At 75.0% G+C, this 56,420-nt stretch carries 52 protein-coding genes and 1 pseudogene (1 of these 53 running past the window's edge); 37 read left to right on the top strand and 16 right to left on the bottom strand.

From position 1 onward, the window contains the following. The 8 genes from ACFYUY_RS25610 to ACFYUY_RS25575 form a co-directional block, all read left to right on the top strand. Positions 1-276 carry the 3' portion of a cupin domain-containing protein gene (locus ACFYUY_RS25610; protein WP_360211340.1) on the top strand. The gene continues 150 nt to the left of window position 1, outside the view, so only the last 276 of its 426 coding nucleotides appear in the window; its start codon lies beyond the left edge, outside the window; it ends in the stop codon at positions 274-276. Beyond that, on the top strand, positions 273-1,529 hold the full coding sequence (locus ACFYUY_RS25605) for a beta-ketoacyl-[acyl-carrier-protein] synthase family protein (protein ID WP_360211342.1): 1,257 nt from the start codon (positions 273-275) through the stop codon (positions 1,527-1,529). Before ACFYUY_RS25610 ends, ACFYUY_RS25605 begins: the two co-directional genes overlap by 4 nt. A gap of 5 nt (positions 1,530-1,534) precedes the next feature. Beyond that, on the top strand, positions 1,535-2,776 hold the full coding sequence (locus ACFYUY_RS25600) for a beta-ketoacyl synthase N-terminal-like domain-containing protein (RefSeq protein WP_387903986.1): 1,242 nt from the start codon (positions 1,535-1,537) through the stop codon (positions 2,774-2,776). A gap of 38 nt (positions 2,777-2,814) precedes the next feature. Next, on the top strand, positions 2,815-3,075 hold the full coding sequence (locus tag ACFYUY_RS25595) for an acyl carrier protein (RefSeq protein WP_360211346.1): 261 nt from the start codon (positions 2,815-2,817) through the stop codon (positions 3,073-3,075). Position 3,076: 1 nt separating this feature from the next. Continuing rightward, positions 3,077-3,532 carry an SRPBCC family protein gene (locus ACFYUY_RS25590; protein WP_360211348.1) on the top strand — a complete coding sequence of 152 codons (456 nt, stop codon included), beginning with the start codon at positions 3,077-3,079 and terminating at the stop codon, positions 3,530-3,532. Then, positions 3,529-3,858: a TcmI family type II polyketide cyclase gene (locus tag ACFYUY_RS25585; RefSeq protein WP_360211350.1), complete on the top strand. Its 330-nt coding sequence runs from the start codon at positions 3,529-3,531 to the stop codon at positions 3,856-3,858. The genes ACFYUY_RS25590 and ACFYUY_RS25585 overlap by 4 nt, the downstream gene beginning before the upstream one ends. 338 nt (positions 3,859-4,196) lie before the next feature. After that, positions 4,197-4,673 (top strand): hypothetical protein, encoded by a 477-nt coding sequence (locus ACFYUY_RS25580; protein ID WP_360211352.1) that lies wholly within the window; start codon positions 4,197-4,199, stop codon positions 4,671-4,673. Between the two features lie 119 nt (positions 4,674-4,792). Next, positions 4,793-5,500 (top strand): class F sortase, encoded by a 708-nt coding sequence (locus ACFYUY_RS25575; protein ID WP_360211354.1) that lies wholly within the window; start codon positions 4,793-4,795, stop codon positions 5,498-5,500. 75 nt (positions 5,501-5,575) lie between these two features. On the opposite strand, the gene ACFYUY_RS25570 is transcribed toward ACFYUY_RS25575, so the two are convergent. Both ACFYUY_RS25570 and ACFYUY_RS25565 read right to left on the bottom strand, forming a co-directional pair. Further along, complete coding sequence (locus ACFYUY_RS25570; RefSeq protein WP_387903982.1) at positions 5,576-6,607, bottom strand: methyltransferase; 1,032 nt, start codon at positions 6,605-6,607, stop codon at positions 5,576-5,578. A 76-nt stretch (positions 6,608-6,683) separates the two neighbouring features. Next, positions 6,684-7,769 (bottom strand): nitrous oxide reductase family maturation protein NosD, encoded by a 1,086-nt coding sequence (locus ACFYUY_RS25565; protein ID WP_387903979.1) that lies wholly within the window; start codon positions 7,767-7,769, stop codon positions 6,684-6,686. 406 nt (positions 7,770-8,175) lie between these two features. Here ACFYUY_RS25565 and ACFYUY_RS25560 point away from each other — a divergent pair, with 406 nt between their 5' ends. Next, on the top strand, positions 8,176-9,117 hold the full coding sequence (locus ACFYUY_RS25560; protein WP_387903977.1) for a deoxyribonuclease IV: 942 nt from the start codon (positions 8,176-8,178) through the stop codon (positions 9,115-9,117). Between the two features lie 166 nt (positions 9,118-9,283). After that, positions 9,284-11,380 (top strand): MMPL family transporter, encoded by a 2,097-nt coding sequence (locus ACFYUY_RS25555; RefSeq protein WP_387903974.1) that lies wholly within the window; start codon positions 9,284-9,286, stop codon positions 11,378-11,380. A 154-nt stretch (positions 11,381-11,534) separates the two neighbouring features. On the opposite strand, the gene ACFYUY_RS25550 is transcribed toward ACFYUY_RS25555, so the two are convergent. Then, positions 11,535-11,756: a hypothetical protein gene (locus ACFYUY_RS25550; protein ID WP_360211364.1), complete on the bottom strand. Its 222-nt coding sequence runs from the start codon at positions 11,754-11,756 to the stop codon at positions 11,535-11,537. A gap of 546 nt (positions 11,757-12,302) precedes the next feature. Here ACFYUY_RS25550 and ACFYUY_RS25545 point away from each other — a divergent pair. From ACFYUY_RS25545 to ACFYUY_RS25525, 5 genes are all read left to right on the top strand, one after another. After that, the gene (locus ACFYUY_RS25545; RefSeq protein ID WP_360211366.1) at positions 12,303-12,950 is read left to right on the top strand and encodes an HNH endonuclease family protein; all 648 of its coding nucleotides are present in this window, start codon (positions 12,303-12,305) and stop codon (positions 12,948-12,950) included. Between the two features lie 211 nt (positions 12,951-13,161). After that, complete coding sequence (locus tag ACFYUY_RS25540) at positions 13,162-13,542, top strand: peptidoglycan-binding protein (RefSeq protein WP_387903971.1); 381 nt, start codon at positions 13,162-13,164, stop codon at positions 13,540-13,542. Positions 13,543-13,753: 211 nt separating this feature from the next. After that, positions 13,754-14,851: an N-acetylmuramoyl-L-alanine amidase gene (locus ACFYUY_RS25535; protein ID WP_360211370.1), complete on the top strand. Its 1,098-nt coding sequence runs from the start codon at positions 13,754-13,756 to the stop codon at positions 14,849-14,851. 230 nt (positions 14,852-15,081) lie between these two features. Continuing rightward, positions 15,082-15,807, top strand: a complete 726-nt coding sequence (locus ACFYUY_RS25530) for a peptidoglycan-binding protein (protein WP_360211372.1) — start codon at positions 15,082-15,084, stop codon at positions 15,805-15,807. A gap of 138 nt (positions 15,808-15,945) precedes the next feature. Next, positions 15,946-16,710: a D-Ala-D-Ala carboxypeptidase family metallohydrolase gene (locus ACFYUY_RS25525; protein WP_387903968.1), complete on the top strand. Its 765-nt coding sequence runs from the start codon at positions 15,946-15,948 to the stop codon at positions 16,708-16,710. Between the two features lie 156 nt (positions 16,711-16,866). Here the strand turns inward: ACFYUY_RS25525 and ACFYUY_RS25520 are convergent, their stop codons facing one another. Continuing rightward, positions 16,867-17,349, bottom strand: a complete 483-nt coding sequence (locus tag ACFYUY_RS25520; protein ID WP_387903965.1) for a helix-turn-helix domain-containing protein — start codon at positions 17,347-17,349, stop codon at positions 16,867-16,869. Positions 17,350-17,799: 450 nt separating this feature from the next. Here ACFYUY_RS25520 and ACFYUY_RS25515 point away from each other — a divergent pair, with 450 nt between their 5' ends. From ACFYUY_RS25515 to ACFYUY_RS25485, 7 genes are all read left to right on the top strand, one after another. Next, the gene (locus ACFYUY_RS25515; RefSeq protein WP_387903962.1) at positions 17,800-18,765 is read left to right on the top strand and encodes a DUF2690 domain-containing protein; all 966 of its coding nucleotides are present in this window, start codon (positions 17,800-17,802) and stop codon (positions 18,763-18,765) included. Positions 18,766-19,058: 293 nt separating this feature from the next. Next, positions 19,059-19,247 carry a DUF1508 domain-containing protein gene (locus ACFYUY_RS25510; protein WP_360211380.1) on the top strand — a complete coding sequence of 63 codons (189 nt, stop codon included), beginning with the start codon at positions 19,059-19,061 and terminating at the stop codon, positions 19,245-19,247. Positions 19,248-19,357: 110 nt separating this feature from the next. Further along, positions 19,358-20,575 carry a glycosyltransferase family 1 protein gene (locus ACFYUY_RS25505; protein WP_360211382.1) on the top strand — a complete coding sequence of 406 codons (1,218 nt, stop codon included), beginning with the start codon at positions 19,358-19,360 and terminating at the stop codon, positions 20,573-20,575. Further along, positions 20,572-21,795: a glycosyltransferase gene (locus ACFYUY_RS25500; protein ID WP_387903958.1), complete on the top strand. Its 1,224-nt coding sequence runs from the start codon at positions 20,572-20,574 to the stop codon at positions 21,793-21,795. Before ACFYUY_RS25505 ends, ACFYUY_RS25500 begins: the two co-directional genes overlap by 4 nt. Then, positions 21,770-22,705 carry an SGNH/GDSL hydrolase family protein gene (locus ACFYUY_RS25495; protein WP_387903956.1) on the top strand — a complete coding sequence of 312 codons (936 nt, stop codon included), beginning with the start codon at positions 21,770-21,772 and terminating at the stop codon, positions 22,703-22,705. The genes ACFYUY_RS25500 and ACFYUY_RS25495 overlap by 26 nt, the downstream gene beginning before the upstream one ends. Before the next feature lie 215 nt (positions 22,706-22,920). Next, entirely contained in the window at positions 22,921-24,057 is a 1,137-nt protein-coding gene (locus ACFYUY_RS25490) for an NUDIX domain-containing protein (RefSeq protein WP_387903954.1), read from the top strand. Positions 24,058-24,205: 148 nt separating this feature from the next. Further along, on the top strand, positions 24,206-24,607 hold the full coding sequence (locus ACFYUY_RS25485) for a DUF6188 family protein (RefSeq protein WP_360211390.1): 402 nt from the start codon (positions 24,206-24,208) through the stop codon (positions 24,605-24,607). A gap of 146 nt (positions 24,608-24,753) precedes the next feature. Here ACFYUY_RS25485 and ACFYUY_RS25480 read toward each other — a convergent pair whose 3' ends face one another. The 7 genes from ACFYUY_RS25480 to ACFYUY_RS25450 all read right to left on the bottom strand — a co-directional run bounded on the left by ACFYUY_RS25480 (position 24,754) and on the right by ACFYUY_RS25450 (position 31,811). Continuing rightward, positions 24,754-25,131, bottom strand: coding sequence for a hypothetical protein (locus ACFYUY_RS25480; RefSeq protein WP_360211392.1), 378 nt, complete (start codon positions 25,129-25,131; stop codon positions 24,754-24,756). Positions 25,132-25,268: 137 nt separating this feature from the next. Continuing rightward, positions 25,269-25,664 carry a roadblock/LC7 domain-containing protein gene (locus ACFYUY_RS25475; protein ID WP_360211394.1) on the bottom strand — a complete coding sequence of 132 codons (396 nt, stop codon included), beginning with the start codon at positions 25,662-25,664 and terminating at the stop codon, positions 25,269-25,271. Positions 25,665-25,746: 82 nt separating this feature from the next. Then, on the bottom strand, positions 25,747-27,057 hold the full coding sequence (locus tag ACFYUY_RS25470; RefSeq protein ID WP_387903951.1) for a hypothetical protein: 1,311 nt from the start codon (positions 27,055-27,057) through the stop codon (positions 25,747-25,749). A 142-nt stretch (positions 27,058-27,199) separates the two neighbouring features. Next, positions 27,200-27,583 carry a hypothetical protein gene (locus ACFYUY_RS25465; RefSeq protein WP_360211398.1) on the bottom strand — a complete coding sequence of 128 codons (384 nt, stop codon included), beginning with the start codon at positions 27,581-27,583 and terminating at the stop codon, positions 27,200-27,202. Between the two features lie 827 nt (positions 27,584-28,410). Then, positions 28,411-29,526 (bottom strand): MsnO8 family LLM class oxidoreductase, encoded by a 1,116-nt coding sequence (locus ACFYUY_RS25460; protein ID WP_387904076.1) that lies wholly within the window; start codon positions 29,524-29,526, stop codon positions 28,411-28,413. Between the two features lie 123 nt (positions 29,527-29,649). Then, positions 29,650-30,252 (bottom strand): DUF2269 domain-containing protein, encoded by a 603-nt coding sequence (locus tag ACFYUY_RS25455; RefSeq protein WP_387903948.1) that lies wholly within the window; start codon positions 30,250-30,252, stop codon positions 29,650-29,652. A gap of 359 nt (positions 30,253-30,611) precedes the next feature. Then, a complete protein-coding gene (locus ACFYUY_RS25450) occupies positions 30,612-31,811 on the bottom strand; it encodes a peptidoglycan-binding protein (protein WP_360211402.1) in 1,200 nt (399 codons plus the stop codon). Positions 31,812-32,304: 493 nt separating this feature from the next. Here ACFYUY_RS25450 and ACFYUY_RS25445 point away from each other — a divergent pair, with 493 nt between their 5' ends. The 12 genes and pseudogenes from ACFYUY_RS25445 to ACFYUY_RS25390 all read left to right on the top strand — a co-directional run bounded on the left by ACFYUY_RS25445 (position 32,305) and on the right by ACFYUY_RS25390 (position 46,981). Then, positions 32,305-33,627 (top strand): DUF6271 family protein, encoded by a 1,323-nt coding sequence (locus ACFYUY_RS25445; protein WP_360211404.1) that lies wholly within the window; start codon positions 32,305-32,307, stop codon positions 33,625-33,627. Then, the gene (locus tag ACFYUY_RS25440) at positions 33,624-34,175 is read left to right on the top strand and encodes a GNAT family N-acetyltransferase (RefSeq protein ID WP_387903945.1); all 552 of its coding nucleotides are present in this window, start codon (positions 33,624-33,626) and stop codon (positions 34,173-34,175) included. The genes ACFYUY_RS25445 and ACFYUY_RS25440 overlap by 4 nt, the downstream gene beginning before the upstream one ends. Positions 34,176-34,391: 216 nt before the next feature. Continuing rightward, entirely contained in the window at positions 34,392-35,342 is a 951-nt protein-coding gene (locus ACFYUY_RS25435) for a hypothetical protein (RefSeq protein WP_387903942.1), read from the top strand. A 406-nt stretch (positions 35,343-35,748) separates the two neighbouring features. Continuing rightward, a pseudogene (locus ACFYUY_RS25430) lies at positions 35,749-37,359 on the top strand (AMP-binding protein); the annotation flags it as partial. Between the two features lie 15 nt (positions 37,360-37,374). After that, positions 37,375-37,776: a thioesterase family protein gene (locus ACFYUY_RS25425; protein WP_363365017.1), complete on the top strand. Its 402-nt coding sequence runs from the start codon at positions 37,375-37,377 to the stop codon at positions 37,774-37,776. Then, entirely contained in the window at positions 37,773-40,319 is a 2,547-nt protein-coding gene (locus ACFYUY_RS25420) for an FAD-dependent monooxygenase (RefSeq protein WP_387903940.1), read from the top strand. The genes ACFYUY_RS25425 and ACFYUY_RS25420 overlap by 4 nt, the downstream gene beginning before the upstream one ends. Before the next feature lie 146 nt (positions 40,320-40,465). Beyond that, positions 40,466-41,440, top strand: coding sequence for a carbon-nitrogen hydrolase family protein (locus ACFYUY_RS25415; protein WP_360211410.1), 975 nt, complete (start codon positions 40,466-40,468; stop codon positions 41,438-41,440). Then, positions 41,437-42,636 carry a cupin domain-containing protein gene (locus ACFYUY_RS25410; protein ID WP_360211412.1) on the top strand — a complete coding sequence of 400 codons (1,200 nt, stop codon included), beginning with the start codon at positions 41,437-41,439 and terminating at the stop codon, positions 42,634-42,636. Before ACFYUY_RS25415 ends, ACFYUY_RS25410 begins: the two co-directional genes overlap by 4 nt. 19 nt (positions 42,637-42,655) lie before the next feature. Beyond that, entirely contained in the window at positions 42,656-43,558 is a 903-nt protein-coding gene (locus ACFYUY_RS25405) for a fumarylacetoacetate hydrolase family protein (protein WP_387903937.1), read from the top strand. Positions 43,559-43,690: 132 nt separating this feature from the next. After that, positions 43,691-44,449 carry an Asp/Glu racemase gene (locus ACFYUY_RS25400; RefSeq protein ID WP_360211416.1) on the top strand — a complete coding sequence of 253 codons (759 nt, stop codon included), beginning with the start codon at positions 43,691-43,693 and terminating at the stop codon, positions 44,447-44,449. 52 nt (positions 44,450-44,501) lie between these two features. After that, positions 44,502-45,353, top strand: a complete 852-nt coding sequence (locus ACFYUY_RS25395) for a PaaX family transcriptional regulator C-terminal domain-containing protein (protein ID WP_387903935.1) — start codon at positions 44,502-44,504, stop codon at positions 45,351-45,353. Next, positions 45,353-46,981, top strand: a complete 1,629-nt coding sequence (locus ACFYUY_RS25390; protein ID WP_387903932.1) for an amidohydrolase — start codon at positions 45,353-45,355, stop codon at positions 46,979-46,981. The genes ACFYUY_RS25395 and ACFYUY_RS25390 overlap by 1 nt, the downstream gene beginning before the upstream one ends. A 64-nt stretch (positions 46,982-47,045) precedes the next feature. Here the strand turns inward: ACFYUY_RS25390 and ACFYUY_RS25385 are convergent, their stop codons facing one another. Both ACFYUY_RS25385 and ACFYUY_RS25380 read right to left on the bottom strand, forming a co-directional pair. Next, a complete protein-coding gene (locus tag ACFYUY_RS25385) occupies positions 47,046-47,633 on the bottom strand; it encodes a hypothetical protein (RefSeq protein WP_360211422.1) in 588 nt (195 codons plus the stop codon). An 87-nt stretch (positions 47,634-47,720) separates the two neighbouring features. Further along, the gene (locus ACFYUY_RS25380) at positions 47,721-50,114 is read right to left on the bottom strand and encodes an ATP-binding cassette domain-containing protein (RefSeq protein WP_387903930.1); all 2,394 of its coding nucleotides are present in this window, start codon (positions 50,112-50,114) and stop codon (positions 47,721-47,723) included. A gap of 186 nt (positions 50,115-50,300) precedes the next feature. On the opposite strand from ACFYUY_RS25380, the gene ACFYUY_RS25375 reads away from it, so the two are divergent. Both ACFYUY_RS25375 and ACFYUY_RS25370 read left to right on the top strand, forming a co-directional pair. Then, the gene (locus tag ACFYUY_RS25375; protein ID WP_360211426.1) at positions 50,301-50,945 is read left to right on the top strand and encodes an alpha-ketoglutarate-dependent dioxygenase AlkB; all 645 of its coding nucleotides are present in this window, start codon (positions 50,301-50,303) and stop codon (positions 50,943-50,945) included. A 121-nt stretch (positions 50,946-51,066) separates the two neighbouring features. Beyond that, positions 51,067-51,870 (top strand): VOC family protein, encoded by an 804-nt coding sequence (locus ACFYUY_RS25370; protein ID WP_387903927.1) that lies wholly within the window; start codon positions 51,067-51,069, stop codon positions 51,868-51,870. A 61-nt stretch (positions 51,871-51,931) separates the two neighbouring features. On the opposite strand, the gene ACFYUY_RS25365 is transcribed toward ACFYUY_RS25370, so the two are convergent. Genes ACFYUY_RS25365 through ACFYUY_RS25355 form a run of 3 tightly spaced genes read right to left on the bottom strand, consistent with a single transcriptional unit; the run spans position 51,932 to position 55,105 of the window. Continuing rightward, complete coding sequence (locus ACFYUY_RS25365; RefSeq protein WP_387904074.1) at positions 51,932-52,729, bottom strand: carbohydrate ABC transporter permease; 798 nt, start codon at positions 52,727-52,729, stop codon at positions 51,932-51,934. Positions 52,730-52,776: 47 nt separating this feature from the next. Continuing rightward, positions 52,777-53,757 carry a carbohydrate ABC transporter permease gene (locus ACFYUY_RS25360; protein WP_387903925.1) on the bottom strand — a complete coding sequence of 327 codons (981 nt, stop codon included), beginning with the start codon at positions 53,755-53,757 and terminating at the stop codon, positions 52,777-52,779. Positions 53,758-53,794: 37 nt separating this feature from the next. After that, on the bottom strand, positions 53,795-55,105 hold the full coding sequence (locus ACFYUY_RS25355) for an extracellular solute-binding protein (protein ID WP_387903922.1): 1,311 nt from the start codon (positions 55,103-55,105) through the stop codon (positions 53,795-53,797). A gap of 369 nt (positions 55,106-55,474) precedes the next feature. On the opposite strand from ACFYUY_RS25355, the gene ACFYUY_RS25350 reads away from it, so the two are divergent. Beyond that, positions 55,475-56,326 (top strand): IclR family transcriptional regulator, encoded by an 852-nt coding sequence (locus ACFYUY_RS25350; RefSeq protein ID WP_360211436.1) that lies wholly within the window; start codon positions 55,475-55,477, stop codon positions 56,324-56,326. Positions 56,327-56,420: the final 94 nt, after the last annotated feature.

Raw genomic sequence — 56,420 nt, 5'->3', positions numbered from 1 at the left:
ATCGGCGAGCACTACCACCCGTACTCCGAGGAGTTCGTGTTCGTGGTCTGCGGCGACCTGGAGGTGGACCTGGACGGCGAGACCCGCGTGATCAAGCCCAACCAGGGCCTGATGATCCCGATCAACATGCGCCACCGGTTCCGCAACGTCGGCGACACCGAGGCCAGGATGGTCTTCCACCTCGGCCCGCTCGCCCCGCGCCCCGAACTCGGCCACGTCGACACCGAGGAGACCGCCGCCTCCGGCCCGCCGGAACACGCCAAGGTGGCCTCGTGACGCGGCGCGTCGCCGTCACCGGGATCGGTGTGGTCGCACCCGGAGGTGTCGGGGTCCCGGCCTTCTGGGACCTCCTCACCGCCGGACGCACCGCCACCCGGGGCATCACCCTCTTCGACCCCACCGGGTTCCGCTCCCGGATCGCCGCCGAGTGCGACTTCGACCCGGCGGCGCACGGGCTGGGCCCCGACGAGGTCCAACGGGCCGACCGATACGTGCAGTTCGCGATGGTCGCGGCGGACGAGGCGATCGCCGACGCGGGCCTGGACCTGGCCGCCGAGGACCCGTGGCGGATCGCCGTCTCGCTCGGCACCGCCGTCGGCGGCACCACCCGGCTGGAGCACGACTACGCCCTGGTCAGCGCCGGCGGCGCCCGCTGGGACGTCGACCACCGCCGGGCCGAACCGCAGCTGCACCGGGCCTTCGCGCCCAGCACGCTGGCCTCCGCGGTCGCCGAACGGACCGGCGCGCACGGGCCGGTGCAGACCGTCTCGACCGGCTGCACCTCCGGCCTCGACGCGATCGGCTACGGCTTCCAGGCCGTCGAGGAGGGGCGCGCCGACATCTGCATCGCCGGCGCCTCCGACTCCCCGATCTCACCGATCACCGTCGCCTGCTTCGACGCCATCAAGGCCACCAGCGAGCGCAACGACGACCCGGCGCACGCCTCCCGCCCCTTCGACGCCCACCGGGACGGCTTCGTCCTCGGCGAGGGCGGCGCCGTCCTGGTGCTGGAGGAGCTGGAGCACGCCCGCCGCCGCGGCGCCCGGATCTACGGCGAGGTCGGCGGCTTCGCCACCTTCGGCAACGCCTACCACATGACCGGCCTCACCCAGGAGGGGCTGGAGATGTCCCGGGCGATCGACGACGCGCTCGCCCACGCCCGGGTCGACCGCACCGACGTCGACTACGTCAACGCGCACGGCTCGGGCACCAAGCAGAACGACCGGCACGAGACCGCCGCCGTGAAGCGCTCGCTCGGGGCGCACGCCTTCGGCACCCCGATGAGCTCGATCAAGTCGATGGTCGGGCACTCGCTCGGCGCGATCGGCGCCATCGAGGTGGTCGCCTGCACGCTGGCGCTGGCCCACGGCGTGGTCCCGCCGACGGCCAACTACGAGACGCCGGACCCGGAGTGCGACCTCGACTACGTGCCGCGCACCGCGCGTGAGCTGCCGCTGAGCCACATCCTCTCGGTCGGCAGCGGATTCGGCGGATTCCAGTCCGCCGTCGTGCTCAACAGAACGGGGTGAGTTCCATGACGTCACGTCAGCAGGGCCGCCGGGCGGTGGTCACCGGCCTCGGCGTGGTGGCGCCGAACGGCGTGGGGGCCGACGCCTTCTGGAAGGCCACCAGGCAGGGCGTGAGCGTCCTCGACCGGATATCCCGCGAGGGCTGCACCGGGCTGCCGCTGCGCATCGCGGGCCAGGTGCAGGACTTCGAACCGCGGGCCGCGATCGACAGCCGCTACCTGGTGCAGACCGACCGGTTCACGCACTACGCGATGGCGGCCGCCGACCTCGCGGTGGCGGACGCCGGGTTCCGGCCCGACCCCGAACAGCCCTTCGCGGTCGGCGTGGTCACCGCGGCCGGCTCCGGCGGCGGCGAGTTCGGCCAGCGCGAGCTCCAGCAGCTCTGGGGCCAGGGGCCGCAGTTCGTCGGCCCGTACCAGTCCATCGCGTGGTTCTACGCGGCCAGCACCGGCCAGATCTCGATCCGCGGCGGCTACAAGGGCCCCTGCGGGGTGGTCGCCGCCGACGAGGCCGGCGGCCTGGACGCGCTCGCGCACGCCGCCCGCTCGATCGAGCGCGGCACCGACGCGGTGGTGGTCGGCGCGGCCGAGGCCCCGCTGGCGCCGTACTCGATGGTCTGCCAGCTCGGCTACCCCGAGCTGAGCCTCGCCGACCGGCCCGAACGGGCCTACCTGCCGTTCACCGCACAGGCCTGCGGCTTCGCCCCCGCCGAGGGCGGCGCGATGCTGCTGCTGGAGGACGAGCAGGCCGCCCGGCGGCGCGGCGCCACCGTCCGGGCCCACCTGGCCGGGCACGGCGCCACCTTCTCCGGGGCCTCCCGCTGGGAGGCCTCCCGCGAGGGGCTGGCCGCCGCGATCCGGATCGCCCTGGACGAGGCCAGGACCGCGCCCGAGGAGATCGACGTGGTCTTCGCGGACGCGCTCGGCGTCCCGGCCGCCGACCGGGCCGAGGCGCTCGCCCTGGCCGACGCGCTCGGCCCGTCCGCCGAGAACGTGCCGGTCACCGCGCCCAAGTCCGGGATCGGCAGGGCCTACTGCGGCGCCCCGATGCTCGACGTGGCCGCCGCCGTCCTGGCCATGGAGGACGGCGTGCTGCCGCCCACCCCCAACGTCACCGAGGTCTGCCACGAGCTCGCCCTGGTGACCGGCCGCGCCCGCCCGGCCGAACTGCGCACCGCACTGGTGCTCAGCCGCGGGCTGATGGGCTCCAACTCCGCGCTGGTGCTCCGGCGCGGGGACGCGGCCTGAACCCCCACCGCACCACCCCAGTCTGAAGGGACACCCCCGTGAGCAACACCCTCAGCTATCCCGAACTGGCCGCCCTGATCCAGACCCGGGCCGGCGTCTCCGTCGACCCGCTGGACCTGGAGCGCCCGGGCGCCCAGTTCGACGACTTCGGCGTCGACTCGCTCGGACTGCTCGGCGTCGTCGGCGAGCTGGAGAACCGGCACAACCTCAAGGTCACCTCGGGCGCCGAGTCGGCCAAGAGCCCCGCCGAGTTCCTGGAACTGGTCAACACCTCCCTGGCCGCGAAGGCGGGTGCCTGAGATGCCCGGACACACGGACAACGAGATCGTCATCGCCGCCCCCCTGGACCTGGTCTGGGAGATCACCAACGACCTGGAGAACTGGCCGGACCTCTTCAGCGAGTACGCCTCGGTCGAGGTGCTGCAGCGCGAGGGCGACAGCGTCCGGTTCCGGCTCACCATGCACCCGGACGAGAACGGCCAGGTGTGGAGCTGGGTCTCCGAGCGCACCACCGACAAGGCCGGGCTCGCGGTGAGCGCCCGCCGGGTCGAGCCCGGCCCGTTCGAGTTCATGGACATCCGCTGGGAGTACGCCGAGGTCCCGGCCGGGACCCGGATGCGCTGGATCCAGGACTTCGCGATGAAGCCCACCGCCCCGGTCGACGACGACGGCATGGTCAACCACATCAACAAGAACTCCCGGATCCAGATGCAGCTGATCCGCGAGAAGGTCGAGAAGCGGGCGGAGGAGAAGTGACCGGGACGCACCGCGCGCTGATCGTCGCCCGGATGAAGCCGGAGGCCGCCCCGGACATCGCCGAGGTGTTCGCCGCGTCCGACCAGGGCGAACTGCCGCACCTGATCGGGGTCACCGGCCGCAGCCTCTTCCAGTTCGGTGACGTCTACCTGCACCTCATCGAGGCCGACCGCCCGCCGGGCCCGGCCGTCTCCAAGGTCGTCGGCCACCCGGAGTTCCGGTCCGTCAGCGACCGCCTGACCGCCTTCGTCCAGGCCTACGACCCCGCCACCTGGCGCGAGCCGAAGGACGCGATGGCGCGCGAGTTCTACCGCTGGGAACGCTGAGCCCGCTCACCGCTCCGCACGTCCTGGGCCCGCCCCCGGCTCTCCGCCGGGGGCGGGCCCACGCGCGCGTCCGGCACGTCCGCACCGGCCGCGGGGCGGCGCCGGACGACGGGTCCGCACCGGCCGCGGGGCCGATTCACCCGGACCGCCGGGGCACTCGGGTGAACACACCCGGGACTCCACCCGAAGGGCGCACGGAGCGTACCGGCACTGCCACGCTCCGGTGGCAGGCGGCCGCACGGTGGATGACGGTAGTTCAGGCGCACCCCTCGCGAGTCCACTTGTCCGGCGACGTGCCGGCGGTCGCGACGGGTCCGCGGATCGGAAGGATCATCCTCATGCGTTCTGCACGCACGCTGCTCACCGGAGCGGCCGTCGCCGCCGTCCTCACCGTCGGCGCCCCCATGGCCTTCGCCGACGGCTCCTCCGACCAGGGCAAGAACCTCACCTGGCAGGAGAAGTCGGACAAGAGCACCGGGACCGACAGTTCGAAGAGCTACGACGACAAGAAGGCCGGGAGCGCGCCCACCGAGGAGCACAAGGCCTCCGACGGCAAGCCCATGGACAGCAAGGGCTCCGAAGGCAAGGGCTACGAGGGCAAGGGCTCCGAGGGGAAGGGCTCGGAGGGCAAGGGCTACGAGGGCAAGGGCGAGGACTCCAAGACCCCGCACGGCGGCGTGCACACCGGCGGCGGCGGGCTGGCCCTGTCCGGCGGCGGGCTCGCCTCCGGCGCGGTGCTGCTGCTCGGCGGCCTGGGCGCCGGGGCGGTCGCGCTGCGCCGCGGCCGCCGCACCTCCGCCGGCGCCACCGCCTGACGCCGACGCTGCCGCCTCTGGGCGCCTCCCCCTCACGGGTGGGGCGCACGGGGGCGGCGCGCCGTTGCGGGGGTCCGTGAGCGCCCCCGGACGAGGAGAGACGAGGAGGAGAAGGAGCGATGGGCGGTCCCGTCTCCGGAATGCCCCGACTGCTGCGCGGGGGGATGGGCGCGGCGGCGGTCGGTCTGCTGCTGATCTACAACTCGGTGGACACCGAGCCGGCCGACGACCCGGCGGCCGCCCCGGCCGCTCCCCCGGCGGCGTCCGCACCGGCCACCCCCGGGCCGACGGCGCCCGCCGCCGCGACGTCGCCGGCCGCCGCGAAGCCGAGCCCGGCGGCCGCGCCCGCGGCACCGGCGCTGAAGCCCGCCAAGCCCACCCGGCTGCGGATCCCGCAGATCGGGGTGGACGCACCGTTCACCGAGCTGACCCTCAACGCGGCCGGCCAGCTCAACGCGCCGCCGCCGGACGACAAGAACCTGGTCGGCTGGTACCGGGACGGCGTCACCCCCGGCGAGCGCGGCAGCTCGGTGGTCGCCGGGCACGTGGACACCACCAAGGGCCCGGCGGTGTTCCTGCTGCTGAGCCTGCTGCTGCCGGGCAACAAGGTCGAGGTGACCCGCGCGGACGGCACGGTCGCGGTGTTCGCGGTGGACGAGGTGGAGACCTACGCCAAGAACGCCTTCCCCGACCAGAAGGTCTACGGGAAGACGCCCGACGCCCAGCTGCGGCTGATCACCTGCGGCGGCACCTACGACAAGAAGCGGAAGGACTACCTCGACAACGTGGTGGTCTTCGCGCACCTGGAGTCCTCGCGCAAGGCCTGACGGACCCCGGACGCGGACGACCGCCGGCCCCCGAGGGGGCCGGCGGTCGTCCGTTCCGTCGCGCGCGGGTGCCGCTCAGCCGCGCACGGTGGCCTCGAAGGCGTGCAGGTAGGGGTTGACGGGGCGGACGACCGCGACGTCCAGTCCGGCCTCCTCCATCAGTCGCACCATGCTCGCCTCGGAGTGCTTGGCGCCGCCGACGTTGAGCATCAGCAGCAGGTCCATCGCCGTGGTGAAGCGCATCGACGGGCTGTCGTCGACGAGGTTCTCCACCACCACGACCCGGGCCCCCGGACGGGCGGCGGCGACCACGTTGGCGAGGGTGCGCCGGGTGCTCTCGTCGTCCCACTCCAGGATGTTCTTGATGATGTAGAGGTCGGCGCGGACCGGGATGTCGATCCGGCAGTCGCCGGGCACCAGCCGGGCGCGGGCGGAGAACGCGCCGCCGTCCTGCAGCCGGGCGTCCGCGCCGGCGACCACCTTGGGCAGGTCCAGCAGGGTGCCGTGCAGGGCCGGGTGCTTCTCCAGCAGGCTGGCCAGGACGTGGCCCTGGCCGCCGCCGATGTCGACCACCGAGTCCACGCCGGTGAGGTCCAGGTACTCGGCGAAGTCCTGGGCGGACTGCCGGCTGGAGGTCGTCATCGCCTTGTCGAAGACCTTGGCGGAGTCGCCCCCGTCGCTGTGCAGGTAGTCGAAGAACTCCTTGCCGAACAGCTCGGGGAAGACGTTGCGGCCGGAGCGCACCGCCTCGTCCAGCTTGGGCCAGGCCTCCCAGGTCCACGGCTCGGTGCACCAGAGGGAGATGTAGCGCAGCGAGTTGGGGGCGTCCTCGCGCAGCAGCCGGGACATCTCGGTGTGCTCGAAGCGGTCGTCGGCGGTCTCGGCGAAGATGCCGTAGCAGGTGAGCGCGCGCATCAGCCGGCGCAGCTGGCGGGGCTCGGTGTCCAGGGCGGCGGCGAGGTCGGTGACGGCGGTCGGGGTGTCCCCGAGGGCGTCGGCCACGCCGAGCCGGGCGGCCGCGCGGACGGCCGCGGCGCAGGCGGCGCCGAAGACGAGCTCGCGCAGGCGCATCGCGGCCTGGGGACTGGTGGCGGGTGCGGTGGTCATGGGCGGTCTTCCTTGTCGACGGGTGGGGTGGCCGGGGTCGGGCGCGGTCCGGGTGCCGGGCCGGCGGGGCACGGGCTCAGCAGCGGCCGGAGGGCTCGGAGCGGTCGCAGGTGTTGCGGGAGAAGGTGTTGGCGCCGGCGGTGTCGCGGTCGGCGATGTCGGCCGGGCTGTTGCCGCTCAGACGGTTGTCGGAGACGGTCGCCCGGGCGTTGGAGACGCCGACGACGCTCTTGAACAGCACGATGCCGCCGGAGAAGTCCGAGCTGCCGACGTTGTCGTGCACCTCGTTGTCGGTGACCCGGGTGTCCTCGGTGCCGGTGAGCACGATGCCGGCGCCCTGGATGGCGCCCAGGCGCGGGTTGGCCGGGCAGAACCGGTTGTTGGCGACGACCCGGTTCTTCCGGACGTCGAGGTCCCCGGCCCGCGGGACGCCCTCGTCGCCGACCACGAACACGCCGCCGCAGTTGCCGGTGATCTCGTTGCCCTGGACGGCGAGCCCGCGCAGGCGGCGGACGGTGACGCCGACCCGGTTGCCGGTCAGCACGTTGCCCTCCACGACCGTCCCGCCGGTGTCGGGCGCGCCGCCCTCGCGGTAGGCGTAGTTGGCCAGGAACACGCCGGACTGGCCGTTGTCGACCGAGCGGTTGCCGACGATGGCGGCCCGGGTGGACATCTCCTGGCTGATGCCCTGCTGGGCGTTGTCGTGGACGTAGGTGGCGCGCACGGCCAGGCCGGTGGTGCCGCTGGCGTCGATGCCGTTCCTGGTGAAGCCGGTGACGGCGAGGGCCTCGACCGTGACGTCCGCCAGCGGGGCCGCCTCGGTGCCGACCACGCAGATGCCGTGCCCGGCGGTGGCGCAGGCGTTCTCCGTGCCGTCCCCGGGGGTGATCACGCTGGCCGGGCCGGAGCCCCGCAGGGTGAGGCCGGGCGTGGTGATGCGGACGCTGCCGCGGAAGGTGCCGGGGAGGAGCTGGATCGTGTCGCCGGACTTCGCGGCGTCGACGGCCTGCTGCACCGATGCGCCCGCGGGGACGAGGTGCAGCGTGCCCTGCTCGGCGGCGTGCGCCGCGGGCACGGCGGCCAGGGTGGCGAGGGCGGTGGTCAGGGCGGTGGTGGCGGCCGCGGCGGCCGCGGCGAGGTGGTGGACCCGTCGCGTGGGCATGAGTGGTGACCTGTCTCTCCGGCGCGCTCGGGGATGCGGCCGGGGCCGGCCGGGCGGCGCTGTGGTACGCGGTGTGCGGGACTGGGACCGACGCGGCGCACGCGTTGACGCGCCGTGTGCGGGTGGTGACGGCCGGTGGGTGCGGCCGAGTCGACGCTAAGGGCGGCCGGGTGGGCCCGCCACCAGGGCTGGGCTGCGGGACTGACGGGGCGTCGGCCGACCGCGTGGCCGGGGCGCGCGGCGGGGGCGCGGACGGCCGGCCAGGGCGCGCGGCGGGGGCGCGGACGGCCGGCCAGGGCGCGCGGCGGGGGCGCGGACGGCCGGCCGGGGCGCGCGGCAGGGACGGCGGGCGGCCCGCCCCGGGCCGCCCGCCACCGCCACCCGGCCGCGTGACATCCTCGGGGCCATGACCACCGCACCCACCGCGCCGCCCAGCACCGTCCGCAACCCGATCGGCGCCCACGTCCCGGTGGCCGCCCGCGGGCTCGCCGGGACGGGCCTGGCCTACGCGCGGCGGGTCGGCGCCGAGACGGTGCAGGTGTTCGTGGCCAACCCGCGCGGCTGGGCCACTCCCCCCGGCAACCCGGCCCAGGACGAGGAGTTCCGGGCCACCTGCGCCGAGCAGGGCGTCCCCGCCTGGGTGCACGCGCCCTACCTGATCAACTTCGGCTCGGACAACCCCGCCACCCGAGAACGCTCCGCCGACTCGCTGCGCCACTCCCTGCGCTGCGGGCACGCGATCGGCGCGCTCGGCGTCGTCCTGCACACAGGCTCGGCCGTCGGCACCGCGCCCGGCGGCGGCTCCCGCCGGGCCGAGGCGATGGCCCAGGTCCGGGCCGACGTGCGGCCGCTGCTGGACGAACTGGACGCCCTCGGCGAGGACGCCCCCTGGCTGCTGCTGGAGCCGACCGCCGGCCAGGGCAACTCGCTCTGCTCCCGGCTGGAGCAGCTCGCCGAGTACGTCGAGGCGCTGGACGGCCACCCCAGGGTCGGCGTCTGCCTGGACACCTGCCACGCCTTCGCCGCCGGCCACGACCTCGCGGAGCCCGGCGGCGTCACGGCCGCGCTCGACGCGCTGGCCGCCGCGGCCGGCCCGGGCCGGCTGCGGCTCATCCACGCCAACGACTCCGAGGACGTCGTCGGCGCCCGCAAGGACCGGCACGCCAACATCGGCGCCGGGATGATCGGCGCGGAGCCGTTCCGCGAGCTGTTCGAGCACCCGGAGACGGCGGGCGTCCCGCTGGTCGTGGAGACCCCGGACCGCAAGCACGGCGGGGACGGCACCGGGCACGCGGCCGACATCGCCGTGCTCAAGGAGCTGCGCGACCGGGCCGCCGTCCACGTCTGACCCACCCGGGCTGCCGGGCGCCGCCACCGGTGCGAGGCTGGAGCGCGTACCGCCTCCGGCCCTGTGGGGGACTTCCCATGAGTGAGCGTTGCCAGCGAGACGTCCGACGGTGCGCGCGGGCGCAGGCCCCGGCCGTACCGGGCCGACCGGGCACCGGGGAGCGCCGATGAGCCCGGCCGGGCGGCTCGCCGCCCTGCCGTGCGGGCGCCGGGGCAAGTGGGTGGTGCTCGGCCTGTGGCTGGTGCTGCTGATCGCCACCGGCCCGCTCGCCGGGAAGCTGATGGGCGCCGAGGACAACCAGGCCTCCAGCTGGCTGCCCGGCGACGCCGAGTCCACCCAGGTGCTCACCGAACAGCGGGCCTTCCAGCCGGTGGACACCGCGCAGGCGGTGGTGGTGTACCAGCGGCCGGGCGGCATCACCCCGGCCGACCGGGCCGAGGCCGCCCGCGACGCCACGGCCTTCGCCTCCGCCCCGCACGTGGTCGGGCCGGTGGTCGGCCCGGTGGTGTCGGCCGACGGCCAGGCCATGCAGACCATCGTGCCGGTCGACATCGGCACCAACGGCTGGAACGACCTCAAGCCCGCCGTCGACAGCATGCGCAGCACGGCCGCCGACGGCAGCAACGGCATGACCACCCACGTGACCGGCCCCGCCGGGGTCGGCGCCGACCAGGCCGAGGCCTTCGCGGGCATCGACGGCACCCTGCTCGCCGCCACCGTCAGCGTGGTGATCGTCCTGCTGCTGCTCACCTACCGCAGCCCGGTGCTGTGGGCGCTGCCGCTGGTCTCCGCCGCCGGCGCGCTGATCGTCTCCCAGGCGATCATCTACCTGCTCGCCGAACACACCGGACTGACCGTCAACGCGCAGAGCGCCGGCATCCTGATCGTGCTGGTCCTCGGCGCCGGGACGGACTACGCGCTGCTGCTCACCGCCCGCTACCGCGAGGAGCTGCGCCGGCACGAGGACCGGCACGAGGCGATGGCCTTCGCCCTGCACCGGGCCGGGCCCGCCATCCTCGCCTCCTCGGCGACGGTGGTCGCCTCGATGCTCTGCCTGCTGATCGCCGAGATGAACTCCACCAGCGGCCTCGGACCGGTCTGCGCGATCGGCGTGCTCGTCGCCCTGGTCGCCATGCTGACCCTGCTGCCGGCCCTGCTGGTGATCGCCGGACGGTGGGTGTTCTGGCCGGTCAAGCCCGACTTCGACACCCCGGAACCGACCAGGACCGGCCGCTGGGCGCACATAGGGGCGTGGATCGGCCGCCGGCCGCGCACCGTCTGGATCGGCACCGCGTTGGCCCTCGCGGCCTGCTGCATCGGGCTGGTCTCGCTCAACGCGACCGGGCTCAGCACGGCCGGGAGCTTCACCGGCACACCGGACTCGGTGGTCGGCCAGCAGGTGCTGGAACAGCACTTCCCCGGCGGGACGGGTGCGCCGCTGACGATCATCTCGACCGAGGCCGGGGCCCCGGCCGTCCGGGCCGCCGCCGGAGCGACCGCCGGCGTGGCGGCCACCTCACCGCCGGTCGCCCACGAGGGGCAGGCGCTGTTCCAGGCCACGCTCACCGACCCGCCGGACAGCCAGGCCGCCAAGGACACCGTCGACCGGGTGCGGGCCTCCGTCCACGCCGTCCCGGGCGCGGACGCCAAGGTCGGCGGCAGCACGGCGGTCATCCTGGACGCCGGGCGCGCCGCCGCCGCCGACAACCGGGCGATCATCCCGCTGGTGCTCGGGGTGGTGCTGGTCATCCTGACCATCCTGCTCCGGGCGCTCACCGGGCCGCTGGTGCTGATCGCCACCGTGGTGCTGTCCTTCGCCGCGACGCTCGGGATCAGCGCCTTCTTCTTCGAGCACGTCTTCCACTTCGAGGGCCAGGACAACGCGTTCCCGCTGTTCGTGTTCGTCTTCCTCGTCGCCCTGGGGATCGACTACAACATCTTCCTGATGACGCGCGTCCGGGAGGAGGCCGTCCACCACGGCACCCGGCAGGGGGCGCTGACCGGCCTGTCCGCCACCGGTGGGGTGATCACCTCGGCCGGCCTGATCCTGGCCAGCACCTTCGCCGTGCTCGGCACGCTGCCGGTGGTGGGCTTCGCCGAGATCGGGTTCGCGGTGGCGCTGGGCGTCCTGATCGACACCCTGGTGGTGCGGTCGGTGCTGGTCACCGCGCTCACCATGGACATCGACCGGCACATGTGGTGGCCCAGCCGGCTCTCCCGGACGACGGGGCCGGGCGAGCGCGTCCCGGTCGAACAGGTGTGAGCCGGAACGCCGCGGCGGCCCGGCGGGGGTGACCGGAGGACCCCGCGGGAGGACGGCGGCGGCCCGGCGGGGGTAGCCGGAGCGGCGCCCCCGCCGGACAGGCGTGAGCCCGGGGACCGCGCGGCGGTCCCCGGGCTCAGCCGATCACGAGCGGTCAGCCGCCGATCTCGAACTCGTCCTCGTGCTGGTGGGCGTTGAGCCAGTTGGCGTGCGGGCCGAACAGGCCGACACCAGCCGAACCCGACTCCAGGCTGGCCGAGCTCGACGAGCCGGACGCGTGGTGACCGCCCGCCACGGCCGCGGTCGGCACCGCGACGACGGCGCCGACGACCGCCGTGACCACGGCGAGCTTGCGGATGTTCCCACGAAGCGACATCTGATGTCCTCTTGGTTGGTGTCTGGTCCTCGCCCCGGGCCCCCGACCGACCGGTGGACCGTTCGACGGCGCGGGCGGACGCCCCCACGGGGAGGCGCCGCGCCAAGGTTTGCACACGAATCCGCACATTCCGCACGGAACCGCAACCGGACTGGGGCATCCGGGTGATGACGCCCCTCCCCCGAGTGAACGCCTTCGGACACCCGGGCGCAGCGCGGCCGAGGCGGTCGGCCGGCCCGGGGCGCTCCCGCCGTCCGCACGGTCACGAGGGAACCGGTCCCGGGTCGCGGCGGCGTCCGCCGACGCCTCGCGCCGATCCCGCCGCCCCCACCGCTCGCGCCGATCCCACGGCTTCCACCGCTCGCGCCGCGGTCGGCGCGCGCTCGGCCGCGCGGCCGTCTCCCGTGCCGTAAGCCCCAATTGTCCCGGTCCGCACCGGAGGTCACCAGGAATTTCCCGTCCCGGGTCTACCCGCGTAGCCAAAGGGCCGACACACTAGCGCACGCAACTCACCAGTTTTTACTATCTGATGACGGAGCGTTCGCCATGGCCCCCTCCATATCCATCCGCCGGTTCCTGACCACGGCCCCCGCCGTCGCCGCGCTCACCGCCGCCACCGTGCTCACCGCGGTCGCCCCCGCCCAGGCCGCGCTGCCCACCCCGATATCCGCCGCCACCGCCCGCAGTTACCTCGCCGGGATGCCCGCCACCGCCGAGACCCACGGCGACAGCTACGACCGGACGCTGTTCCCGGCCTGGATCACCATCAGCGGCACCTGCGACACCCGCGAGTGGATCGTCAAGCGCGACGGCAGCAACGTCACCACCGACACCTCCTGCAAGGCCACCGGCGGCAGTTGGTCCTCCGTCTACGACAACGCCACCACCACCAACCCGTCGTCCTTCGACGTCGACCACCTGGTGCCGCTGGCGGAGGCCTGGGCCTCCGGGGCGTGGGCCTGGACCACCGCCCAGCGCCAGGCGTTCGCCAACGACGTCAGCCGGCCGCAGCTCCTCCTGGTCTCCGCGAGCAGCAACCGTTCCAAGGGCGACCGCGACCCCGCCGAGTGGCTGCCCCAGGCCTCGTACCAGTGCACGTACGCCCGGGCCTGGGTGCAGGTCAAGCAGTACTACAACCTCACCGTGGACAGCGCCGAGAAGACCGCGCTGACCGGCATCCTCAACAACTGCTGACGCCCCACCCGCACTTCCGGCCCGGCGCGGACCCCCGCACCGGGCCGGTGGCACGTCCCGGACCGCCGCGCGTCCCACGCCGCCGTCCCGGGACGCTCCGGGGACCGTCCCGGGACGGCGAACCGTGGTGGCCGGGGCCCTGCCGCTCCTAGCGTGGCGAGCGAAGGGTCCGCCGAGGGGGCGGACCGCACGAACCCCGAGGAGAACCGTGGTGATCCGTACCCTGGCCAAGCGCGCCGCCGTGGTGGCGGCGGCCTCCGCCGTCACCGTGACGATGCTGGCCGGCACCGCGAGCGCCAACACGCAGGTCGGCTACGTCGGTGACCACCAGGCCAACAACTGGACGGCGGTGTGGTGCGTCCAGCACGACATCAACCACTTCGCCCAGAACAGCTGGTACCCGCACATCGACGAGGACGGCTACTGGGGCCCCAAGACCAAGAACGCGGTGGTCTGGTTCCAGGGCCGGCTGATCAGCGGCGCCAAGTACGCCGACGGCATCGTGGGCCCGCGCACCGGGGACCTCCTGCTCGGCTACGGCGACGAGGACCAGGACGCCAAGTGCCGCGCCGCGCTGCCCACTTCCTCCTGACCGGAGCACGACGCGACGGCTGAGCCCGCTCCGCCCCGCCCCACCCGGGGCAGCGGCGCGGCCGATGCCGCCGCCCACGCACGCCGGTCGGCCGGGCGGCTCCCGGCCGACCGGCCCCCCGCACCGGACCCGCCGCCCCCGCGCCACCGACCGGCCGGGGGCGGCGGCCTTCCCGCCCACCTCCCGACAGCCAGGAAACAGGTACCACCCGATGACCCAGGACACCGCCCCGTCCCTCCCCGGCCGCCGTTCCGTCCTGGCCGGCGCGCTCGCGCTCGGCACCGGCGCCCTGCTCGGCACCACCCTGCCCGCCACGGCGGCCCAGGCCGCCACCGCCCGGCAGACCGCCACCGGACCGACGATCGCCGACACCGGCACGTGGGGCGCCCGCCCGTCCAGCAGCCCGATCAACGTGCTGGCCGGCGCGCCCGACAAGGTGATCGTGCACCACACCGCGACCGCCAACACCACGGACTACTCGCAGGCCGCCGCGTTCTCCCTGGCCCGCTCCATGCAGACCTACCAGATGGACAGCGAGGGCTGGATCGACACCGGCCAGCACTTCACCGTCAGCCGCGGCGGCTACGTCGTCGAGGGCCGCCACAACAGCCTCTCCACGCTGCGCAGCGGCACCCAGCACGTGGAGTCGGCGCACTGCACGTCGCAGAACACGGTGGCCATCGGCATCGAGAACGAGGGCACCTACAGCACCGTCGACCCGCGCAGCGAGCAGTACACCGCGCTCGTCGGCCTGATCACCTACATCTGCCAGCAGTACGGGCTGCGCGCCTACCAGGTCTACGGCCACCGGGACTTCAACAACACCGAGTGCCCGGGCGACCGCCTCTACGCGCTCATCCCGCAGATCCGCCGCGACGTGGCCGCGCGGATCGGCGGGGACCCGACCGGACCGGTGTGGCCGATGCTCTCCAACGGCGCCTCCGGGGAGAAGGTCAAGACCCTCCAGTACCTGCTGGTGCAGCACGGCGCGACCCTGACGGTGGACGGCTCCTACGGCCCCGCCACGCAGGCCGCCGTCACCGCCTTCCAGAACACCACGCACGCCGCCGCCGACGGCGTCGCCGGCAACCAGACGTGGAGCCAGGCCGTCTCCCCGCTCACCCGCGGCGCCTCCGGCAGCGCGGTGACCGCCGTGCAGAGCCAGCTCGTCGCGCACGGCGTCGCGCTGACGGTCGACGGCTCCTTCGGGCCGGGCACCCAGGCCGGCGTGGTGACCTTCCAGAAGTCGGCGGGCCTGCCCGCGGACGGCGTGGTGGACGCCCGCACCTGGAGCCGGCTGCTCGCCTGACACCCCGCTCCCCTCACCGTTCCCCCGCCCCGCACGGACTCCGACGCCGTGCGGGGCGGGCCGCGTCGGCGCCCGAACCGGCCTGGTCAGCAGCTGTCTCCACCGAACCGGCCGGGGTGTCTCCACCCGCAGGTGGGACGTCCCAGGGACGCCGTGAAGCCTGGTGGGACGCCCCGGCGGCACGGAGAGTTGGCGGCACCGCCTGATCACCCGACAGGCACCCGGAGGGGATGACCGTGATACGAATCTCGGCCGCGCGCGGAGCCGCCGCAGCCACCCTGGCCTTCGTCACCCTGGCCCTGCTGCCCGCCCAGGCACAGGCGCAGGACTCGACCACCTGGGTCCAGCGCAACCTGGCCGGCATCGGCTACCTGCCCGCCAGCGGCGTCGACGGCACCTACGGCCCGAACACCAAGGCCGCGGTGCGCAGCTTCCAGCACGACAACGGGCTCGACGAGGACGGCGTCTACGGCGCGCGCACCGAACTCGCCCTGCACAACAAGGTCGCCGAGGTCCAGCGGGCCGTCGGCACGAGCGCCGACGGCGCCTACGGCCAGGGGACGGCCGGCGCCGTCACCAGCTGGCAGGGCGGCCACAGCCTGGACGCCGACGGCGTCGCCGGACCGGCCACCATGAACGCGCTGCACGTCGCCCGGACGGTGCAGATCACCGCCCAGTGGAAGTTCGGCAGCCACGGCTGGAGCGTCAACGGCCAGTTCGGCTGCCTGGACCAGATCTACGTCCACGAGAGCGGCTGGAAGGTCTACGCGACCAACCCGTCCTCCGGTGCGTACGGCATCCCGCAGGCGCTGCCGGGCACCAAGATGGCCTCCGCCGGCTCCGACTGGCAGACCAACCCGGCCACCCAGCTGGCCTGGGGCCTGGACTACATCAAGAGCCGCTACGGCGACCCGTGCTCGGCGTGGAGCTTCTGGCAGTCCCACAACTGGTACTGACCGGACGGGCATGACGCCCGCACCCTCCTGCACCTCCCGCACCTCCCGCACCTCCCGCAGCTCCCCGGGCCCGCCCGGGGAGCTCCCGGCCGCAACCGGACCGGCACCGCCCACGGAACACTCCCCGAGGAGACCGATGTGAACAGCACTCCCCTCGACCGCCGCTCGCTGCTGCGCTACGGCACCGGCGCGGTAGCCGCAGCCGGAATCGCGGCGCTCACCGACGTGGCTCTCGCCCGCCCCGCGGCCGCCTACGGGTGGTCCGGCAACCTCGGCCAGGGCTCGTCCGGCGCCGCCGTGACCGAGCTCCAGATCCGCGTGGCGGGCTGGGCGGCGGACTCCGCCTCCCAGACCTACGTGGCCGTGGACGGCTCCTTCGGGCCCGGCACGGCCGCCGCCGTGCGCCGCTTCCAGGCCGCGTACGGGCTGAGCGCCGACGGCGTGGCCGGCCCGCAGACCTTCGGGGCGCTGAACGCGCTCGAGAAGTCGGACGGCTCGACCGCCCACTTCAACTGGTCGGAGTTCACCAGCCACGACGGCGCGGGCTTCGGCGGCGGAAACGTCGGCTCCGGCGAGGTGCGGGAGAACGTCCGACGCACCATGTACAAGCTGGAGGCGCTGCGGAAGAAGGCCGGCGACCGGTCGATCACCGTCAACTCCGGATTCCGCAGCACCTCGTACAACGCCCAGGTCGGCGGCGCGGCCAACTCGATGCACACCTACGGCGTCGCCGCGGACATCGCCGTGTCGGGCCTCTCCACGCTCGCCGTCTACCGGATCGCCGAGACCTGCGGCTTCTCCGGCCTCGAGACGTACACCGTCTCGTGGCAGCACGTGGACAGCCGTGTCGAGCACGGCTCCTACGGGTCGGGCTCCTGGTGGTGGCAGGACGGCGTCGCCTGACGCCCCGGCCCCTGCCCTGCCCCGCGCGGGGCGTGCGACGCGAGCGGCCCGTGGGCCCCGACCCCTCGCAGGGGGTCGGGGCCCACGGGCTTCGCGCGTGCGGCGCTCGCGGCGCCGGCGGCGCCTCGGGTGCGTGCGGCGCGGGCCGCGCGGCGGTCAGGCCCCGCGGCGGAACACCCGCCTGCCGGTGACGGCCAGTGCCACCCCCGCCGCGACCGTCAGGCCGAGCGGGACGGGCGTCCGCAGCAGGTACCCCAGCCGGCCGTCAGTGCGCGCTGCCCACACACTGCCGCCGGCTCCGACCGCCGCGGGCCCGGCCGCCGCCCTGCCCTCGGCCGCACCGCCGGCCGCTCCGCCGCCCGGCTCCCCGTGAGCCGTGCGGCAGGCCTCCGCCCTGTTCCAGAGGTCGAGCAGACGCCCCGTGTCGCCCGCGCAGACGCCGGCGATGCTCTCCACGGCGTCCCGCGGCGGGAACTGCTTGCCGTTCACCCACCGCTCCCACGAGGACTTCGCGTAGTGCGTGCGTTCGCTGATCCCCGCGTACGTCAGGCCTGACCTGGCCTTCAGCAGCTGGAGTTCCCTGGTGAGCTCCCCGGCCGGGGCCGGAGTCGTGTTCTCGGCTGCCTGTCGGCTGCCCATGCTGTGTCCCCCGCTTCGTTCTGACGTGATCCGAGGTGATCGGTGTGGTGTCGTGAGGCCGTCGTCCCCGTCCTTCCGTCGGCGGCCCCTGCTCATCAGAGTGCTCTCCCCGGCTCCGGTGTTACCGGCAGGTTCAACTTTGCGACATCGGCAGGGCAGATTCGAGCCGCCGTCCGGCGCCCCACCCGTCTCCGGGACGTCTCACCGCCCCGAGCTGCGACTTGAGACGCCGACCCGGATCAAGTTGAGACACCACCGGCATACGGAGGGTGACGCTCCGTCCCCGGATCGACCGGACACGACCGGGTTCGACCGGGATCGAGCGGTCTCGACCGAGCTCCACCGGGAGGGATCGAAGACGGTCCGAATACCTCCGCTTTACGAAGTAGCCTGAAAGGCGATCAGTTTTCCCGCGCCCCGCGCCGACACGTCCCACGAGGTAATCACGCCATGAGCAAGGGCTGGCAGCCGTTCCCTGACGATCTCTCGGACGAATCCCGGGCACTGGCCGAAGAGCTCCGCGCGGTCAAGGACGCGCACCGGCTGTCCTTCGCCGACCTCGGGCGCAGGACCGGCCTCAGCAAGGCCTCCTGGGAGCGGTGGACGAACGGGAAGCGCCTCATCGGCGAGCAGGCCCTGGACGCGCTGATCGCCGCGGTGGAGTGCGACGGCGACCGGCTGCACGCGCTGCTGCGCCGGGCCGAGGCCGCCCGGCAGCCGGGGTCCGCCGATCCCGGGGAGTCCGGCGCGGCGGCCGACGGGCGGTCCGACGGGCGGTCCGTCGGGCAGTCCGACGGGCGATCCGCCGCGGAGCCGGTAGCCGAAGCCGTGCCGGCCGTGGCGGCCGTGGTCGCCCCGCCGGTGGTCGCCCGCCGGTGGCGGCCCGCCGCCCTGCTGGGCCTCGCGGTCGCCGCCGTGCTCGCCCTCCTCGCCGTCCTCTCCCCCGGCGACCGGGGCGACCGGCAGGACCGGGCGGCCCCGCCGCCACCGGCGACCGCCACGGACACCGGACCGGCACCGCTGTGCCAGGGCACGGGGTGCGAGGGCAAGGACCCGCACGCCATGGGGTGCGACGCCGACGAGCGCACCGTGATGACCGGCAACGTGGGCAAGGTGATCCTCTACGTCCACTACAGCCACCGCTGCCGCGCCGCCTGGGCCGGGATCACCGACGGCGGCCCGGGCGACAGCGCCACCATCACCACCGGCACCGGCCTGCACGAGACCGCCCTCATCCACTGGGGCTACGACAACTACTCGGCCATGGTCGACGCGAGCCCCGCCGACACCACCCTGCGCGTGTGCGGCACCCAGCAGAACGGCAGCGCCTGCACCGAGACCGTCAGCGACCCGGCCACCCGGGCCGCCGTCCTGACGCGGTCCGCCGACCCGGAGGCCGCACCCACCGGCCGGTGACCCCGGGCGTCCCCGGGAAGCCGTCCCCGTCCCAAGGGACGCCCGGACGTCCGGCGCCGGGTCCGCCCTCCGGCCGCCCGCCCGCCGTCGGGACCTGCGGCCACGGCGCTCCCACCACCCGCTGACGACCCATCGGTCGGCAGGTGGTCCGCACACCCGCCCCGGGCCGTTCCCGCTCCCCGGGGCCGGCGAGCGCCTCCTGACCCGAACGGGTCCGGTCGGCGGGCGGGCCGACGGGACGGGTCCTAGGTTGCGGTGTGTGGGGGTTACCTGAGCGAGAGGTGTCGACTGGCATGGCTGGCAAGTTCGAGCTGTACACGGACGAGAGCGGGATGCACCGGTTCCGGCTCAAGGCGAGCAACGGGACCATCGTGGTCACCGGCGACCCGCAGGAGAGCAAGGACGACTGCCTCAGGAGCATCGAGTCGATCCGCAAGCTCGCCCCGTACGCGGAGCTCAAGGAGTCCGCCGGGTCCCTCTGAGGCGGTGCGGCACGGGAACGCGGGTCGGCGGTGCAAATCGCCGACCCGCGTTCGCTTGTTCGACAGATCCCTTTGGCCGGGTGCACGCCGGACGCGGACAGAACGATGGCATGCGCGTCGTCATCGTCACCGAATCCTTTCCGCCCGAGGTCAACGGAGTCGCCCACAGCGTGCTGCGGACGGCCGAGCACCTGGCCCGCCGGGGCCACCAGCCCCTCGTCGTCACCCCCGCCCCCGCGCGCGGTGCCGAGTGCCCGCCGCACACCTTCGGCGGCGCCGGGGAGGTGGAGCTGCCGGTGGTCCGCATCCCGTCGGTGCCCCTGCCCGGGTACCCGCAGGTGCGGATCGCGCTGCCGAGCCGGCACCTGGCGGCAGCCGTCGCCGGACACCGGCCCGACATCGTGCACCTGGCCAGCCCGTTCGTGCTCGGCGCCCGCGGGATGCAGGTCGCGACCCGGCTCGGCGTGCCCGCCGTCGCCGTCTACCAGACCGACCTCGCCGGGTACGCGCACGCCTACCGGGCCGGGCGGGGCCTCGGGGAGGCCGCCGCCTGGCGGCGGATCCGCGCCGTCCACCGGGCGGCCGCCCGGACCCTGGCGCCCTCCACCCCCGCCGCGCAGGACCTCACCGCGCACGGCGTGCCCCGGGTGCAGCTGTGGCCGCGCGGAGTCGACTCGGCGCGCTTCCACCCCCGCCACCGGGACGAGGCGCTGCACCGGGCGCTCGCCCCGGGCGGCGAGGTGCTCGTCGGGTACGTCGGGCGACTGGCCCCCGAGAAGCGGGTCGACCTGCTGACCGCCGCCTCCGCACTGCCGGGCGTGCGGGTGGTGGTGATCGGGGACGGACCGTCCGCGCCCGGGCTGCGGGCCTCGATGCCGGGCGCGGTCTTCCTCGGCCGCCGCACGGGTGAGGAACTCGCCCGCTGCTTCGCGACCCTGGACGTGTTCGTGCACACCGGCCCGCTGGAGACCTTCTGCCAGACCATCCAGGAGGCGATGGCCAGCGGGGTACCCGTGGTCGGCCCCGCCGCCGGCGGCCCGCTGGACCTGGTCGCACACCACCGGACCGGCCTGCTGGTGCCGCCGCGGGACGGCGCCGCCGTCGCCCGGGCCGTCGCCGAACTGGCCGCCGACCCCTCCAGACGGGCCGCCTACGGGCGGGCCGGGCGGGCCGAGGTCACCGCTCGGACCTGGGAGGCCGTCGGCGACCTGCTGCTGCGGCACTACGCGGAGGTGCTCGCCGAGCACCACGGCGTGCCGCTGCCCCCGGTCGTGGACTCCCCGGCGGCGACCGCGCCGGCCGTGCTCGCGGAGGAGCTGCCGGCATGACCACCCCGTTCGACCCGACCGGCGAGGGCGGCCCGGGCGGCCGCGAGGCGCTGACCATCGTGCGGCTCGCCAACTTCGTCACCCCGGTCTCCGGCGGGCTGCGCACCGCGCTGCGCCACCTCGGCGCCGGCTACCTGGCCGCCGGACACCGGCCGGTGCTCGTCGTGCCCGGCGAACGGCGCCACGAACAGCAGACCGAGCAGGGCCTCGTCGTCACCCTGCCCGGACCGGTCCTGCCGGCCAGCGGCGGCTACCGGGTGCTCACCGACCGACGCGCCGTCGCCGCCGAACTCACCCGGCTGAAGCCCGACCGGCTGGAGGTCTCCGACCGCACCACGCTGCGCTGGACCGGCGACTGGGCACGCCGGCACGGCGTCCGCTCGGTGATGGTCTCGCACGAGAGCGCCGCCGGCGTCCTGCGCACGTGGGGGCTGCCCCGGCCGCTCGCCGACATCGCCGCGGACCGGCTCAACGCGGCCACCGCACGCGCCTACGACGCGGTGCTGTGCACCACCGGGTGGGCGGCCGCCGAGTTCCGCCGGATCGGCGTGCCCAACCTGGTCCGCGCCCCGCTCGGCGTGGACCTGACGGCACTGCAGCCCCTGCCACCGGCCGCCCGCGCGGCCGAGCGGGCCCGCTACGCCGAACCGGACCAGCCGCTGCTGGTGCTCTGCTCCCGGCTCTCCGCCGAGAAGCGGCCCGAGCGGGCGATCGAGGCCCTCGCCGCGCTCCGGGCCCGCCGGGTGCCCGCCGTCCTGGCCGTGGCCGGCGCCGGACCGTTGCGCGAGCGCCTGGCCGGCCGGGCCGACCGGCTGCGGTTGCCGGTGCGCTTCCTCGGGCACCTCGACCGACGGGAGGCGCTGGCCCGGCTGCTGGGCTGCGCGGACGTGGTGCTCGCACCCGGCCCGGTGGAGACCTTCGGGCTGGCGGCGATGGAGGCCCTGGCCTGCGGCACTCCGGTGGTGGTCAGCCGTTCCTCCGCGCTGCCCGCGCTGGTCGGCCGGGCCGGGGTGGCGGCCGCGGACACCGGCGCCGGCTTCGCCTCGGCGGTGCGCAAGGTGCTGGCCCGTCCGGAGGAGGCACGGCGGTCCGCGGCCCGGGCGCAGGCCGAACGGTACGGCTGGCCGGCGGCGGTGGAGGCCTTCCTGGCGGCCCACGGGGTACCGGGCCGCGGCGTGGCGGAGGAGGGGCGGGATGGACGTGCTCGGCACCGGGCCTGACCGGGCTCCGGGCAGCCGGGCGGTGGAGAGGCCCGTGGCGGACGGCCCGGCCGTGGACGGGGGGCGATCGGCTGCCGGTCGGCCGGTGGTCCGGTTCGTCGCGCTCGGGGACTCGTTGACGGAGGGCGTCGGGGACCCGGTCGCCGGGGGCTGGCGCGGCTGGGCCGCCGTCCTGGCGCGCTCCCTGGCACCCGAGGGCCAGGACGTCGAGTTCACCAACCTGGCGGCCAGCGGGGCGCTCACCGCGGACCTGACGACCCGCCAACTACCCGCCGCGCTCGCGCTGCGCCCGGCGGTCGCGGCCGTGGTGGTCGGCGGCAACGACACGCTGCGAGCGGGCTTCGACATCCGCCGCACCGCCCTGGAGCTGGACTCCACGCTGGGCGAGCTCTCCGCCCACGGCGCCGTCCTGCTCACCGCCTGCCTGCCCGACCCGGGCACCCTGCTCCGGCTGCCCGCGCCGCTCGCCCGACCGCTGGCGCGGCGGATGCAGGCCGTCAACACCGTGGTGCACGCCCTGTCCGCGCGTCACCGGGCGGTCCACCTGCACCTCGCCGACCTGCCCTGGTGCGCTCGGCGCCACCTGCTGAGCGCCGACCGGCTGCACCCCAGCGCCGAGGGCCACCACCTCATCGCCCACCGCTTCCACGCCCGGCTGGCCTCCCTCGGACGCCCGCTCGGGCCCCCGCCCGCCACCGCTCCCGCCGAACCTCCGCCCGGCCGTGCCGCGGACCTCTGGTGGATGGCCACCCGGGGCACCCGCTGGGTCGCCGCCCGCAGCGCCGACCTCCTGCCGGGTCTGCTCGCCCTCGCCGCCGTCGAGGGCGCCGCCCGGCTGCGGGGCACGAGCGGACGGCACGACGAGCAGATGGCCCGGGCGACCGCCCAGGCGCTGGCCTCCCTGGGGTGACGCCCGGGGGCTCCGGCGGCCCCACCGGTCCGACGGCCCCGGACGGACCCGCGGTCGTGTGGACGGGTGGCTCTCGTGGATCGGGCGGATCGGGCCGGCCGCGCCGGACACTGACGAGTGATCAGCAGGGGTGTGGGGCGGGAACCGCGCGGGTACCGGTGGGAGTCGTCGCAAGGACACGGCGGTACGGATCGGGCGAGGCGGAGGGAGCGCTGGTGGAGGCGTCACCGGGGAGCGCGCGGGAGTTGCTGGCAGCGGCGGGAGTACTGTTCCCGGACGACCGGGGGCGGGTGCTGGTGGTGCGCCTGCCCTACGACCGGAGGCACCCGGTGGCGATCCCGGGCGGCGGGTGGGAGCCGCAGGACCGTTCGCCGCGGGAGACCGCGGTGCGCGAGGTGGTGGAGGAACTGGGCTTCACCCCCCGGCTCGGGCCCCTGGCCTGCGTGGACTGGACGCTCGACGACTCCCGGCCCCCGATCGCGGCCTACCTGTACTGGGCGGATCCCCTCACCCCCGAACAGGCCGCGGCCTTCACGCCGGATGCGGCGGAGGTCGGCGGCTGGGCCTGGCTGGCCCCGGAGCAGGTGGTCCACGCACTGCCGCCGCGGCTGTCCCGGCGGGTGACGGCCTGCCTGCGGGTGCGCCGGTCGGCCGGTCCGCTGGAGCTGGAGGACAGCAGGCCGGTCGGGCACACCCTCGACCACCTGCCGGCGGACGAACCGCCGCCCGCCTACACCGGGCTCGCCGCGGCGCCCGCACTGGCGGCGCCGCCGGGGCCGTCCCAGTCGTCCCAGCCGTCCCTGTCGTCCCAGCCGCCGATGGACCGGGACACCTACATCGCCACCCGTCCGCGGATCCGGGCCAAGGCGCGGGCGCTGTTCACCGACGGCTCCGGCCGGGTGCTGCTGGTCCGCCTGCGGCCGTGGGACGGACCGCGGGGCCGGGAGGAGTACTGGACGCTGCCCGGCGGCGGGGTCGAGGCCGCCCGGGAGATGCCGCGGGCCGCGGCGCGGCGCGAGATCCTCGAGGAGCTGGGCTGGGAGGTCGAGCCGGGCCGGCTGCTGGCGGTCGACTGGCAACCGGGGGCGGCCGCCGACGCCCTGGCCGGCCCGGCGAGCGGGCGGGACACCGCCGTACTGGTGTACGTGTTCGACGGCGGCGTGGTGACGGAGCGGATGCTCGACTCGATCGCATTGCAGGAGGAGGAGCTGGTGGAGTGGCGGCTCTGCGACCCGGCTGAGGCGAGGGCCCTGCTGAACGAGCACTCCTGGGCCCGTACGGCCGCCTCGCTCGCGGCCAGGGAACGGGCGGGCGGGCCCGTCGAGCTGGTCCGCGGGCAGCCGACCGGGTAGTCGGGCCGCCCCGGGGGCTCACGGGTTCCGGTTCGGATCCCCCGAGTCCGGGGCCCGGGGCCCCCGGATTCCGGTCCGGTGGGCACGTCGACGGCGGAGCTGTGGGCACGGGCGGACAGGCGCCGGGCCGGTGGGCCACACTGGGGGCATGCAGAACGCGATCACGGAGGTGCTGGCCGGCCGCCGGGTGGAGTCGGTCAGCGGCGGCGTCCGACTGGACCTCGCCTTCGACGGGCGGGTGTCCGTCCGGGTGGCGCACGAGTTCCGCTTCGCGGCGCCGTCCTTCGCCGCCCCCGCGGAGGTCGAGCACTTCTTCCCGGCGCTGACCTTCCGCCCGACCCCACCCCTGCTGGCGCTCGTCGGGCGGACCGTCGAGAGCGCCGCGATCACGCTGGCCGGCGGGCTGGAACTGGGCTTCGCGGAGGGCGGCGCGCTGTCCGTCCCGCCGCACGCGCGGCTCGCGCCGTGGAGCGTGGTGACCGCCGACGGCTCGGTGTGCGCGGGGCTGCCGGGCGGCGAGGTCAGCTGGACCGCGCCCGGCGGGGCCTGAGCCGCCGCCGGGCGTCGCCGGGACCGGACCGGTCCCGGCCGGGACCGGGTGGTCCTGTTCCCGTCCGGGCGATCCGGTCGCCGTCCCGAGGCCCGGTCGGCGTCCGGACGATCCGGTGGGCGTCCGGACGATCCGGTGGGCGGTCGTCAGACCTCCAGATCGGCCTCGACCTTGGTGAGCTGGTGGCGGGCCATCGCGAGGTTGGCGCGCCCCTTGTCCAGGGCGAGGTAGAGGAAGAGGCCCTTGCCGGTACGTCCGGTGAGCGGGCGGATCAGGTGGTACTGGGTACTGAGCGTGATCAGGATGTCCTCGATCCCGTCTCCGCCCAGTCCGAGCATGTCCATCGTGCGCATCTTGGCGCGCACCACGTCGGTGTTCCCGGCGGCGGCCACGTTGAGGTCCAGCCCGCCGGGGCCGTCGAGGGTCGCGAGCGCCATGCCGCTGTTGTAGTCGACGAGGGCGGCGCCGATGGCGCCTTCGATGGCGGTCATGGCCTGCTTGAGGGCGCCTGCTGCGTCGGTCATCTGGGTACTCCCGTTCGGTGGTTGGGTGGTTCTCGGTCGTCGGGTGGTTCTCGGTGGTTCGGTTCTCTGACGGTTCTCGGGGTGGGTCTCAGGGCGGGCCAGGGTCCGGACGGCCCCGGCCGGACCGGGTCCGCCGTTCAGCCGGGCTCGCGGGGGTCCTTCGGCAGGAGGGCCTCGTTGAGCAGTCCGGCGATCCGCTGGGCGGAACGGCGCGCCTCCAGGTGCAACCGACCGACGTTGACGTCCGGGTGCGCCAGGAGGGTCAGGACGCAGCTGCCACCGGCCGCGTAGGTGGCGACGTAGCCGTGCTCCCCGCGCACCAGCGACTCGCGGAAGTCGCCCTGGCCGGTGCTGTCGGCGAGCCGTTGGGCCAGTGACAGCGAGGCCGCGGTCATCGCGGCCAGGCCGGTGGGTTCCGTTCCGTGGGTGTCGTGCGCGACCAGCAGACCGTCCACGCTGGCGACCAGGCCTCCCGCGAGGTGCGGGACGCGATGCTTGACGGCGCGGAGTTCGGCGAGCAGCTCGGTCTCCAAGGCGATCAGTTGTCTCCTTCCGACACGCTGCTTGAGCGCCCGCCTCATGGCCGGGACGGCGGGGTCGCGGGCGGAGCGTCGTTCAAAGTCGGGCCTCCAGAAGGGTTCGGACCCGGGTCAGCAGCGCGATGTCCGGGTCGGGGACGGTCAGCGGGTGGGCCGCTGCCGTTGTCGGCGGGTGGGCGGGACGGTCGGCCGCCACGGACCCGGGGGGCGTGGCACCGGGGAGGATGCCGACGCCGGTGAGGGTGGCGCCGGGAACCCTGCGGTGCAGGCCTCCGGACCGGCGCGGCGGTGATGGCGCCTCGGGTGCCGGGAGGGGCGGCACGGTCGGCGCCCCGACGGGCGGTGGAGCGAGTGGTGCGGCGAGCGGTGGAGCGGGTGGCGAAGCCAGGGGCGGTGAAGCGAGCGGTGGTGAAGCGAGCGGTGGCGCGAGCGGTCCGGCCTGGGAGGGTGCGGGCGGGAACACGGCTGGGGCGGCGGGTGCGACACCGGCCCGTACCCCGAGTGGGGCGGCGAGCGGCACCCCGGGCGCCCCGGGTGGCGCGGCCCTCGGCGCCGCGTGCCGCGGGACGTCGAGCAGGCCGGCGTCGAGCAGTCCCGCGGCGGCCAGTCGGCGGACGTCCGCCGTCACGCCGAAGCCTGACCTGCCGAGCAGTCGGGCCAGGTCCGCCGGGGTTCTTCGGCCGTCGGCGTGGTCGAGCAGCTCGCGCTGGCGGCGACCGGGCGGGCGCCGGTGGGCGTGGAAGCCCGCTACGGCGGGCCGGACGGGGGCGGTGTCCAGCCGCCCCCACGGCCAGATCTGTTCCAGCAGCCCGCTCCGGCGGTCGACCTCGCGGCGCAGCCGGTCGGCGTCGACCTCCGCCACCGGGCCGAGCCAGTGCCGCGCCTCGTGCTCGAACCGCCAGGTGCCACCGGCCTGGTCGGCGAGGACGAAGAAGGCGGCGTCGAAGAGCGTGCCGAGGTGGCCGAGTTCGAGCTCCCCGCGGCCGATCAGGCCACGGTCGACCATCGCCTCGCCGACCCGGGCGTGCGGACCGTGGGCGCGGAGCAGCTCCGCCCAGTCCGCGGGCGCGATCCGGCCGCAGCCGGTGAGCAGGTCGGCCAGCCCCGGGGCCCGGGGTGAGTCGGCGTGGGTCACCCGGCCGTCCACGAGGTGCAGACTGCCGAGCGGGCCGTGCAGTGCGCCGGTGGCTCGGCGGGTGGCGAGCAGGCCGAGGGCCTCGCCCGGGGTCTGCGGCGGGGCGGACGGCGGGAGGGTGACGGGCTCCGCGATCGGCGTCGCGGCGGGCGTGGTGGAGGTCGTGCCGGGCCCCGCGGCGGGCACGGGTTCGGGTGCTGCGGGTGCGGCGGTGGAACCGGTGGCGGGATCGGTGGTGGGTGCGGCGTTCATGCGGACCACCGCCCGGGAGTCTGCCGGCGCCCGGCGGGATGCCCGTGCCCGGCGGGCTGCTGGTGCCCGGGGACGTGCCGCTGCCGGGGGACGTGCGCCCGGTGTGCCGACCGGAAGCCGCCGGCCCTCGTGGGTGTCGGGCTCACCCGAGCACCAGCTCCTCGGCGAGGCCCTGGAGGCGGTAGCGGGCGGCCGCGAGGTTGCCCTCCGCCCGGTCCAGCCAGAGGTGGAGGACGAGACGGCTGTCGAAGACGGTGTCGATGAAGCAGATCAGGTGGTAACTGCGGCCGGCAGTGACGATGATGTCCTGGAGCGGCGACCGCCGCTCCTCCGCCCCGGTGAAGGTCTGACTCTCAACCGTCGCCCGCACCAGGTCGGTTGCCTCGGCGGCGGCGGTCTCGTGGTCGCCGGCCGGGCATTCGCCGAGACCGCCGAGCGCAAGTCCGCTGCTCCAGTCGACCAGACTCGCGGAGCGGGCTCCAGTGATCGCCATCGCTCCGGCGAGGCATTCGTCGATACCCGGCACACCGGCTCCTTCGCGGGGGTCTGGGCGGCCGGGCGCAGCGCGACTCGGCCGGATTCGCCACCAGCAGTGGCGGGTTCGACACGGAAGGCTACTGCCGGATTGCATATGACGAACATTCCAATGGCATATTCACATCATTGGCAGTTACTTCCAGCCAAGGTATGACGGTGCGTCACCAGCCCGTGACAGTAGAACCGGCTGGCCCTGACGTTGCCACCCGCCGTCGCCCACCGGCCACCAGGAACGGGACCTTGGCTGATAACCGGCTGAGCAACAGGGTTTCGGCCACCGAAATGCGATAAAGGGGCCCGGCCGAGACCGGCACCGCGAACAGGCCGCGAACGGGCCGCGAACGGGCGCCGAACGGGTGGCGATCGGACGTCGGGTGAAGGGCGAACGGGCGGCGAACCGACCCCGCGGGAGACCGGCCCGCCGGACCCGGGCCACCGGGAACCGGGCTCAGACGGTCGGGACCCGCAGCCTGGCGATCGGGATCCGCCGGACCGACCCCGGGTAGGCGGGCTCCGGACGGACGGGCCCCGCCGGCCCCCGGACATGACGAAGGGGCCCGTTCCGCTGGACGGAACGGGCCCCTTCGGGTGGAGCGCCAGGCCCGGGTTGCACGGACTCTCCCTACTGAAAGTAGGACGTGCTCTGGTAGCACCGCTGACGCCTGCTCGAGAGATCGTTTCCTCTCGACGGGAAGAACACTAGCAGGTCATCGGCCCTGCTCGGAAACCGGGCGAGGCGGCCTGAAGCGAGCTGGACATGCGGGCGGTGGAGCGGCGGAGGGGGTCTGCGGTGCGTCCCGGAGCGGCCCGGAGCAGTCAGGCCCGACCGACCGCCTGAGCGACCGTCCGGTCGACGTCCTCCGGCCCCGCCGCCTCCCGACCGGCAGCCCGGGTAGCGACGCCCTGCCCGGCCGACTGGCCGACCGGCTGGCCGATACCCTGCCCGACCGGCTGGCCGACCGCCCGGGCGAGCAGCCGGTAGGAGTCGAGCAGTGCGGCGCGGTCGTAGGTACTGGTGGTCACCAGGAACTCGTCCGCGCCGCTGCGCGCCATCAGGGCGGCGAGTTCGGCGACGGCCTGCTCCGGGGTGCCCGCGATGTGCCCCTTCAGCGACTGCTCGTAGGCGGCGCGCTCGCGCGCTCCCATCGACAGGGCCGCGATCTCGGCGGCCGGGGCCAGCGGCGGGAACTCGCCGTGGGTGCGGGAGTACGCACCGGCCCAGGCCTCCGGGACCAGCAGCTCCCGCGCGCTCTCCGCCGTCCCGGCGACGGCGACCGTGCCCGCGATCACCACGTAGGGCTGCGCCGCCTGCGCCGAGGGACGGAACCCGGCGCGGTACCGGTCGATCGCCGCGAGCATCCGCTCCTCCCCTCGCGTGGCGGCGACGACCAGCGGCAGCCCGGCGTCGGCGGCCATGTCGGCGCCGGCGCCGGTGGCCAGGACGAAGGCCGGCACCCTCAGGCCCTCGGCCGGCCGGGCGTGGACGCCGCGGTGCACCTGCTGCGAACCGTCGAAGTAGCCGAGCAGCTCGACAAGTTGGGCCCCGAAGTCGTCCGCTGCGTCCTTCTCCCGGCCCAGGGCCCGGCGCACTCCGTCGGTGAACCCGACCGACCGGCCGAGGCCCATGTCGATCCGGCCCGGGAAGAGCGAGGCCAGCACGCCGAACTGTTCGGCCACCACCATCGGCCGGTGGTTGGGCAGCATCACTCCGCCCGTGCCGACCCGGATCCGGGTGGTGGCCGCCGCCACCGCCGCGGCGAGCACCGTCGGCGCGGACCCGGCCACTCCGGGCACGCCGTGGTGCTCGGAGACCCAGAACCGGTGGTAGCCCAGCTGCTCCGCCTCCTGGGCGAAGGCCACCGTGTCCCGCAGCGCCTGCGCCGGCTCCTCGCCCTGTCTCGTCCGGGACCGGTCGAGCACGGAGAGCCGGATCGCGGGCGTCGCGCCCGCGTCGGCCGCTGGTCCGCCCGTCGCGGGTGCCCTGGTCCCTGGTGCGCTGGTCACGTCCGTGGAGAACACCGCCGCCGAGCGCCGGCATTCCCCGGCGGACCGGCGTCACCCGCGGGCGCCGGGTATGCGCCCGCGCCGACTGCCCGGCCGGCGACGGCCCCAGGGCTTGAACACGGAGAGCACCACCGCGAAGAGGTAGAGCGCCAGCGCGACGGACGGGACGATCACCGTGTTGAGACGGACGAACCCGAGGTCCGCCGCCGAGATCGGACCGGTCGGGTGTGCGTCCACCACGCGCACGGCGTCGTGCAGCCGGGCGCTGAGGGCGATCAGCGAGGCGGCCGCCGCCGCGAGGGTCAGCCAGAACTTCGCGCTCACCCAGTAGTAGCGGAACAGCCCCCAGGAGGTGCCGAGCCCCAGCACCACCCCGCTGACCAGGGTGGCCAGGCTCAGCGGGAGGATCAGCGCGTCGCCGAGCATCCCCATCGCCCGGTACGCCGACCGCAACCGGTCGGCGTCCTCCGTGGCCAGTGCCGTCACCGCCAGGGTGAGCAGGCAGAGCATCAGGGCCAGCCAGCTCACCGAGGCGACGACGTGCACGACGACCAGGCTCTTGCGCGCCCTGGGCGGCAGCGTGCCGCCGGGCGGCCGCCGTCGGGCGGGGCGGGCGGGACTCGGCTCCGCGGCCGGTGCGGTGGACGGGCGCACGGGTGCCTCCTTCGGGTCGGGGCCGCGGCCGGGCCGCGGCGGCATCACCGCCGTGCGGCGAGGACGGGCCCAGACTCTCCGCTCCGCCCCTCATCGGGCATCTGCCACCGGAAGTAACCCCGACTACTCCCGAGCGAGTACCCGACCCGGCCCGAGAGCACCCGCACCCCTCCCTCCGAGGTACCCGGCGACCTCCCCCGGCCGTACCCGGAAGCCGGGGAACCCCAAAGCCGGGGAACCGGGAAGCCGGGAAGCCGGGAAGCCGGGGAACCGGGAAGCCGGGAAGCCGGGGTCGCGGAAAGCCGCGACCCCGGACCACCCCGGCCACCCCGGCCACCCCGGCCACCCCGCCCGCCCCGTCAGTCCGTCACGCCGAACCCCCGCGCCGATCCCAGGCGGCGCAGCGAGTCCCGCCCCGGGATCCCGTCCGCGTCCGCGTCCGCGTACCCGCAGCGCCGCTGCCACCCGGCGTAGGCGGCGACCGTCCGACTCCCGAACGAGCCGTCCACCCAGCGCTGTTCGAGCAGCCCCTCGTCCGCCAGGGCCTGCTCGACGATCGCCGCCTCGGCCCCGTAACTGCGGTGCCCCTGCTCGGCGCCGGGATCGGTCCGGGCGGCCGCGACGACGTGCGCCAGCGACACCGACCGGGGCCCGGGCAGGTAGCCGAGCAGCCGCCGCAGCGAGCCCTCCCCCGGGACGCCGTCCGCGGCCTGCCCGCTGTAGCCGAGGCTCCGCTGGTAGTCCGCGTAGTTCTCGGTGTCCGCGTCCGTCCAGTTCGGGCCGGGCCCGGAGCGGTAGTGGGAGCCGGAGCCCTGGGCGACGAGCGCCCGGCCGACGGCGGTGACCTGGTAGCCCTCGGCGCCGTAGCCGTAGGGCAGCCCGTTGATGCTGACCTGGTAGCGGGGCGGGGCCGGCTCGTCCGGGGGAGCCGGGTGCTGCTGCGAGGGCGGGGAGCCCGGGGATCCCGAGCCCGCCGTGAGGTCGGGCCAGGAGCCGGGGTCGCTGTGGTCGTTGAACGGCACGTGCGCGTGGGCGTACCACCCGCCGCGGGTCTCCCACACCTGCTCGTCGCGGTGGTCGGTGAAGTCGGTCGGCCGGCCCATCGGCCAGGTGTCGGGCACGCCCCACGAGCCGATCCAGGCGTGCAGCCGGTCCCAGCCGGCGCACGGGGTGTCGACCAGCCGCGGGTAGACGGCGCCCCGGTAGCGGCAGTACGGGAAGAACACCGCCTCGATCTGGATGACGACCCGGCCGGCGCGGTTGGTGCGGGTCGGGCTCTCCGGCGGGCTGAGCAGGCTCTTCGAGCGGGAGTCGGCCGGGAACAGCTGGGCCGTCCGCCCGCTGAAGGGGTCCCAGACCAGGTGCGGGGCGTTTCCGGCGCCGGCGCCGGTGAAGTAGCCGACGAGGTCTTCGAAGGTGCACCAGTCCTGCGGGGCCGCGGCGGTGGCGTTGCGGTCCCAGGTGATGTGGGCGATGGCCTTCGGGGGGTACTGCTGGTCGGTCGGCGCGTGGTCGCCGAGGTCGTGGATCTCGGCACCGGGCAGCCACAGGTCGGGCATGCGGTCTCCTCCGGACGGCGTAGGGACGTCGTTGCCGGTATCGGCAGGTCCCCGCTCCGGATTGACCCCGATGGCCGAATCCGCGGCCGTGAACCGCCCGGGCCCGCGCGGCCGTTCGACCCGGTGACGGGTATTCGCGCTCCCGTGCGAACCGGGCGCCCGCACGGAGGCGCCGCCGGACCCGCGCCGCGCCGTGCCCGCACGGGCCGGGCCGGGGCGGCGGGGAGCGCCCGGGAGGGCGCGCATTGCACCTCCACCCGGCCCGCCCTGTCAATCGTTGACATCAAAAGTGGTCTAGTCCACGGTAGTCCGCAGACCGGACGGACCGGGGTGGCACCCCGACGCCCGACGCGCGGGGGCCTCGCGAACTCGCCTGCCGCCAGGGCGAGTCGGGCGGCAGGACGGAAGCCGTCCGGCGGCGCCTGCGACGACCACCGGCGCACCCACCCCGCCGCCGCGGCAACGACCCTGACGACCAACGGAGAAGCCCGCCATGAGACGAGTCTGCCTCGCCCTGCCCACCAACCGGGCCTGCGCCGCCACCATCGCGGCACTCGCCGAGGAGGCGGCGCACGCCGTCGAGCACTTCGACGCCGAGGTCCACCTGCTGGTCCTCGACACCGCCGGCCCCGCGGGCTTCGCGGAGAACGCGGGCGCCGTCGGCGCGCTGGCCGCCACCCCCGGGGTCGTCGTGCACCACCTCGGAGAGGACCGGCAGCGGGACTTCCTCCGGCGGGTGAGCAGGCGCTCCGGCGCCACCGACCCCGACCGGCTGCTCGACCTGATGCTCCCCGACGGCGTCTCCTACGGCGCCTGCACCAACCGGGTGTTCCTGGTCGCCGCCGCCCTCGGCTGCACCTCCGTGCACCGTCGAGACTCCGACAGCGAGTACCAACTCCTCGACGGGCGCAAGGTGTTCCCGATCCACCACGAACTGCTCTCGCTCGGCCGCCGGGCCGGCGACGCCGCCGCCGACGTCACCGTCAGCGAGCTCGACCCCGCCGACGCGGACAAGCCCGTCTCCCTCGTCGGCGCCTCCTTCATCGGCGAACTCTCCGTCGACGTCGGCGAGATCCGCGACCTCGACCCGGCCGTCTACCACGAGGTCGTCGGCCTGTGGGCGCCGCCGGTGTGGACGGAGGAGGAGAAGCGCGAGCTGGTCGAGGCCTCGTTCACCGGCGGCGGCACCGAGCCGTTCCGCACCGACGAGTCCGTCCTCGGCGCCCCCGACATCTGGCGGGTGGACATGTGCAACCTCGGCCTGGACCACCGGGTCTACGAGCGGCTGCCGCTCCCGCCGGCCACCGAGACCATCGGCAGCGACTACTTCCTGCTGCACGTCGTCCTCGACTCCGGCCTGCCGGGCGTCGTCCACAACCGGCACATCGTCAACCACTACACCCCGGAGCGGCGCACCGGCCCCGGCTTCACCGCCTACCAGCTGCGCTTCGTCAAGTTCCTGCTCTCGATGCTCTACCTGCACCCCGTGTACGGCGAGATGATGGCGGTCGGCGGCGACCTGCTCGACGAGCGGCACGCGGTGCGCATCGCCCCGGTGCTCGACTCGGTGCGGCGCAGCGCCGCCTGGGACCGCGCCGAGAACGTCCGCCGGCTGGACGTCGTCGACCGCTCATACCGGCGCCTGGGCGGCAAGTACGCCGAGTTCGCCGACCACCTGGCGCCCCGGCGAGCCCGGCTGCTCGACGAGGCGCAGGCCGACGCCGAGGACTTCGCCCGGCTGATCGAGGCCTGGTCCGCCCTGGTGGACGCCGCCCGCGCCGAACGCCTCACCCCCTCGGAGGTGCCGGCCAGGTGAGCGAGGACCTGCGCTTCCGGCTGCTCGCCGAGGCGGACTGGGACACCGTGGTGGCCCTCGAACACGCCGCCTACGCGGCCGACGGGCTCTCCGAGGGCCGGGAGGCCCTGGAGTCGCGCGGGCACAGCTCGCCCGGCACCTGCTTCGTGCTGGAGCTGCACGGCGCCGTCCGCGGCTACCTGCTGAGCCTGCCCTACCCGCCGCTGCGCTGCCCGGACCTCACCAGGCCCGAGGAGCAGCGGTACGCGTCCGCCAACCTGCACGTGCACGACCTGGTGATCGACGAGGAGCTGCGCGGCCGGGACGTCGCCCTGCGCTTCATGCGCCACTTCCGGGAGCAGGCCCGCGCGCAGGGCTTCGAGGAGATCTCGATGGTCGCCGTCCGGGGCGCCGACATCCTGCTGCGGCTGCTCGGCTACCGCGCCCACCGGGAGGTGGCGGTGCCGGCCTGCTACGGCCGGCGCGCGGTCTACATGTCGATGCCCGTGACACCCCCCGCACCGCCGTCCGCCGCACCGCCGTCCGCCGCGGCGGCCCCACCGGCCTGAGCCGCGGAGGGCGGGCCGGCCCGGGGCGGCACCCCCTCCGGCCACACCGGCCACTCCGCTCCCGGCACGGTCCGCGGGCGGTTGCGGTTGCGTCTCCGTTCCGTCTTCCGGGGGACGAACCGGCCCCGCGTCCGGGATCGTTGACGGAAGGCCCCGGCGGCGGGCGGCGAGGCGCGCCGCCGGGCGGCGACGACTCGTTGCGGCTAGGGGGTTGCCATGGGGGACGGCCAGGAGCTCCTGCCGGCCGTGGTCGGGGTGCTGGTGCGGGCCGCCGAGGGAGTGGCCGGCGGCCCGGGCCGGGCGGTGGCGGATCTGGTGCGGACGCGCCTGCGGGCCTCGGCGGAGGGCGCCCGGGCCGTCGCCGCGATCGAGGCGAACCCCGGGGACGCCCGGGCGCGCTCCGGGCTCACCGCCGCCGTCGGCGACCTGCTCGCCGCGGACCCGGCGTTCGCCCGGTACCTGGCCACCACCGAGCTGGGCAAGCCCCCCGAGGAGCCGACCGTGCACCTGCGGGTGGACCCGGCGGTCGCCGGGTCCACGGCGCGGGCCGCCCGGCTCGGCGCCGTCCCCGTGCTGGTGACCCTGTCGCTGGTGGTGGTCGCCGCGCTGGTGGCCGTCGGGATCAACCTCGGCTCGCGCCCGCTGCTGCAGCCCAACGGGCCGGACCTGGCCCACGCCGGGCGTACGCTGCGCGACCCCGCCCAGGTCCGCGCCGTCCTGCCCGACCTGAGCGCCATGCCCGGCGGCTGGCAGGTGCGCAGCGGCCCCACCTCGGGAGCCGGCCCGGGCGCGGACGCGCCGTGCCTCGTCCCGGACGCCTGCGACCGGCAACTCGCCTACGCCACCGTGACCTTCGCGTCCTCCGGAACGCACAGCGCGCAGTTCACCGTGGTCACCTTCGCCTCGCCGGAGACCGCCGGGCGGGCCTTCGACCTGGCGCTCGCCCGGATCGGCGGCGACGGCGCCTCCGTCCTCCCGCTGCCCCCGATCGGCGACCAGAGCGCCGCCCGGACGGACGACACCCAGGGCACGGACGTCCTGGTGCGGGTGGGCTCGGCCCTGCTCGACGTCCGCGACCCGGGCCCCGGGAGCACCGCCGCACCCGCCCTGACCCTGTTCGCCGGTCTGCTCGCCGACCGCGCCCGGGCGGCCCTCGGACCCGCCTGACGGGCGCCTGACGGACGCCTGACGGACGCCTGACGGACGCGCGCCGGGCGCGACCGCCCCGGCGACGGCCGCGGACCTCCGGCCGCACCCCGCCGCTCCCTCCCGCACCCCTGCCGCACCCCTCCCCCGCCCCGACTCGCACGGCCGCCAGGTGCGGGCCCGTCCGCCGCCGTTCCCGCGCGCCCTGCCGTGCCCCGCCGCGGACCTCCGGCACCCCCGCCGCCCGCGCCTCCCCCGGGCGGCGCACCGGCCCGCCCGGACCACCCCGCCGGACCACCCCGCCCGGGCCGGCCGCCCCGCGCCCGGGCGGTGCCTGCTCCCCCGAATGCATGTATCGCTCTCTTGACTGGCGTCACCGAAGCGCCATACTGGCCTCACTCCCGCTCGCACGATGAGGTGCCCGCCCATGGAGCTCTCCCCCTCAGCGCATGTGGACACGTTCTGTCGCGACCATCTCCCACCCCTTGACCAGTGGCCTGAACTCCTCTTCGAACTACCGGAGTTGGCCTACCCCGACCGGTTGAACTGCGCCCGGGCGCTGCTCGACGAGACGATCACCCGGTTCGGCCCCGACCGCCGCTGCCTGCTCACCCCCACCGGCCAGTGGACCTACGGCGAACTGCGCGACCACGCCGACCGGGTGGCCCGGTTGCTGACCGAGGAACTCGGCCTGACCACCGGCAACCGGGTCCTGCTGCGCGGCCCCAACACCCCCTGGCTGGTGGCCTGTTGGCTGGGTGTCCTGAAGGCCGGCGGAGTGGTGGTCAGCACCATGCCGCTGCTGCGGGCCGCCGAGCTCACCGAGCTCCACCGGGTCGCCCGCCCCGTCCTCGCCCTGTGCGACCACCGTTACCTCGACGACCTCACCCGCGCCGAGACCCCCGGCCTGCGGGTGCTCGCCTTCGGCGGTCCCGGCCCGGAGGACCTCACCGCCCGCTGCGCCGCCACCGACGGCGGGTTCGAGGCCGTCCCGACCGCCGCCGACGACGTCGCCCTGATCGCCTTCACCTCCGGGACCACCGGCCGCCCCAAGGCCACCCTGCACTTCCACCGCGACGTGCTCGCCAACGCCGACACCTTCTCCCGCCACCTGCTCCGGCCCACCCCCGACGACCTGTTCGGCGGCACCCCGCCGCTCGCCTTCACCTTCGGCCTCGGCGGCCTGGTGGTGTTCCCGCTGCGGGCCGGCGCCGCCACCCTGCTGCTGGAGCAGGCCACGCCCGAGCAGCTCGCCGAACAGGTCCGGCGGCACGGGGTGAGCGTGCTGTTCACCGCGCCCACCGCCTACCGGGCGATCCTGGCCGCCGGCCTCGCCGACCGGCTCTCCGGCGTCCGGCGCTGCGTCTCGGCGGGCGAGCACCTGCCCGCCCCCCTCTGGCAGGCCTTCCTGGCGGCCACCGGGCAGCGGCTGATCGACGGCATCGGCGCCACCGAGCTGCTGCACGTGTTCATCTCGGCCGCCGACGGCGACATCCGCCCCGGCGCCACCGGCCGCCCCGTGCCGGGCTACCGGGCCGCCGTCCTCGACGACCAGGGCCGACCGGTGCCGGACGGCGTGCCCGGGCTGCTCGCCGTCAAGGGGCCGACCGGCTGCCGCTACCTGGACGACGAACGCCAGCGCGGCTACGTCCGGGACGGCTGGAACCTCACCGGTGACACCTACGTCCGCGACCCGGACGGCTACTACTGGTACCAGGCGCGCAACGACGACATGATCGTCTCCGCGGGCTACAACATCGCCGGCCCCGAGGTGGAACAGGCCCTCGCCGGCCACCCCGACGTCGCCGACTGCGCGGTGGTCGGGGCGCCCGACGACCTGCGCGGCACGGTGGTCAAGGCCTACGTGGTGCTCGGCGAGGGCGCCGCCGCCGGGCCGGAGACGGTGCGCGCGCTCCAGGAGCACGTCAAACGCACCATCGCCCCGTACAAGTACCCGCGCGCGGTCGAGTTCGTCACCGAGCTGCCGCGCACCGCGACCGGCAAGCTGCACCGCGCCGAGCTGCGCAGGCGGGCGGCGACCGCCCCGGCCAGCGTGGCCGTCGAGCGCCGGGTGGAGTGGTCCGACACCGACGCCGCCGGGCACTACCACTTCTCCGCCGTGCAGCGCTGGGCCGAGGCGGCCGAGGCCGCACTGCTGCGCCGGCTGGGCCTGGCCGAGCTGTTCGGCCGGATCCCCCGGGTGCACTTCGAGGCCGACTACCGCGAACGGCTCTGGTTCGGCGACCTGGTCCGCACCGAGCTGCGGGTGGTCCGGGTCGGCGGCTCCTCGCTGCACTACGCCTTCGAGGTGCACGGCCCGCAGGGGCTGGCCGCGTCCGGCCGGATGTCGGTGGTGCACGCCGCGCCGCACGCCAAGGGCGCGGCGCCGTGGCCGGAGCCGGTCCGACGGGCGCTGACCGAGTCCGGGGCGCAGCAGCCGGAGGTGGTGGCGTGAACGGGCCCGGCGCACCGGGCGCCCGCACCTCGGCGGTCCGGCGCAGCGAACCGGACGGCCCCGCCGGGGGCGCCGGGGCCCGTCGCATCGCGGTGATCGGCGCCGGCCCGGGCGGTCTGTACTTCGCCGCGCTGGCCAAGCACCTGGCGCCCGACCGCGAGATCACGGTGTTCGAGCGGGACGGCCGGGAGGACGAGTCCGGCTTCGGCGTGGTCTTCTCCGACGAGACGCTGGACGGCATCGCGCAGGCCGACCCGGAGGTGTTCGCCGCGATCGGCGCCGAGTTCGCCCGCTGGAGCGACATCGACGTGCGCTACGCGGGCCAGGTCCGCACCTGCGGCGGGCACGGCTTCGCGGCGCTCGACCGCAACCGGCTGCGCGCGATCCTGCAGCGGCGCTGCGAACGCCTCGCGGTGGACGTGCGCTACCGCACGCCCGCGCCGCCGGTCGGCGAACTCGCCGCCGGGTACGACCTGGTGGTCGCCGCCGACGGCATCAACTCGGCCACCAGGGCGGCCCACGCCGAGGCCTTCCGCCCCGAGCTGGACCAACGGCACTGCCGCTACATCTGGCTCGCCACCGACCGGGTCTTCGAGGCCTTCACCTTCATCGTCGAGCAGTTCGACTTCGGCCCCCTGCAGGTGCACGCCTACCCGTACGGCGAGCGGCGCTCGACCTTCATCGTGGAGGCCGCCGAGGACACCTGGCACCGGGCCGGCTTCGACGCCCTCGCCGCACGGGAGCCGGCCCGCGGCGAGAGCGACCTGGCGAGCGTGCGGCGCTGCGCGGAGCTGTTCGCCGGGCACCTGGACGGCCACCGGCTGATCCCGAACGCCTCGCGCTGGATCCGCTTCACCACCGTGCGCAACGCGCGCTGGCGGCACCGGAACGTCGTCCTGCTCGGCGACGCCGCGCACTCCGCGCACTTCTCGATCGGGTCGGGCACCAAACTGGCCCTGGAGGACGCCCTCGCGCTCGCCGCGAGCCTGCACGAACAGCCCACCGTGGAGGCCGCGCTGGCCGCCTACGAGGCGGAGCGCCGGCCGGTGGTGGAGTCCACCCAGCGGGCCGCGCAGGCGAGCCTGGAGTGGTTCGAGACGGTGGAGCGGCGCACCGGGCAGGACCCGGACCGGTTCGCCTTCAACCTGCTCACCCGCAGCCGCCGGGTCACGTACGGGAACCTGCGCTCCCGCGACCCCGGGTTCGTCGACGCGGTGGACGCCGCGTTCGGGAGCGGCGGCGAGGGCGGGACCGGCGGGGGCGCGACCCGGACCGGGACCGGCGGAACCGGCGGGAGCGACGGCGGGCCCGGCACCCCGCCGATGTTCCGGCCGCTGAAACTGGGCGCGCTGGAGCTGCGCAACCGCGTCGTGGTGCCCCCGCTCGCGACCTTCACCTCCGCCGACACCCTGCCCAGTGCCTTCGACCGGGCCCAGCTGACCGCGCAGGCCCTCGGCGGCGCCGGACTCGTCCTCGCCGGGATGACCGCCGTCAGCCCCGAGGGCCGCGCCACCGATCACTGCCCCGGCCTCTGGAACGACCGGCAGGAGACGGCCTGGCGCGAACTCGTCCACGCCGTGCGGGCGGTGAGCGACACACCGCTCGGCATCCAGCTGACCCACGCCGGCCGACGGGCCGCCACCGCCGTGCCGGGCCCGGACGGCATCGGCCGTCCGCTCGCCGACGGCTGGCCGCTGATCGCCGCCTCCCCGCTGCCCTGGGACGCCGCCTCCCCCACCCCGAGCGCGGCCGGCGCCGACCGGCTCGCCGCCGTCACCGCGGAGTTCGCGGCCTCGGCGGAGCGCGCGGCACGGGCCGGATTCGACGTGCTGGAGCTGCAGTTCGGCCACGGCCACCTGGTGTCCGGCTTCCTGTCGCCGCTGACCAACCGCCGCACCGACCGCTACGGCGGGCCGCTCGCCCACCGGCTGCGGCTGCCCCTGGAGGTGCTGGCCGCCGTCCGGGCGGCCTGGCCGACCGGGCGGCCGCTGCTGGTGCGGATCTCGGCGAGCGACTGGGCGCCGGGCGGCACCACCGAGGCCGAGGCGGTCGCGATCTGCCGCGCACTCGGCGACGCCGGCGCGGACGCGGTGGACGTCTCCACCGGCGAGGTGGTCGCCCACCAGCGGCCGCCGTACGGGCGCGGCTACCAGACCCCGTTCGCCGAGCTGGTCCGCGCGGCCACCGGCCTGCCGACCATCGCGGTCGGCGCGATCTCCGGGCCGGACGACGCCAACTCCGTCCTGCTGGCCGGGCGGGCGGACCTCGTCGCGGTCGGCCGGGCCCAGCTGTACGACCCGCTCTGGACCCTGCACGCGGCCGCCGAGCAGGGCTACTCCGGGCCGGGCGCGCCTTGGCCCGGCCCGTGGTCGGCGGGCAGCCGCCGACCGCCGGGCCCGGGCGCCGACCGGGTCGCGCCCCGGCTGCACCTGCGCCGTCCGACGGAGGCGTCGGTGCACCGCCGCTGGCCACCGGGCGTACCGGCAGCCGACCGGCCCGCCGCAGGGACCGCCGAAGCACCTGCCGAAGGGCCCGCGAGGTGAGCGACCGGCGACGCCGACGGACCGACACCCCGGTGAGCCGGACCGAGCCGAGGAGCCGGACCGACCCGGCGAGCCACACCGACCCGACGACCGCACCCACCCCACCACCCCACCGACCGACCACCCGGGGGACCCGAGGAGACGCCGTGCCGGACCTGCCCCGCTTCACCGCCGCGGCCGTCCAGGCCGCCCCCGTCTACCTGGACCCGGCCGCCACCGTGGACAAGGCCGTCGCACTGATCCACGAGGCGGCCGGCCACGGCGCCTCCCTGGTGGTCTTCCCCGAGGTCTTCGTCCCCGGCTACCCGTACTGGAACTGGACGATGAACCCCGTGCAGGGCTCGCCCTGGTACGAGCGGCTCTACCGGGCCTCCGTGGACGTGCCCGGCCCGTACGTGGACACCCTGCGCGCCGCCGCCCGGCAGGCCGGGGTGGTGCTGGTGATCGGCGTGAACGAGCGCGGGCGGCACAGCCTGGGCGTGCTGTACAACACCCTGCTGATCATCGGCGCGGACGGCGAACTCCTCGGCGTGCACCGCAAGCTGGTGCCGACCTGGGCCGAGAAGCTGACCTGGACGCCCGGCGACGGCAGCTCCCTACGCGTCCACCGGACGGCCGTCGGCCCGCTCGGCGCCCTCGCCTGCGGGGAGAACACCAACACCCTGGCCCGCTTCACCCTGCTGGCCCAGGGCGAACTCGTGCACGCCGCGAGCTACATCGCCCTGCCGGTGGCCCCCGAGGACTACGACATGGCGGAGGCGATCGCGCTGCGCGCCGCCGCCCACTGCTTCGAGGGCAAGCTGTTCACCGTGGTCGCCTGCTCCACCGTCTCGCCCGAGATCGTCGACGTCGTCGCGGGCGGGGACCAGGAGGTGCGCAAGCTGCTCGCCCGGCCGCGCAGCGCGCTGTCCGGCGTCTTCGGCCCCGACGGGCGGGCCGTGGTCGAGCCGTTGGTGGACGAGGAGGGCATCGTCTACGCCGAGATCGACCTCGCCCGGTGCATCCAGCCCAAGCAGATGCACGACATCGTCGGCCACTACAACCGCTTCGACGTCTTCCGGCTGCACGTGGACAACCGTCCGCTGCGGCCGCTGGTACTCCCCGAGGAGGAGCAGGCATGACCAGCCGAGGTGGGACGACCGACCGCGACCGACCGGACGGCCCGGAGGAGCCGAACGGCCCCGGCCGCCCGGGCAGCCCGGGCGACGGCTACGACGACGACCGGATCGGCCGGGCCAGGGTCACCGACAGCCCGGAACTCGTCTCCTACTACGAGGAGTTGGCCAAGCACGAGGCCGGCGCCCTGTGGACGGTCGCGAACGAGATCGAGCCCTGGTACCCGCAGCCCAGGTCGGTGCCGGTGCTCTGGCGCTACGCGGACCTGCGCCCGCTGGTCCGCAAGGCGCTGCCGCTGGTCAAGGCCGACGACGCGGGCCGCCGGGTGGTCATGCTCGTCAACCCCGGCCGACGCGAACTCAGCGCCGCCGTCGGCCTGTTGTACACCGGCCTGCAGATCATGGGCCCCGGCGAGGCGATGACCGCGCACCGCCACCAGGCCGCCGCGCTGCGCTTCGTCCACGAGGGCACCGGAGCCTGGACGGTGGTGGACGGGCAGAAGCTCAGGGTCGGCCCGCGCGACTTCGCGATCACCCCCAACAACACCTGGCACGAGCACGGGAACGAGTCCGCGGACGGCCCGGTGATCTGGCAGGACGGCCTGGACATCCCGCTGGTCAACATGCTCGACGCGAACTTCTACGAGGTCCACCCCGAGCTGTACCAGCGCCCCGGGCCGGTGGTGAACTCCTCGCTGCTGAGCTACGGCGGCAACCTGCTCCCGTACGGCGTCGAGAAGTGGAGCCGCCCGTACTCCCCGCTGCTCGGCTGGCCGTGGGAGCCCAGCTACCACGCGCTGGGCCAACTCGCCCGCGCCACCGAGGGATCGCCCTACGACGGCGTCGTCATGGAGTACACCAACCCGGTCACCGGCGGCTCGGTGATGCCGACCATGGCCGCCCACCTGCAGCTGCTGCGCCCCGGGCAGGCCACCCGCGCCCACCGGCACACCGGCTCCGTCGTCTACACCGCGGCCAAGGGGCACGGCGTCTCGGTGATCGCCGGGCGGCGCTTCGAATGGCGCGAGGGCGACGTCTTCGTCGTCCCGTCCTGGGCCTGGCACGAGCACGCGAACCTCGACCCCGGCGAGGACGCCTGCCTGTTCTCGTTCAACGACTTCCCGGTGATGCACGCGCTCGGTCTCCACCGCGAGGAGGCCTACCCGGACCACGACGGGCACCAGCCCGTCACCCCGTGCTGAACCCCGAGGAGACCCGACCATGCACCTGTTGACCTACTGCGCCGACGGCGACGACACCCCGCGCCCCGGTGCCCGGCTCGGCGAGCACGTCGCCGACCTGACCGCCCTCGCCGCCTCAGCCGGCGCCGCGCTGCCGCCCGACCTCCTCGGCCTGGTCCGGGCCGGCGCGCCAGCCCTGGCCACCCTCCGCGCCCTGCTGGCCCCGGTCGGCCCCGGCCACCCCGCCGTCCGGCCGCTCTCCAGCATCTCGCTGCGCGCGCCGCTGCGCCCCGGCAAGATCGTCGGCGTCGGCCTCAACTACCTGGAGCACGTCGACGAGTCGCACCGCACCCTGGACACCGACCGCGAACTGCCCGACCGCCCGGTGCTGTTCGGCAAGCCGGCCACCGCCGTCACCGGCCCCGGCCAGCCCATCCTGCACAACGCGGCGCTCACCAAGCAGCTGGACTGGGAGTGCGAACTCGCCGTGGTGATCGGCGAACCCGCCTTCCGGGTGGCCGAGCGGGACGCCCTGCGGCACGTCTTCGGCTACAGCATCGTGAACGACGTCAGCGCCCGCGACCAGCGTCGCTCCGGGCAGTGGTTCTTCTCCAAGGGGCAGGACAGCTACGCACCGTTCGGCCCGGTCGTGGTCACCGCCGACGAGATCCCCGACCCGCAGCGGCTCGACCTCTCGCTGCGGGTCAACGGCGAGCTGCGGCAGGACTCCAACACCCGCCACATGCTGTTCGGCGTCGCCCGGCTGATCGCCGACATCTCCTCCGGCGTCACGCTGGAACCCGGGGACGTGATCGCCACCGGCTCCCCCTCGGGCGTCGGCGCCGGGATGGTGCCCCCGCAGTTCCTCCAGCCCGGGGACCTGGTCGAGGCCACCATCGAGGGCATCGGCACCCTCGCCAACCCGGTGGTCGACGCCCGCTGAGGGCCGGCCCGCCCGCACCGGCCCCGGGCGACGCACACCTGCCCCGGGCCGTCTGCCGCCTACCGCCTACCGCCCGTCGCATTCCGCGCACGCGCACCGCACACTCCGACGCACGCCGAGAGGAGCACCCCCGTGACCACCTACCGGATCGGCCAGATCGTCCCCAGCTCCAACGTCACCATGGAGACCGAGGTCCCCGCCCTGCTGCGGGCCCGCGAGGCGGTCGCGCCCGAGCGGTTCACCTTCCACTCCAGCCGGATGCGGATGACCAGGGTCACCCCCGAGCAGCTGCGCGCCATGGACGCCGAGTCGGACCGCTGCGCCACCGAGCTCTCCGACGCCCGGGTCGACGTGCTCGGCTACGCCTGCCTGGTCGCCGTGATGGCCGCCGGGCCCGGCTACCACCGCGAGGCCGAGCAGCGGCTGCACCGGCGCACCGCCGACAACGGCGCCCCCGCCCCGGTGGTCACCAGCGCCGGCGCCCTGGTCGCCGGGCTGCGGGTGCTCGGCGCCCGCAGGGTCGTCCTGGTCACCCCGTACCTGAAGCCGCTGGCCCGGACCGTGGTCGACTACCTGGGGCACGAGGGCGTCGAGGTGCTCGACCACGCGGCCCTGGAGATCCCCGACAACCTCGACGTGGCCGCCCACGACCCGGCGCGGCTGCCCGGCATCGCCAAACGGCTCGACCACGCCGGGGCCGACGCGGTGGTCCTCTCCGCCTGCGTGCAGATGCCCTCGCTGGCCGCCGTCGAGGAGGCCGAGCAGCAGCTCGGCAAACCGGTCGTCTCGGCGGCGATCTGCACCGTCCACCAGCTGCTCCGCGCCCTCGGCCTGCCGGCCTTCGCCCCGGGCGCCGGGCAGCTGCTCTCCGGCGCCCACGCGCAGGCCTGACCGCCGTCGGCCGCCGCTATGATCACACGAGCTGCCGGGGAGGAGGCCCACCATGGCGGAGAGCACGTCCCGGCCCAGCTCGCTGATCCACACCGTCTACGGCGAGTTCGTCCGCCGCCTCGGCGGCTGGATATCGATCGCCGACCTGATCGCGCTGATGGCCGAGCTCGACGTCGACGGCCCCGCCGTCCGCTCGGCGATCTCCCGGCTCAAGAAGGCCGGCACCCTGCTCCAGGAACGCCGCGGCGGCACCGGCTACCGGCTCGCCCCGGCGATGGCCCCGGTGTTCGAGGAGGGCGACCGCCGGATCTTCCACAGCCTGGAGCCCGCCGAACTCGCCGACGGCTGGGTGGTGGCCGTCTTCTCCGTCCCGGAGTCCGAACGGGCCCACCGCCACCAGCTGCGCTCCCGGCTGAGCTGGCTCGGCTTCGGCAACGCCGCCCCCGGCGTCTGGCTCGCCCCCGCCCGGCTGCTGCCGGACGCCCGGCGCCTGCTCGAACGCCTCGGCCTGAGCCCCTACGTCCACCTGTTCCTCTCCGCCGAGTACGCCGGCTTCGCCGACCTGCGCACCGCGGTGGCCGGCTGGTGGGACTTCCCCGCCATCGAGGCGCAGTACGCGGCCTTCGACGACGCGTGGCGCCCGGTCGCCGCCGAACTGCGGCCCCGGCCCCGGACCGACCCGGTCGAGGCGTTCCGCGCCTACGTGCCGATGCTCACCCAGTGGCGCCGGCTGCCCTACCTCGACCCCGGCCTGCCCGAACCGCTGCTGCCCGACGACTGGAACGCGGTGGCCGCCCGGGCCGTCTTCACCGAGCTGCACGCCCAGCTCGCCGGGCCCGCGCTGCGCCACGTCGAGAAGGTCACCGGCCTGCCCACCGGCACCCCACCCCACCAGGAGCCGTGATGCCCGCCCCCGAACCCGCCGACCTCCTGGTCCGCGCCGCCACCGTGCACACCCTCGTCCCCGGCGAAGCGCCGCAGCGCGCACTCGCCGTCACCGGCACCCGGATCACCGCGCTGTCCCCCGAGCCGCACGGCCTGGACGCCCTGGTCGGACCGGCCACCCGGGTCCTCGACGCCCCCGGCGCGACCGTGCTGCCCGCCTTCGACGACACCCACACCCACCTCGTCCTGGCCGGTCACAGCGTCCACGGCGTCCCCGTCCACCGGGCCCGGGACCTCGCCGGGTTCCTCGGCCTGATCCGCGAACGGGCCGCCCGCACCCCCGCCGGGCAGTGGATCCACACCACCGTCAACTGGCAGGAGGTGCAGTTGGCCGAGCAGCGGATGCCCACCACCGAGGAGCTCGACGGAGCCACCGCCGACCACCCCGTCCTGGTCCGCCGCGGCGCCTACAACATGGTGCTCAACTCGGCCGCGCTGCGGCTGGCCGGGATCACCGCCGCCACCCCCGCCCCGCCCGGCGGGGTGATCGAACGCGACGCGCACGGACGGCTGACCGGACGCCTGGTCAACAAGGCCGTCGAGCTGGTCGAGCGCGTCCTGCCGCGGCCCGCGCTCGCCGAACGGATCGACGGCCTGCGCGCCGCCTCCGCCGACTACGCCGCCACCGGCATCGGCACCGTCCGGGACTGCCTCGTCCCCGTCGAGGACCTCCCGGTGCTGGACGCCGCCCGCGCGGCCGGCGCGCTCGCCGTCCGCGTCCGCGCCCTGGTCTCCGGCTTCGCCACGCGCACCCCGGAGCAGGTCGACGACCTGCTGGACCGGATGGACGCCTGGCGCGCCGAGGGCCGGGACGACGACCTGCTCCGGCTGTGGGGCGTCAAGTTCGGCATCGACGGCGGTTTCGAGGCCGGCGCGCTGGAGGAGCCCTACCAGGGGCAGCCCTGCTACCACGGCCGCCTGCTCTGGGAACCGGCCGAGCTGGTCGCGGCCGTCGACCGGGTGGTCGGGCGCGGTTGGCGGGTCGGCGTGCACGCCTGGGGCGACCGCGGCCTGCGCACCCTGCTGGACGTCTTCGAGGAGGTGCTGAAGCACCGCCCCGGCCTGCCGCCCGGCACCCTGGTGGTCGAGCACGGCGGACTGGCCCGGGCCGACCAGCGGGCCCGGGCGATCGCGCTCGGCGTCCCGGTGACCGTCCAGCACCCGCTGCTGCACGACGGCGCGCTCGCCCAGCAGCGGGCCTGGGGCGAGGAACGGACCGCCGGGATCTTCCCGCTGCGCGAGTGGCTCGACGAGGGCGCGCTGCTCGCCGCCGGCTCGGACTTCCCGGTCGGCCCGTACGGCGCGATGATCTCGGTGTGGGGCATGACCACCCGCCGGACCACGGCGGGGGTGGTCGGTCCCGAGCACGCCATCGACCGGGCCGAGGCCGTCGCGCTGCACACCGTCCACGCGGCCCGTCTGGTCGGCGAGAGCGCCGACCGCGGCAGCCTGCGCCCGGGCGCGCTCGCCGACCTGACGCTCTGGCCGGTCGATCCGCTGAGCTGCCCGGTCGACGAGCTGCGCGAGCTCCGGCCCGACCGCACCGTGATCGGCGGCCGCACAGTGCACGGGGCCGGGAGCGCATAGGGTCTGCCGCCGCCCCGCAGACGCGGGTTCGAAGACAGACCCTAGGGGCCGGTCCGGCGGGACCCTACGGTCCGGCGGGACGCACCTCCTGGAGCAGGCCCCAGGTGAAGTCGGCGGTGCAGGAGCGGGCCCGGCCGTCCGCGTCCGGCGCCGTGAAGTCGAGCCGGAAGCGGGTCGGCGCACTGCCCTCCCGCGGCCGGGCGGGCGGGAACGCCGCGCCCAGGTCGGCCACCACGCAGCTCCACGGGGTCAGGTCGGCGAGCGTCGCCGGCCGCGGTGCCGGGGCACCCGGGGCCCGGACCAGCCACTCGTTCAGCAGCGGCCGGCCCGCGTCCGCCGGCCCGACCAGGCTCTCGAAGCGCAGGTCGGGCCAGAGCGGCAGCGGCCACTGCCGCGCGGTGCAGGCGAGGTCCCCGATCCGGCGCGGCACCGTCGCCTCCGGCGGGCCGAGCACGGCGGCGCAGCGGTCGGCACCGCGCGGGGACCGGGGCGAGCGGAGCATCGCCTGCCAGCGCTTGTTCGCCTCCCGCATCGCCGGCCTGCTCGCCCCCAGCCGCCGCACGGCCGCCTCGACCAGGTCGGGGTTGAAGTCGGCCATCCGCCGCAGCAGCACGAGCTGGAACTCGGTGGGCCCGAAACCGTGGATCGCCATGGCAGCAGGCTAGGGCGTGTCCCGCAGGTCCGGCGGGTCCTGCCGGGCGTCCGGACCCACCGGACGGGCCGTCGGGCCGTCGGGCCGTCAGCCGCCGACGTAGGCGGCGAGGTGCTCGCCGGTGAGCGTGGAACGGGCGGCGACCAGGTCGGCCGGGGTGCCCTCGAAGACGACCCGGCCGCCCTCGTGGCCGGCGCCGGGTCCGAGGTCGATGATCCAGTCGGCGTGCGCCATCACGGCCTGGTGGTGCTCGATGACGATCACCGACTTGCCGGAGTCCACCAACCGGTCCAGCAGGCCGAGCAGCTGCTCGACGTCGGCGAGGTGCAGCCCGGTGGTCGGCTCGTCGAGGACGTAGACGCCGCCCTTCTCGGCCATGTGGGTGGCCAGCTTGAGCCGCTGCCGCTCGCCGCCGGAGAGCGTGGTGAGCGGCTGCCCGAGGCTGACGTAGCCGAGTCCGACGTCGGCGAGGTGGCCGAGGATGCGGTGGGCGGCCGGGGTGCGCGCCTCGCCCTCCCCGAAGAACGCCTCGGCCTCGGAGACCGGCATCGCGAGCACCTCGCTGATGTCGCGGCCGCCGAAGCGGTACTCCAGCACCGAGGCCTGGAACCGCTTGCCCTCGCACTCGACGCAGGTGCTGGCGATGCCGGCCATCATCGCCAGGTCGGTGTAGGTCACGCCGGCGCCGTTGCAGGTGGGGCAGGCGCCCTCGGAGTTGGCGCTGAACAGGGCCGGCTTGACGCCGTTGGCCTTGGCGAAGGCCTTGCGGATCGGGTCGAGCAGCCCGGTGTAGGTGGCCGGGTTGCTGCGCCGCGAGCCCTTGATCGGCGACTGGTCGACGGCCACCACGCCCTCCCCGCGCGAGACCGAGCCGTGGATCAGCGAGCTCTTGCCGGAGCCGGCCACGCCGGTGACCACGCACAGCACGCCGAGCGGGACGTCCACGTCGACGTCCCGCAGGTTGTTCGCCGTCGCGCCGCGGATCTCCAGGGCGCCGGTCGGCGTGCGCACCGCCGGCTTGACGGCCGCCCGGTCGTCGAAGTGCCGGCCGGTGACGGTACCGCTGGCCCGCAGCCCGTCGACGGTGCCCTCGAAGCAGACGTCGCCGCCCGCCGTGCCGGCTCCGGGGCCCAGGTCGACGACGTGGTCGGCGATCGCGATGGTCTCCGGCTTGTGCTCGACGACGAGCACCGTGTTGCCCTTCTCCCGCAGGCGCAGCAGGAGTTCGTTCATCCGCTGGATGTCGTGCGGGTGCAGGCCGGTGGTGGGCTCGTCGAAGACGTACGTGACGTCCGTGAGCGCGGAGCCGAGGTGGCGGATCATCTTGACGCGCTGCGCCTCGCCGCCGGAGAGCGTGCCGGAGGGCCGGTCGAGCGAGAGGTAGCCGAGCCCGATCTCCACGAAGGAGTCGAGGGTGTGCCGCAGGGTGCCGAGCAGCGGTGCGACCGACGGCTCCGCGAGGTCGCGGACCCAGTCGGCGAGGTCGCTGATCTGCATCGCGCAGGCGTCGGCGATGCTGATCCCGCCGACCTTGGAGGAGCGGGCGGCCGCGCTGAGCCGGGTGCCGTCGCAGTCGGGGCAGGCGGTGAAGGTGACGGCGCGGTCGACGAAGGCGCGGATGTGCGGCTGCAGGGCCTCGCGGTCCTTGGAGAGCATCGACTTCTGGAGCTTGGGGATCAGGCCCTCGTAGGTGAGGTTGACGCCGTTGACCTTGACCTTGGTGGGCTCGCGGTGGAGGAAGTCGTGCATCTCCTTCTTGGTGTACCGGCGGATCGGCTTGTCCGGGTCGAGGAAGCCGGAGTTGGCGTAGACGCCGACCGTCCACCAGCTGTCGGTCTTCCAGCCGGGGATCGTGATGGCGCCCTCGGAGATCGACTTGGTGTCGTCGAAGAGCTGGGTGAGGTCGATGTCGGAGATCCGGCCGCGGCCCTCGCAGCGCGGGCACATGCCGCCGGTGATGCTGAAGCTGCGCTTCTCCCTGACGGTCTGCCCGGAGCGTTCCACGGTGATCGCGCCGGCGCCGCTGACCGAGGGGACGTTGAAGGAGAACGCCTGGGGCGAGCCGATGTGCGGCTCGCCGAGCCGGCTGAACAGGATCCGCAGCATGGCGTTGGCGTCGGTGGCGGTGCCGACGGTGGAGCGCGGGTCCGCCCCCATCCGCTGCTGGTCGACGATGATCGCGGTGGTCAGGCCCTCCAGGACGTCCACCTCGGGGCGGGCCAGCGTCGGCATGAAGCCCTGGACGAAGGCGCTGTAGGTCTCGTTGATCAGCCGCTGGGACTCGGCGGCGATGGTGTCGAAGGCCAGGGAGCTCTTGCCCGAGCCGGAGACCCCGGTGAACACCGTCAGCCGGCGCTTGGGGATCTCGACGCTGACGTCCTTGAGGTTGTTCACCCGGGCCCCGTGCACGCGGATCATGTCGTGGCCGTCGGCGCCGTACGCGGCGGACGGCTGCGCCGCCGTCCTCCTGGGCTTGCTCATCGTCTCTCCATCCGTGGGGCGGGGCTGCGAGGGGGCGGGCCGTCGTCGCGGGGGTCGCCGACGCCTCCCGGGAGCCCGTGGACGGCGACCGGCCCGGCACCTCCGAAGCCTAACCGGCGGGCGCGGGCGCACGTCGCGCAGACCACTATTCGCGCACTCGTTCGACTCCGGGCGTACGCTGAGCCCATGCACAGCACCGTCCACCTCCAGCCCTCGCTGTTCGACGACGCCGGCGACGACGGCGAGGTCCGCCTCGGGGCGCTCACCGGGCTGCGCCGCACCGCGCTCGGCGACGGGGCCTGGCTGGACGTGCTGCCCGGCTGGCTGCACGGCGCCGACCTGCTGTTCGAACACCTGGCCGCGACCGTGCCGTGGCGGGCCGAACGGCGCGAGATGTACGAGCGGACGGTCGACGTCCCCCGGCTGCTCGCCTCCTACCCGGCGGACGCCGAGCCCCCGCACCCCGTGCTCGGCCGGGCCCGGACGGCGCTGAGCCGGCACTACGCGCAGGAGCTCGGCGAGCCCTTCCGCACCCTCGGCCTCTGCTACTACCGGGACGGCCGGGACAGCGTCGCCTGGCACGGCGACCGGATCGGGCGCGGCGCCCGCGAGGACACCATGGTGGCGATCCTCTCCGTCGGCGAGCCGCGCGCGCTGCTGCTGCGGCCCCGGGCCGGGGGCGGCCCGGTGGTCCGGCACCCGCTCGGCCACGGGGACCTGGTGGTGATGGGCGGCTCCTGCCAGCGCACCTGGGAGCACGCTGTCCCGAAGACGGCCCGACCGGTGGGCCCGCGGATCAGCGTCCAGTTCCGGCCGCACGGGGTGGCCTGACCCGCGGACCCGACCTGCGGGGCGCGGTCGGCTCCGCGGCAGCCGCTGGAACCCATCGGTTGCCGCCGCCCGGCCGGACGCGGACGCTGGCCAGTGGGGCGCCCGGCACGGAGGAGGCCGCATGCCGAAGGCCGGCAGGTACCACGAGGGCGTCCCGTGCTGGGTCGTGCTGACGACGCCGGACCTGCCGCGGGCACAGCGGTTCTACGGCGCGCTGTTCGACTGGGGGTTCGTGCCGACCGGCCCCGCGGAGGCCGTCGCCACCCGCTACGGCGCGCAGGTCGCCGCGATCGCGGCGACCACGGCGGCGGGGACACCGGAGGGGGCGCGGGAGCCGGGAGCCGCCGCGGCGTCCGGCGCCCCGGACGCCGCGTGGACGACCTACCTCGCCTGCGCCGACCTCCCGCACACGGCCGCCCTGGTCCGGGCCGCGGGCGGCCGGATCGTCCGCGAGCCGTACGAGGTCCCCGACCAGGGGCACGCCGCCCTCGCCGTCGACCCGCTCGGAGCGGTCTTCGGCCTCTGGCGGGCCGGCGCGATCGACGGCGCGGGCCTGGTCGACGAGCCCGGCGCGTTCGCCTGGAACGAGCACCGGTCCCCCGCGCCGGACACCGCCCGGGACTTCTACCGCCGTGTCTTCGGCTACGGCTACGACCGGCCGGCCGCCGGCTCCACCGTCTTCCGCGTGGACGGCCGCCCGGCCGGCGGCATCGGCCCCGCCGGGACGGGCGCCCCCGCCTGGCTGACCCACTTCGCGACGGCCGACGCCGACCGCGCGGCCGCCCTGGTCCGGGCCCTGGGCGGCACCGTGCTGACCGGCCCCGGGCCGACGCCGTCCGGCCGCGCGGCCCTGGTCCGGGACGACGCCGGCGCCCTGTTCACGCTGATCGGCGTCCCGCCCGGCGAGTCCGCGGCGGCCGCCTGAGCCGGCTGGGTCCGAAGGAGCGGGCCCGGGCCCGCCGGCGCCGCCGGAGGGGCGGCCGCGGTCAGTCCTTCACCGCGCCCGCGAGCCCGGAGACCAGCTTGCGCTGGACGGCGACGAAGAACACCAGCACCGGGACGGTCATCAGGGTGGACGCCGCCATGATGCCGCCCCAGTCGTTCTCGTCCGGCTTGAAGAAGACCAGCAGGGCGGAGGGCAGGGTCTGGTTCTCGGTGGCGCTGATGATGAAGGTCTTCGCGAACACGAAGTCGTTCCACGCCGCGATGAAGGAGAACACGCTGGTCGCCGCGAGGCCCGGCGCCACCAGGGGCAGCAGGATCCGCCACAGGATGCGGGTGCGGCTGGCGCCGTCGATCTGCGCGGCCTCCTCGATGGACACCGGCACCGCGGCGACGAATCCGCGCATCATCCAGATGCCGAACGGCAGCGAGAACGCCAACTGCACCAGGACCAGCGAGGCCAGGGTGTTCAGCCCGACCCCCGGGGCGAACCGCCCGGCGTCGCGGAACATGAAGAACAGCGGGATGGTCAGCGCCTCGACCGGGATCATCTGGGCGATCAGGAACATCACCATCACGGTGGTGCGGAACCGGAACCTGAACCTGGTCACGGCCACCGCGGCGAGGAACACCACGACCGCCGAGAGCACCACCACCGACAGCGCGACGACCAGGCTGTTCACGAAGTACCGGCCGAAGCCGTCCACGCTGAGCACCTGGCGGAAGCTCTCCAGCGTGGGGTGGGCCGTCCACGGCTTCGGGTCCAGCGACTGCACCTCGCCCTTGGGCTTGAAGGCGGAGAGCACCATCCAGAAGACCGGGAAGGCGGTGGCCGCCGCCATCACGAGCGCACTGGTGTCGGCGGCGAGGCGCCACCGGCTGCGGGAGTTCACAGGTCGTTCCCCGTCCGTCGGAGGGTGCGGATGTAGAGGACCGTCGGGATCACCAGGACCAGCAGCATGATCACGCCGATCGCCGCGCCCAGCCCGTACTGCGAGGAGGCGAACGCCTTCTGGTACGCGTACACGTTCAGCACGAGGTTCTGGCCGGCGATGCCCCCGCCCTCGGTCATCACGTAGATCTGGGTGAAGACCTTGAAGTCCCAGATCACCGACTGGATCACCACGATCGTCAGGATCGGCCGCAGCATCGGTGCCGTGATCCGCCGGAAGGTCGTCCAGGTGTTGGCGCCGTCCAGCGCGGCGGCCTCGAGGATCTCCTCCGGGATCGCGCGGATCCCCGCGTAGAGGGTGACCATCACGAAGGGGAAGGAGTGCCACACCACGACGGCGCCGACGATCAGGAACGCCGTCCACTTGTCGTAGAACCAGTTGAACTCGTGGAAGCCGGTCAGCCCGAGCCGCACCAGGGTGTGGTTGACCAGGCCGAGGTTGGTGTCGAACAGGAAGCTCCAGACCGTCGACCCGGTCATCGCCGGCGCGGCCCAGGCCGCCGTCGCGGCGGTGGTCAGCACCAGCCGGGGCCAGCGGCCGACCCTGGTCAGCAGCACGGCCAGCGCGGTGCCGACGGCCAGGGTGGCGAGCACGCAGAACGCGGCGAAGCCGACCGTCTGCAGCAGCACCGACCAGAACTGGCCGTCCTGGAGGATCCTCGTGTAGTTGCCGAGGCCGACGAAGGACGTCGGGGCCCCGCCGGAGGCCTGCGCCTGCCCGAAGTCCAGCACGGACAACAGGCCCAACTGGTAGATCGGATAGGCGACCAGCGGTACCAGGACGACCGCGGCCGGCAGGAGCAGCAGCAGCGGGGTTCGGCGGCGCCGGCCGCCCGGGGGTGCGGCCGGCGCCGGGCCCCCGCGGCGACCGCCCGGGGAGGGCGGCGCCGCCGGGGCGGTCGTGGTGGGGACGGACACGTGCGGGACCTGCTCTCTTCCACGGGCCGGGGCGGGGTCAGTGCGCGGCGAAGGCGGAGGTGATCCGGCCCGCCGCGTCACCGGACGCCTTGGCCACGTCCGCCTTGCCGGTGACGACCTGTTGCAGCATGGTCGGGATCACCGACTGGGCGTCGATCTGCGCCCAGGCCTGGTCCAGCGGCACGAACCTGGTGCCCGCCGCGATGGTGTCGGTGAACGGCTTCAGGAAGGCGTCCTTGGCCGCGACCCTGGCACTGACGGACCTGAGCGTCGGCAGGTTGCCCATAGCGTCGTACATCTGCTCCTGGTACGCGGGGCCGGCCAGCAGCCGGGCGAACTCCACCGCGAGGGTGTGGTGCTTGGCCGCCTTCATCACGCCGAGGTTGTTGCCGCCCGCGAAGGCCGGCGCGATCGAACCGGCCTTCTCCCCCGGCAGCGGCACCACGCCGTACTTCCCCTTCACCGCGCCCGCGTCGACCTTGCTGCGGCTGGAGTTGGGCAGGATCGCCATCGCCGACTTGCCGGCCGCGAACAGGTCCACGGTCTTGCCGCCGGTGAGGTCGGCGCACTGCTGGGCGGGGCAGCCGTCGGCACCGAAGAGGTCGGTGTAGCGCTTGATCCCGGCCTGCGAGGCCGGCGAGTCGATGGCCGCCTTGTAGGCCGTGCCGTCCTTGGCCGCGATGTCGCCGCCCGCGTCCCAGACGAACGGCAGCGCGCCGAAGGTGTACTTGCCGCCGACGGCGATGCCGAAGGTGTCGGGGTGCGCCGCGTGGATGCTCCGGGTGGCCGCGACGAGGTCGGCGTACGAGGCCGGCGGGGCGAGCCCGGCCTCGGTGAACAGGTCGCTGCGGTAGTAGAGGGCGCGGACGCCGACCCACCAGGGCAGCCCGTAGGTCCTGCCGTCCACGACGGCGGTCCTGGCGATCGCCGGGTCCAGGTCGCCCTTGTCCGGCCAGGCGTCCAGGTCGGCGCCGATGTCGGCGAGACCGCCCGCGGCGACGTAGCCGGGGAGGTCGGTGTTGCCGAACTCCACCAGGTCGGGGGCGCTGTTGGGGTCGTTGAAGGCGCCCTTCATCTTGGCCGCGCGGGCCGAGGCGTCGGTGTCGATGTAGCCGACCCGGACGGTGACGCCCTGGTGGGAGGCCTGGAACTCGCCGACCGCCTTGGCGATCACCGCCTCCTTGGCCGCGTTGCCGGCCTCGTTGTACAGCCAGACCTGGAGGGTGCCCGTCCGGTCGTCGCCGGCCCGGTCCGCGGCCGGTGCCGCGGTGCCCGGAGCGCAGGCCGTCGCGGCGAGGCAGCCGGCGGCGAGGACGACGGCCGCGGCACTCCGTCCGATGAGTCGCATGGGTGAGGACCTCCCCTCCCGACAGTTGCCGCCGAGACGCGCGCCGTTGGGGACGGGTACGTCGAAGCGGGCCCTGACCGGGGCCGATGGTGGGTGTGGGTGGTGGCCGGCCCGGACGCACGCGACGGCGTCCCGGGCAGGCCGGTGTGAGGGTGCGGCACGGCGGACCGTTCGGGTGGGACGACCCGCCTGCTCGATGGCAGGGACGTTAGGCGCGGGCGATCGGCGCCAACAAGAGGCGGTTCGGGAAGTTTTGCACTGCACAACGTTGTGTCGAAGAAGCGGCGGAGCCGACTCGAACGGGTACGTTCTGACCACCGCCGCCGCAGGGCGCGGGACCACCGGCAGCACGAGACGAGGGACGGACCCATGACGGAGACGGGCCCCGGGGCCGCGACCGACCAGCCCGCGGGCACCGGTGCCGGTGCCGGCCGGAAGGCCACGACCGAGCGCAACCAGTCGTCCTCGCTGCGCCGGGCACTCGCCGTCCTCGGCCACGTCCGCGACCACGGCGACGGACGCGGCGTCCCGCTCGCCCAGCTCGCCGAGGCCCTCGACCTCAACAAGAGCACCGTGCTCCGGCTCGCCGGCCCGCTGCTCGACGAACACCTCCTCGACCGCGACCGCGAGACCGGCTGGTTCCGCCTCGGCCACGGCTCACTGCGCCTCGGCCAGGCCTACCTGTCCACCCTCGACCTGCGCAGCGTCGCCGCCGAACACCTGCGCCGGCTCCAGCGCGAGGCCGGCGAGACCGTCCACCTGACCGTCTGGCAGGCCCCGGGGATCGTCTACCTCGACAAGGTCGAGGACGAGACCAACGTCCGGATGGCCTCGCGCGTCGGCAGCCGGGCCCCCGCCTACTGCACCGCCACCGGAAAGGCCATCCTCGCCTGGCTCCCCGACGAGGCCGTCACCGAGGTCGTCGCCGCCGGGCTGCGCCCCGTCACGGCCTGGACCATCTCCGACGAGCCCCGCCTACGGGCCGACCTCGCCCGGATCCGCGCCCGCGGCTACTCCATCGACGACCGCGAGAACGAACCCGAGGTCCGCTGCGTGGCCGCACCGATCTTCGACCACACCGGCGAGGTGACCGCGGCCCTGTCCGTCTCCGGCCTGACCTCCCGCATGACCGCCGCCCGGGTCCGGGCCCTCGGCCCGGTCGTCGCCCAGGCCGGCCTGCGGATCTCCCGCGAACTTGGCTCCGACCGCCAGCCGTCCTGATCCACCCCGGAAAAACGGAAAAGGCCCGGCACCCCGAAAGGCACCGGACCCCGTCCGGAATAGAGCGCCAGGCCCGGGTCGCACGGACTCTCCC

Source organism: Kitasatospora sp. NPDC004745, assembly GCF_042873275.1.
In the GTDB taxonomy this organism is placed as follows: domain Bacteria; phylum Actinomycetota; class Actinomycetes; order Streptomycetales; family Streptomycetaceae; genus Kitasatospora.
The sequence above is the reverse complement of the archived record's forward strand: the minus strand, read 5'-3'. Positions and strand labels throughout refer to the sequence as shown.

Coding starts and splice junctions, on each gene's coding strand:
- ACFYUY_RS25600 (WP_387903986.1), top strand. CDS start 1,535: ATGACGTCACGTCAGCAGGGCCGCCGGGCGGTGGTCACCGGCCTCGGC.
- ACFYUY_RS25590 (WP_360211348.1), top strand. CDS start 3,077: ATGCCCGGACACACGGACAACGAGATCGTCATCGCCGCCCCCCTGGAC.
- ACFYUY_RS25580 (WP_360211352.1), top strand. CDS start 4,197: ATGCGTTCTGCACGCACGCTGCTCACCGGAGCGGCCGTCGCCGCCGTC.
- ACFYUY_RS25575 (WP_360211354.1), top strand. CDS start 4,793: ATGGGCGGTCCCGTCTCCGGAATGCCCCGACTGCTGCGCGGGGGGATG.
- ACFYUY_RS25570 (WP_387903982.1), bottom strand. CDS start 6,607: ATGACCACCGCACCCGCCACCAGTCCCCAGGCCGCGATGCGCCTGCGC.
- ACFYUY_RS25565 (WP_387903979.1), bottom strand. CDS start 7,769: ATGCCCACGCGACGGGTCCACCACCTCGCCGCGGCCGCCGCGGCCGCC.
- ACFYUY_RS25560 (WP_387903977.1), top strand. CDS start 8,176: ATGACCACCGCACCCACCGCGCCGCCCAGCACCGTCCGCAACCCGATC.
- ACFYUY_RS25555 (WP_387903974.1), top strand. CDS start 9,284: ATGAGCCCGGCCGGGCGGCTCGCCGCCCTGCCGTGCGGGCGCCGGGGC.
- ACFYUY_RS25550 (WP_360211364.1), bottom strand. CDS start 11,756: ATGTCGCTTCGTGGGAACATCCGCAAGCTCGCCGTGGTCACGGCGGTC.
- ACFYUY_RS25545 (WP_360211366.1), top strand. CDS start 12,303: ATGGCCCCCTCCATATCCATCCGCCGGTTCCTGACCACGGCCCCCGCC.
- ACFYUY_RS25535 (WP_360211370.1), top strand. CDS start 13,754: ATGACCCAGGACACCGCCCCGTCCCTCCCCGGCCGCCGTTCCGTCCTG.
- ACFYUY_RS25530 (WP_360211372.1), top strand. CDS start 15,082: ATGACCGTGATACGAATCTCGGCCGCGCGCGGAGCCGCCGCAGCCACC.
- ACFYUY_RS25520 (WP_387903965.1), bottom strand. CDS start 17,349: ATGGGCAGCCGACAGGCAGCCGAGAACACGACTCCGGCCCCGGCCGGG.
- ACFYUY_RS25515 (WP_387903962.1), top strand. CDS start 17,800: ATGAGCAAGGGCTGGCAGCCGTTCCCTGACGATCTCTCGGACGAATCC.
- ACFYUY_RS25510 (WP_360211380.1), top strand. CDS start 19,059: ATGGCTGGCAAGTTCGAGCTGTACACGGACGAGAGCGGGATGCACCGG.
- ACFYUY_RS25505 (WP_360211382.1), top strand. CDS start 19,358: ATGCGCGTCGTCATCGTCACCGAATCCTTTCCGCCCGAGGTCAACGGA.
- ACFYUY_RS25500 (WP_387903958.1), top strand. CDS start 20,572: ATGACCACCCCGTTCGACCCGACCGGCGAGGGCGGCCCGGGCGGCCGC.
- ACFYUY_RS25495 (WP_387903956.1), top strand. CDS start 21,770: ATGGACGTGCTCGGCACCGGGCCTGACCGGGCTCCGGGCAGCCGGGCG.
- ACFYUY_RS25485 (WP_360211390.1), top strand. CDS start 24,206: ATGCAGAACGCGATCACGGAGGTGCTGGCCGGCCGCCGGGTGGAGTCG.
- ACFYUY_RS25480 (WP_360211392.1), bottom strand. CDS start 25,131: ATGACCGACGCAGCAGGCGCCCTCAAGCAGGCCATGACCGCCATCGAA.
- ACFYUY_RS25470 (WP_387903951.1), bottom strand. CDS start 27,057: ATGAACGCCGCACCCACCACCGATCCCGCCACCGGTTCCACCGCCGCA.
- ACFYUY_RS25450 (WP_360211402.1), bottom strand. CDS start 31,811: ATGCCCGACCTGTGGCTGCCCGGTGCCGAGATCCACGACCTCGGCGAC.
- ACFYUY_RS25445 (WP_360211404.1), top strand. CDS start 32,305: ATGAGACGAGTCTGCCTCGCCCTGCCCACCAACCGGGCCTGCGCCGCC.
- ACFYUY_RS25435 (WP_387903942.1), top strand. CDS start 34,392: ATGGGGGACGGCCAGGAGCTCCTGCCGGCCGTGGTCGGGGTGCTGGTG.
- ACFYUY_RS25410 (WP_360211412.1), top strand. CDS start 41,437: ATGACCAGCCGAGGTGGGACGACCGACCGCGACCGACCGGACGGCCCG.
- ACFYUY_RS25405 (WP_387903937.1), top strand. CDS start 42,656: ATGCACCTGTTGACCTACTGCGCCGACGGCGACGACACCCCGCGCCCC.
- ACFYUY_RS25395 (WP_387903935.1), top strand. CDS start 44,502: ATGGCGGAGAGCACGTCCCGGCCCAGCTCGCTGATCCACACCGTCTAC.
- ACFYUY_RS25390 (WP_387903932.1), top strand. CDS start 45,353: ATGCCCGCCCCCGAACCCGCCGACCTCCTGGTCCGCGCCGCCACCGTG.
- ACFYUY_RS25385 (WP_360211422.1), bottom strand. CDS start 47,633: ATGGCGATCCACGGTTTCGGGCCCACCGAGTTCCAGCTCGTGCTGCTG.
- ACFYUY_RS25380 (WP_387903930.1), bottom strand. CDS start 50,114: ATGAGCAAGCCCAGGAGGACGGCGGCGCAGCCGTCCGCCGCGTACGGC.
- ACFYUY_RS25375 (WP_360211426.1), top strand. CDS start 50,301: ATGCACAGCACCGTCCACCTCCAGCCCTCGCTGTTCGACGACGCCGGC.
- ACFYUY_RS25370 (WP_387903927.1), top strand. CDS start 51,067: ATGCCGAAGGCCGGCAGGTACCACGAGGGCGTCCCGTGCTGGGTCGTG.
- ACFYUY_RS25365 (WP_387904074.1), bottom strand. CDS start 52,729: ATGGCGGCGGCCACCGCCTTCCCGGTCTTCTGGATGGTGCTCTCCGCC.
- ACFYUY_RS25355 (WP_387903922.1), bottom strand. CDS start 55,105: ATGCGACTCATCGGACGGAGTGCCGCGGCCGTCGTCCTCGCCGCCGGC.
- ACFYUY_RS25350 (WP_360211436.1), top strand. CDS start 55,475: ATGACGGAGACGGGCCCCGGGGCCGCGACCGACCAGCCCGCGGGCACC.